General features: G+C 70.2%; 46 protein-coding genes and 3 pseudogenes (2 of these 49 running past the window's edge). 21 read left to right on the top strand and 28 right to left on the bottom strand.

Annotated elements, in window-relative coordinates; genetic code table 11:
- The 6 genes from ACFZDL_RS05850 to ACFZDL_RS05825 all read left to right on the top strand — a co-directional run.
- Positions 1-558 carry the 3' portion of a DJ-1/PfpI family protein gene (locus ACFZDL_RS05850; RefSeq protein WP_353592128.1) on the top strand. Its footprint begins 24 nt before the window's first position, so the window shows 558 of its 582 coding nt (coding positions 25-582); its start codon lies beyond the left edge, outside the window; it ends in the stop codon at positions 556-558.
- 669 nt (positions 559-1,227) lie between these two features.
- Entirely contained in the window at positions 1,228-2,262 is a 1,035-nt protein-coding gene (locus ACFZDL_RS05845) for an ABC transporter substrate-binding protein (RefSeq protein WP_353592127.1), read from the top strand.
- Between the two features lie 220 nt (positions 2,263-2,482).
- Positions 2,483-3,247 carry a class I SAM-dependent methyltransferase gene (locus tag ACFZDL_RS05840; RefSeq protein WP_353592126.1) on the top strand — a complete coding sequence of 255 codons (765 nt, stop codon included), beginning with the start codon at positions 2,483-2,485 and terminating at the stop codon, positions 3,245-3,247.
- Positions 3,248-3,403: 156 nt separating this feature from the next.
- Positions 3,404-8,416, top strand: a complete 5,013-nt coding sequence (locus tag ACFZDL_RS05835; RefSeq protein ID WP_353592125.1) for an amino acid adenylation domain-containing protein — start codon at positions 3,404-3,406, stop codon at positions 8,414-8,416.
- Positions 8,413-9,699: a condensation domain-containing protein gene (locus ACFZDL_RS05830; RefSeq protein WP_353592124.1), complete on the top strand. Its 1,287-nt coding sequence runs from the start codon at positions 8,413-8,415 to the stop codon at positions 9,697-9,699. Before ACFZDL_RS05835 ends, ACFZDL_RS05830 begins: the two co-directional genes overlap by 4 nt.
- Positions 9,692-10,933 carry a cytochrome P450 gene (locus tag ACFZDL_RS05825; protein ID WP_353592123.1) on the top strand — a complete coding sequence of 414 codons (1,242 nt, stop codon included), beginning with the start codon at positions 9,692-9,694 and terminating at the stop codon, positions 10,931-10,933. The genes ACFZDL_RS05830 and ACFZDL_RS05825 overlap by 8 nt, the downstream gene beginning before the upstream one ends.
- Here the strand turns inward: ACFZDL_RS05825 and tcuA are convergent.
- The 3 genes from tcuA to ACFZDL_RS05810 all read right to left on the bottom strand — a co-directional run bounded on the left by tcuA (position 10,916) and on the right by ACFZDL_RS05810 (position 15,024).
- A complete protein-coding gene (tcuA, locus tag ACFZDL_RS05820; protein ID WP_353592122.1) occupies positions 10,916-12,400 on the bottom strand; it encodes an FAD-dependent tricarballylate dehydrogenase TcuA in 1,485 nt (494 codons plus the stop codon). The genes ACFZDL_RS05825 and tcuA overlap by 18 nt on opposite strands.
- Positions 12,401-12,472: 72 nt before the next feature.
- Positions 12,473-13,909, bottom strand: a complete 1,437-nt coding sequence (gene dctA / locus ACFZDL_RS05815; RefSeq protein ID WP_353592121.1) for a C4-dicarboxylate transporter DctA — start codon at positions 13,907-13,909, stop codon at positions 12,473-12,475.
- Complete coding sequence (locus ACFZDL_RS05810; RefSeq protein ID WP_353592120.1) at positions 13,906-15,024, bottom strand: PrpF domain-containing protein; 1,119 nt, start codon at positions 15,022-15,024, stop codon at positions 13,906-13,908. Before ACFZDL_RS05810 ends, dctA begins: the two co-directional genes overlap by 4 nt.
- Before the next feature lie 132 nt (positions 15,025-15,156).
- Between ACFZDL_RS05810 and ACFZDL_RS05805 the strand changes: the two genes are divergently transcribed.
- Positions 15,157-16,065, top strand: a complete 909-nt coding sequence (locus ACFZDL_RS05805) for a LysR substrate-binding domain-containing protein (protein ID WP_353592119.1) — start codon at positions 15,157-15,159, stop codon at positions 16,063-16,065.
- A 347-nt stretch (positions 16,066-16,412) separates the two neighbouring features.
- Here the strand turns inward: ACFZDL_RS05805 and ACFZDL_RS05800 are convergent, their stop codons facing one another.
- The 4 genes from ACFZDL_RS05800 to ACFZDL_RS05785 all read right to left on the bottom strand — a co-directional run bounded on the left by ACFZDL_RS05800 (position 16,413) and on the right by ACFZDL_RS05785 (position 19,276).
- Entirely contained in the window at positions 16,413-17,531 is a 1,119-nt protein-coding gene (locus tag ACFZDL_RS05800; protein WP_353592118.1) for a Gfo/Idh/MocA family oxidoreductase, read from the bottom strand.
- Positions 17,516-18,175, bottom strand: coding sequence for a ThuA domain-containing protein (locus ACFZDL_RS05795; protein ID WP_353592117.1), 660 nt, complete (start codon positions 18,173-18,175; stop codon positions 17,516-17,518). The genes ACFZDL_RS05800 and ACFZDL_RS05795 overlap by 16 nt, the downstream gene beginning before the upstream one ends.
- Entirely contained in the window at positions 18,172-18,927 is a 756-nt protein-coding gene (locus ACFZDL_RS05790; protein WP_353592116.1) for a sugar phosphate isomerase/epimerase, read from the bottom strand. Before ACFZDL_RS05790 ends, ACFZDL_RS05795 begins: the two co-directional genes overlap by 4 nt.
- A 61-nt stretch (positions 18,928-18,988) precedes the next feature.
- Positions 18,989-19,276, bottom strand: coding sequence for a hypothetical protein (locus ACFZDL_RS05785; protein WP_353592115.1), 288 nt, complete (start codon positions 19,274-19,276; stop codon positions 18,989-18,991).
- Between the two features lie 562 nt (positions 19,277-19,838).
- On the opposite strand from ACFZDL_RS05785, the pseudogene ACFZDL_RS05780 reads away from it, so the two are divergent.
- The 3 genes and pseudogenes from ACFZDL_RS05780 to ACFZDL_RS05770 all read left to right on the top strand — a co-directional run.
- Positions 19,839-19,994, top strand: a pseudogene (locus tag ACFZDL_RS05780) (DapH/DapD/GlmU-related protein); the annotation flags it as partial.
- Positions 19,995-21,557: 1,563 nt separating this feature from the next.
- Positions 21,558-22,259 carry a hypothetical protein gene (locus ACFZDL_RS05775; RefSeq protein WP_353592113.1) on the top strand — a complete coding sequence of 234 codons (702 nt, stop codon included), beginning with the start codon at positions 21,558-21,560 and terminating at the stop codon, positions 22,257-22,259.
- Positions 22,260-22,742: 483 nt separating this feature from the next.
- Positions 22,743-22,877: a hypothetical protein gene (locus tag ACFZDL_RS05770; RefSeq protein ID WP_391190473.1), complete on the top strand. Its 135-nt coding sequence runs from the start codon at positions 22,743-22,745 to the stop codon at positions 22,875-22,877.
- Positions 22,878-23,054: 177 nt separating this feature from the next.
- On the opposite strand, the gene ACFZDL_RS05765 is transcribed toward ACFZDL_RS05770, so the two are convergent.
- From ACFZDL_RS05765 to ACFZDL_RS05735, 7 genes are all read right to left on the bottom strand, one after another.
- The gene (locus ACFZDL_RS05765; protein WP_391190503.1) at positions 23,055-25,148 is read right to left on the bottom strand and encodes a TIM-barrel domain-containing protein; all 2,094 of its coding nucleotides are present in this window, start codon (positions 25,146-25,148) and stop codon (positions 23,055-23,057) included.
- Positions 25,145-25,978: a carbohydrate ABC transporter permease gene (locus ACFZDL_RS05760; protein WP_353592111.1), complete on the bottom strand. Its 834-nt coding sequence runs from the start codon at positions 25,976-25,978 to the stop codon at positions 25,145-25,147. Before ACFZDL_RS05760 ends, ACFZDL_RS05765 begins: the two co-directional genes overlap by 4 nt.
- A gap of 5 nt (positions 25,979-25,983) precedes the next feature.
- Entirely contained in the window at positions 25,984-26,934 is a 951-nt protein-coding gene (locus tag ACFZDL_RS05755; RefSeq protein ID WP_353592110.1) for a sugar ABC transporter permease, read from the bottom strand.
- Positions 26,935-26,952: 18 nt separating this feature from the next.
- On the bottom strand, positions 26,953-28,173 hold the full coding sequence (locus ACFZDL_RS05750; protein ID WP_353592109.1) for a sugar ABC transporter substrate-binding protein: 1,221 nt from the start codon (positions 28,171-28,173) through the stop codon (positions 26,953-26,955).
- 120 nt (positions 28,174-28,293) lie between these two features.
- On the bottom strand, positions 28,294-29,304 hold the full coding sequence (locus ACFZDL_RS05745) for a LacI family DNA-binding transcriptional regulator (RefSeq protein ID WP_353592108.1): 1,011 nt from the start codon (positions 29,302-29,304) through the stop codon (positions 28,294-28,296).
- Positions 29,305-29,517: 213 nt separating this feature from the next.
- A complete protein-coding gene (locus ACFZDL_RS05740; RefSeq protein ID WP_353592107.1) occupies positions 29,518-29,682 on the bottom strand; it encodes a hypothetical protein in 165 nt (54 codons plus the stop codon).
- A 59-nt stretch (positions 29,683-29,741) separates the two neighbouring features.
- Positions 29,742-30,461: an FCD domain-containing protein gene (locus tag ACFZDL_RS05735; RefSeq protein WP_353592106.1), complete on the bottom strand. Its 720-nt coding sequence runs from the start codon at positions 30,459-30,461 to the stop codon at positions 29,742-29,744.
- 292 nt (positions 30,462-30,753) lie between these two features.
- On the opposite strand from ACFZDL_RS05735, the gene ACFZDL_RS05730 reads away from it, so the two are divergent.
- The gene (locus ACFZDL_RS05730) at positions 30,754-30,921 is read left to right on the top strand and encodes a hypothetical protein (RefSeq protein WP_353592105.1); all 168 of its coding nucleotides are present in this window, start codon (positions 30,754-30,756) and stop codon (positions 30,919-30,921) included.
- Positions 30,922-31,101: 180 nt separating this feature from the next.
- Here the strand turns inward: ACFZDL_RS05730 and dgoD are convergent, their stop codons facing one another.
- The 6 genes from dgoD to ACFZDL_RS05700 form a co-directional block, all read right to left on the bottom strand.
- Complete coding sequence (gene dgoD / locus ACFZDL_RS05725; protein ID WP_353592104.1) at positions 31,102-32,247, bottom strand: galactonate dehydratase; 1,146 nt, start codon at positions 32,245-32,247, stop codon at positions 31,102-31,104.
- Positions 32,248-32,309: 62 nt separating this feature from the next.
- Positions 32,310-33,086, bottom strand: a complete 777-nt coding sequence (locus ACFZDL_RS05720; protein WP_353592103.1) for an SDR family NAD(P)-dependent oxidoreductase — start codon at positions 33,084-33,086, stop codon at positions 32,310-32,312.
- A 38-nt stretch (positions 33,087-33,124) separates the two neighbouring features.
- Complete coding sequence (locus ACFZDL_RS05715) at positions 33,125-33,265, bottom strand: hypothetical protein (protein WP_391190467.1); 141 nt, start codon at positions 33,263-33,265, stop codon at positions 33,125-33,127.
- Positions 33,211-33,393 carry a hypothetical protein gene (locus ACFZDL_RS05710; protein WP_391190500.1) on the bottom strand — a complete coding sequence of 61 codons (183 nt, stop codon included), beginning with the start codon at positions 33,391-33,393 and terminating at the stop codon, positions 33,211-33,213. The genes ACFZDL_RS05715 and ACFZDL_RS05710 overlap by 55 nt, the downstream gene beginning before the upstream one ends.
- 109 nt (positions 33,394-33,502) lie before the next feature.
- Positions 33,503-34,387 (bottom strand): aldo/keto reductase, encoded by an 885-nt coding sequence (locus ACFZDL_RS05705; protein WP_353592102.1) that lies wholly within the window; start codon positions 34,385-34,387, stop codon positions 33,503-33,505.
- A 351-nt stretch (positions 34,388-34,738) separates the two neighbouring features.
- Positions 34,739-35,773, bottom strand: coding sequence for an alcohol dehydrogenase catalytic domain-containing protein (locus tag ACFZDL_RS05700; protein WP_353592101.1), 1,035 nt, complete (start codon positions 35,771-35,773; stop codon positions 34,739-34,741).
- 200 nt (positions 35,774-35,973) lie between these two features.
- On the opposite strand from ACFZDL_RS05700, the gene ACFZDL_RS05695 reads away from it, so the two are divergent.
- The 3 genes from ACFZDL_RS05695 to ACFZDL_RS05685 are packed head-to-tail and all read left to right on the top strand — an operon-like array spanning position 35,974 to position 38,072.
- Entirely contained in the window at positions 35,974-36,129 is a 156-nt protein-coding gene (locus ACFZDL_RS05695; protein ID WP_353592100.1) for a hypothetical protein, read from the top strand.
- A gap of 2 nt (positions 36,130-36,131) precedes the next feature.
- The gene (locus tag ACFZDL_RS05690) at positions 36,132-37,028 is read left to right on the top strand and encodes a helix-turn-helix transcriptional regulator (RefSeq protein WP_353592099.1); all 897 of its coding nucleotides are present in this window, start codon (positions 36,132-36,134) and stop codon (positions 37,026-37,028) included.
- A gap of 24 nt (positions 37,029-37,052) precedes the next feature.
- Positions 37,053-38,072, top strand: a complete 1,020-nt coding sequence (locus ACFZDL_RS05685; protein ID WP_353592098.1) for an aldo/keto reductase — start codon at positions 37,053-37,055, stop codon at positions 38,070-38,072.
- Between the two features lie 69 nt (positions 38,073-38,141).
- On the opposite strand, the gene ACFZDL_RS05680 is transcribed toward ACFZDL_RS05685, so the two are convergent.
- A complete protein-coding gene (locus ACFZDL_RS05680) occupies positions 38,142-39,113 on the bottom strand; it encodes a LacI family DNA-binding transcriptional regulator (protein WP_353592097.1) in 972 nt (323 codons plus the stop codon).
- A 107-nt stretch (positions 39,114-39,220) separates the two neighbouring features.
- On the opposite strand from ACFZDL_RS05680, the gene ACFZDL_RS05675 reads away from it, so the two are divergent.
- The 3 genes from ACFZDL_RS05675 (at position 39,221) to ACFZDL_RS05665 (ending at position 44,070) form a co-directional block, all read left to right on the top strand.
- Positions 39,221-39,412 carry a hypothetical protein gene (locus ACFZDL_RS05675; RefSeq protein WP_353592096.1) on the top strand — a complete coding sequence of 64 codons (192 nt, stop codon included), beginning with the start codon at positions 39,221-39,223 and terminating at the stop codon, positions 39,410-39,412.
- 219 nt (positions 39,413-39,631) lie between these two features.
- Complete coding sequence (locus ACFZDL_RS05670) at positions 39,632-41,203, top strand: cytosine permease (protein WP_353592095.1); 1,572 nt, start codon at positions 39,632-39,634, stop codon at positions 41,201-41,203.
- 74 nt (positions 41,204-41,277) lie between these two features.
- Positions 41,278-44,070 (top strand): hypothetical protein, encoded by a 2,793-nt coding sequence (locus ACFZDL_RS05665; RefSeq protein WP_353592094.1) that lies wholly within the window; start codon positions 41,278-41,280, stop codon positions 44,068-44,070.
- Between the two features lie 77 nt (positions 44,071-44,147).
- On the opposite strand, the gene ACFZDL_RS05660 is transcribed toward ACFZDL_RS05665, so the two are convergent.
- Together ACFZDL_RS05660 and ACFZDL_RS05655 are read right to left on the bottom strand one after the other, a co-directional pair.
- Positions 44,148-45,512, bottom strand: a complete 1,365-nt coding sequence (locus ACFZDL_RS05660; RefSeq protein ID WP_353592093.1) for a lanthionine synthetase C family protein — start codon at positions 45,510-45,512, stop codon at positions 44,148-44,150.
- A complete protein-coding gene (locus ACFZDL_RS05655) occupies positions 45,509-48,691 on the bottom strand; it encodes a lantibiotic dehydratase (protein ID WP_353592092.1) in 3,183 nt (1,060 codons plus the stop codon). Before ACFZDL_RS05655 ends, ACFZDL_RS05660 begins: the two co-directional genes overlap by 4 nt.
- Before the next feature lie 565 nt (positions 48,692-49,256).
- On the opposite strand from ACFZDL_RS05655, the gene ACFZDL_RS05650 reads away from it, so the two are divergent.
- Positions 49,257-51,206, top strand: a complete 1,950-nt coding sequence (locus tag ACFZDL_RS05650; protein WP_353592091.1) for an ABC transporter ATP-binding protein — start codon at positions 49,257-49,259, stop codon at positions 51,204-51,206.
- On the opposite strand, the gene ACFZDL_RS05645 is transcribed toward ACFZDL_RS05650, so the two are convergent.
- Positions 51,139-52,146 carry a helix-turn-helix domain-containing protein gene (locus tag ACFZDL_RS05645; RefSeq protein ID WP_353592090.1) on the bottom strand — a complete coding sequence of 336 codons (1,008 nt, stop codon included), beginning with the start codon at positions 52,144-52,146 and terminating at the stop codon, positions 51,139-51,141. The two genes, ACFZDL_RS05650 and ACFZDL_RS05645, sit on opposite strands and share 68 nt — an antisense overlap.
- A gap of 471 nt (positions 52,147-52,617) precedes the next feature.
- On the opposite strand from ACFZDL_RS05645, the gene ACFZDL_RS05640 reads away from it, so the two are divergent.
- Positions 52,618-53,142 carry a hypothetical protein gene (locus ACFZDL_RS05640; protein WP_353592089.1) on the top strand — a complete coding sequence of 175 codons (525 nt, stop codon included), beginning with the start codon at positions 52,618-52,620 and terminating at the stop codon, positions 53,140-53,142.
- 353 nt (positions 53,143-53,495) lie between these two features.
- Here ACFZDL_RS05640 and ACFZDL_RS05635 read toward each other — a convergent pair.
- The 4 genes and pseudogenes from ACFZDL_RS05635 to ACFZDL_RS05620 form a co-directional block, all read right to left on the bottom strand.
- A pseudogene (locus ACFZDL_RS05635) lies at positions 53,496-53,855 on the bottom strand (IS630 family transposase); the annotation flags it as partial.
- Positions 53,856-53,945: 90 nt separating this feature from the next.
- Complete coding sequence (locus tag ACFZDL_RS05630) at positions 53,946-54,860, bottom strand: phosphatase PAP2 family protein (RefSeq protein ID WP_353592088.1); 915 nt, start codon at positions 54,858-54,860, stop codon at positions 53,946-53,948.
- 94 nt (positions 54,861-54,954) lie between these two features.
- Positions 54,955-55,911: a hypothetical protein gene (locus ACFZDL_RS05625; protein ID WP_353592087.1), complete on the bottom strand. Its 957-nt coding sequence runs from the start codon at positions 55,909-55,911 to the stop codon at positions 54,955-54,957.
- Entirely contained in the window at positions 55,908-56,249 is a 342-nt protein-coding gene (locus ACFZDL_RS05620; protein WP_009712553.1) for a PadR family transcriptional regulator, read from the bottom strand. Before ACFZDL_RS05620 ends, ACFZDL_RS05625 begins: the two co-directional genes overlap by 4 nt.
- A 171-nt stretch (positions 56,250-56,420) precedes the next feature.
- Here ACFZDL_RS05620 and ACFZDL_RS05615 point away from each other — a divergent pair.
- Positions 56,421-56,672: pseudogene (locus ACFZDL_RS05615) on the top strand (IS630 family transposase); the annotation flags it as partial.
- Between the two features lie 155 nt (positions 56,673-56,827).
- Positions 56,828-57,671: the 5' portion of an N-6 DNA methylase gene (locus ACFZDL_RS05610; protein WP_353592086.1), read on the top strand. 812 nt of this gene lie beyond the right edge of the window; only the first 844 of its 1,656 coding nucleotides appear in the window; the start codon lies at positions 56,828-56,830; its stop codon lies beyond the right edge, outside the window.

Below are 57,671 nucleotides of genomic sequence, written 5' to 3'. Positions count from 1 at the left end.
ATGTACGACGGGGTGGAGGAGCAGGACGCCATCGGGCCGCGTGACGTTCTCGGGCACGCCGTGCAGGCGGGCGGTCAGGTAGAGACGACACTGGTGCGGCCATCGGCTCCTGGCGAGGTCACATGCTTCTTCGGCACTAAAATCACGGTGCCGACCGCATGGGAGCCCACCAACACCGATCTTCTGATCGTGCCGGGCGGCGGCGACCAGCTGATCCACGATCCAGATGTCCTACGGAACCTCGTACAGGCACAGGAGGCAGGAGTCATCGTCGCCGGTGTCTGCACAGGAGTCATGGTGCTGTCCGCAGCAGGCTTGACCAAAGGCCGTCCGTGCACGACACACCACCTGGCCAAGGCCGATCTGGCCGCCCAGGGAGGCAAGGTGATCGACGCACGAGTCGTTGACGACGGGAACCTGGTGACTGCGGGCGGTGTCACCAGCGGAATCGATCTGGCGCTATGGATGATCACCCGCGAGTGTGGAGCATCCATCGCCATCGGCGTCGAGTCCATCATGGAGTACGAGCAGCGCGGCGTCGTCTGGCGAAGCTCCTGATCGCCGTCGCGTGTGGAACATCCTCGCCGAACCCGGCTCAGCGCACCGGCAGCCCGCGGGGAACTCGTCCGTGGCCTGCACACACTTGTCGGGTGGGTGCGGGCCACCGACGTGCGCAAGGGCTCGTTGGTCAGTCCAACCGGCTTTTGAGACCGACCGGCGCTTTTTGACGTCCCACCGCTGGCAATCAGCTGTGCGCCGGACGAATCGCGGGTGGGGCTGAATCGGTCGATGCGGGCCGCTCCCGTCGTATGCGGTCCGGCAGCACGACGAAGAAGGCGACTGCCGCCGGCGCGGTGGCGGGAGCAACTGCCTCGCTCGGCCGGTGTCGAGACACGACCCTCGCCTTCTTCGACTCCACGGAGACCTCGGAGCCGGACACGCCGGCCGACCCGCGCCTTGGCCACGTCCACACCGACCGCGTCCGCAACGACCTACCCGGAAGACAGCGGCACCATCTGCGCGGCCGTCGACCGCGACCTGGCCTTCCACTTCCTCGACCACTGCGTGACAGCGGGTGTGCACCCCGCCCCGGAACGGACGGCAGCCCCGTCCGGCGACTCCCCACGGAACAGCGGGGAATTCCCCGGAACTCGGGACCGCTTCGGCCCTACTACCTGAAAGACAACTTTCAGCCCCATGAATGTTTTGCGCACGCAGGGAGCCCGCATGCCGATGAACCGGCCAGTCACCACCGCTCTGGCCGCAGTCCTCTGTCTGCTCACAGCGGCATGCGGCGGTTCCTCCGACGACGACAAGACGAGCACGAAGACGACCGGGGGCCCGAAGACCGGATACCCAGTGACCCTGGAGAACTGCGGCCGGAGCGAGACCTTCAAGAAGGACCCCAGCCGGGTCGTCGTCATGAACGGCGCCTCGGTCGCCGAGGTCTCCACACTCCTCGCCCTCGGCCTTCAGGACAAGATCGTCGCCAACCAGCAGACCTACGGCATGTCCGAGGTCGCCGGCCGGGCTGCCGCCATCAAGGCCCTCCCCACCGGCGACATCAAGGTCAACGAGGCCTACGACATCCCCCGCGAGGCCATGCTCGGCCTGCGCCCCGACCTCGTCCTGTCCGCCACCACCTACGGCTTCGACCAGAAGAACGGCTTCGCCACCCGCGAGCAGCTGAAGCAGGTGGGAGCCAACAGCTACGTCTCCCCGCAGGGCTGCGACGACGACCCCTCCAAGATGACCGTCGCCGACAGCTACCAGCTGCTGCGCGACATGGGAAAGATCTTCAACGTCAGCGACAAGGCCGAGAAGCTGATCGCCACCTCCCAGAAGAACATCGCGGCGGTCTCCGAAAAGGTCAAGGGGGAGAAGAAGCCGAAGGTCATGGTGCTCTTCTCCAACATGGTGATGGGCGGCAACGACTTCAGCTCGGTCTTCAGCAAGGGCATTGTCAACGACATCCTCGCCAAGGCCGGCGGCTCCAACGCCTTCGAGAACACCGCCAAGACCACCTTCGCCGACCTGAGCAAGGAGAAGGTGGCCGCCACCGACGTCGACGCCCTCGTCGTCATCAGCTACAACGACCCCCATCCGGCTGCCTACGCCAAGAAGCTGCTCAAGGAGTTCCCCCAGTGGTCGGCCGCCAAGAACAACACGTACGTGACGCTGTCCGACTCGATGTACCTGGGCCCCAGCAACGACCTGGCGGTGGCGAAGATCGCCAAGCTGCTGCACCCGGAAGCGTTCTGACCCGGCTCAGGACTCCGCTGGTGTTCCCGCTCCTGCTCGGTTCGCGCTGATCGGCACCATGATCGTGGCGATCAGCGGCGGATCGACGCCGCTCGGCCTGTCGGCGAAGCACGGCGACCTCATGACGAAGCACGAGGATTTCAGCGTTGTTCACGGCGGACCCGCGCCGTAACCCGGAAAGCAGTGGCCACGCGGGGCGGGACCACATACGTTCGACCCCATGGTTGACGCATGTTTCGGGCATCCGCGCCTCGCCGCCATCTACGACCCACTCGATCCGGACCGCAGCGATCTCGACGCGTATCTCGCGATGGCGGAGGAGTTCGGGGCGCGGTCCGTGCTGGACGTCGGGTGCGGCACGGGCGTGTTCGCGCTGCTGCTCGCCGAGCGCGGGATTACGGTCACCGGGATCGATCCCGCGCGGGCGTCCGTCGACGTCGCGCGTGGCAAGCCGGGCGCGGAGCGGGTGCGCTGGCTCGACGGCGACGCGGGGGACCTGCCACCCCTGCAGGTCGACCTGGTGACGATGACCGGGAACGTCGCCCAGGCGATCGCCGATCCGCAGGCGTGGCGTACGACGCTGCGCGGCGCGTACGAGGCGCTGCGGCCCGGCGGGCGGCTTGTCTTCGAGACGCGCGATCCGGCGCGGCGCGTGTGGGAGGAGTGGGCGGAGTGGACGCGCGAGACCACGTACCGCATGACGGACATCCCGGGCGTCGGCCACGTCGAGACCTGGGCCGAGCTGACGGACGTGAGCCTGCCGCTGGTGAGCTTCCGGGGTACGCACGTGTTCGCTGCGGACGGGGAGGTACTGATTTCGGAATCGACACTTCGCTTCCGTGAACGTACGGAGATCGAGCGGGACTTGCACGAGCACGGCTTCGTCGTCGAGGACGTACGCGACGCACCCGACCGGCCGGGCAGGGAGTTCGTGTTCGTGGCGCGGCGCGGTACCGCGGAGCCCGTCCCTCCCGGAATGCCCTAGGGACCGTGCGCACCACACAGCGCCGGCACATGGGCTGTTCTCACGGGCAAGGCGCAGCACGAGCTTCTTGACGGCGGTCTGTGTGGGCAGCCGTCCGGGACCGCGGGTCCGAGCCCCACACGCCGCCTCGGCGCCCTCGTGCCTACACTCGGTCGCGTGCCCGAATCTGAGCTGCCCCGGCTGTCCACCGGGACCGAGTACGACTGCCTCCTCGCCGGCTTACGCGGGCTCTCGCCGTGGGCCACCACCCGTCCGCTCACCGCACCGGACCGGCAGCCCGACGCGATTCCCGCCGCCCGGGAGAGGTGGCGTTCGGCGGGCGCGATGATCGCGGAGAGGTGTTCCGCCGATCCGTCCCGGACGGCGCTGTCCGACGGTGTGGCCGAGGTCGGTTATGGCGAGCTCGACGCGCGGGTGAACGCCCTCGCGGCCACGCTGGTGAGGCGCGGCATCACCAGGGGCGAGATCGTCGCGCTTGTGTTCGACCGGGGTATGGCGTTCGTGGTGGCGTTGCTCGCCGTGTGGCGGGCCGGAGCCGCGTATCTGCCGCTGTCCCCGTCGCACCCCGAGGCGTGGCTCGCCGGCGTCGCCCGACAGGCCGGGGTCGCGCTGGTGGTCGGCGCCCCGATTCCCGGCTTTCCGCATCTGGACGAGGTGCCCGGGGCCGCCGAGCCGGTCGAGGACCGGAACGCTCCCGAGGATCTGGCGTATGTGATCGCCACCTCCGGGTCGACGGGCACACCGAAGCTGGTCATGATCGAACACGGCGGCCTGGTGAACCTGGTGCACGCGCAGCGCGAGTACCTCGGCGGAGTCCCGGCGCGCTCACGGGTCCTGCAGTTCCCGCACCCGGCCTTCGACGCCGCCCTGTTCAACGTCCTGATGGCGTTGTCCAACGGCGCCCGGCTGGAGGTGCTGGGCAGCGCGCACTTATCCGGCGATCCGCTCGCGGATGTGCTGACCGGCAGGCGCATCACGCACGCGGTGCTGCCGGCCGCGGTGGTGCGCACGCTGCGGCCGGGCCGGTTCCCGGAGCTGGACGTGGTGATGAGCATCGGTGATGTGTGCCTGCCGGAGACCGCCCGCCAGTGGGCCGCGCACCACCGGTTCGTGAACGGCTACGGCCCCACCGAGACCACCATCTGCGCCACTTTGCACACCTCGGTCGGCACGGAGCGGAGCCGTGTGCCGATCGGACGCCCGATCGCGGGCTGCCACGTCGTCATCCTGGACGAGGAACGCAACCCGGTTCCGCCGGGCGTGGTCGGGGAGATCTGCATCGGCGGACTCGGCGTGGGCCGCGGCTACTTGGGGCAGCCGGAGCTGACCGCCGAACGGTTCATCCCGGACCCCGCGGGCGGCAGGCTCTACCGCAGCGGCGATCTGGGGCGCACGCTCGCCGACGGGTCGATCGAATTCCTCGGCCGCGTGGACGACCAGGTGAAGCTGCGTGGCGCGCGCGTCGAGCTCGGTCAGGTGGAAGGCGCGCTCGCGGCGCTGCCCGGTGTGCGCGACGCGCTGGCGGTGCTCGACCGGCGGGGTGAGCCGCGGCTGCTCGGATACGTGATCGCCGACACCGACGCCGACCCTGAGGAGCTGAGGGCGTCGTTGGCGGCCACACTGCCCGCGTACGTGGTGCCCGACGAGGTCGTCCTGGTCGACCGCTGGCCGCTCACCATCAGTGGCAAGGTGGACCGGGCCGCCCTGCCCCGGCCGGGACGGGCGGCACGCGAGAGCGACGCCCCGCGGAACGAGACCGAGGCCGGGGTGGCCCGGATCGCCGCCGAACTGCTCGGCGCGGAACGGGTCGGTGTGCACGACGACCTGTTCGACCTCGGAGGCGACTCGCTCTTCGCCACCCAGCTCGTGGCCCGGCTGCGGGCGCGGCTGGGTGTCGAGGTCGCCCTGCGGACGGTGTTGGAGTGTGGCACGGCGGCCGGAATCGCGGCCGGAATCGGCGGCGAGGCCACCGACCGCGGCCCCCGGCCCGGTGCGGAGCCGAAACCGTCGTCCGGGCAGCGGCGCGTGTGGCTGATGCACGGGCTGAGCCCGGACGCCCGTGCCTACCACGCGCAGTCGGTGTTCCGGCTCGCCGGGGAGCTGTCCCTGGAGTCGCTGGAGGCGAGCCTCACCGAGCTCGTGCGGGCGCACGATGTGCTGCGCAGCCGGTTCATCGAGGCCGACGGCGAGCTGGACTGTGTGGTCGACGAAGCCCGGCCGGTCGCGCTGGAGGTCCGGGACCTGAGCGGTTCCGAGGACCAGGCCGCGGCCGTCGGGGCGGCGGTGCGCGAGTTACTGGGCGCGCCGTTCGACCTGGTGCACGAGCCGCCGTACCGCTGGACACTGCTGCGGCTCGGCGCCGAGGAGCACGTGTTCGTGTGTGTGGAACACCACCTGGTGCACGACGGCTGGTCGTTCCATGTGTTCGTGCGCGACCTGCTGGACGGCTACTCCGAACACCTCGCGCACGGCCAGATCAGCCGTCCGGCGCCACCGGTCGGATACTACGACTACGCGCGCTGGCAACGGCAGTGGCTGGAGTCCGCGGAGGCCGAGGCGCAACGGGCGTTCTGGCGGGCGGAGCTCGACGGCGCCGAGACCGTGCTGCGGCTGCCGCACCGCGCCGGGGCCCGCGCCACCGGCTTCCGCGGCCGCGCGCCGCGGCTCGAGATCGACGGCGAGCCGGCCCGTCGCCTCGCGGATCTCGCCGAACGTTCCAACGTCTCCCTGTTCACGACTCTGCTGGCCGCGTTCTTCGTGTTGCTGCACCACACCACCGGATCCCGTGACCTGCTGGTCGGGTCCGCGGTGGCGAACCGGCGATGGCAGCAGACCGAGGACGTACTCGGCATGTTCGTCAACACCGTGGTGTTCCGGGGGAGGTTCGACGGCGATCCGACGTTCACCGAGTTCCTGCGACGGATCCACGAGCGGTCGCTCGCCGTGTACGAACACCAGGAGCTGCCCTACGACCTGATCTTCGACGAGTCACCGGCCGGACACGGAGACGGGGCGCGCCCGCTGGTACAGGCGATGTTCAACTTCCACGACTCGCCTCTGGGGCCGCTGCGGCCGACGCCGCTCGATGTGACGGTCGTCGAGGGCGTGGGCAACGGATCGGCCAAGTTCGACATGTCCGTCATCGCGGTGCCCCGCTACGCGGAAGCCGGTCGCATCTCGCGGCTCGCGGGTGACCTGATCGCGATCCCGCGGTCGGACGGGCCGGTGCTGCCCAGCTCGCGCTCCGCGTTGCAGGGCATCACGCTGGCGTGGGAGTTCGACGCCGACCTGTTCGACGAATCCTTCTGCGCGCATCTGCTGACGGCCTTCGAGACGCTGCTGCTGACTCTTGTGGACGGGCCTGACGCGCCTGACACGCCGGTGTCACAACTTTCACCGATGGACGAGCGCACCCGCGCGCGGCTGCTCGGGTGGGGGCGGGGCAGGCACGCCGAGCCGCCGTCGTGGTGGGTGCCGGACCTGGTCGCCCGCTGGGTGCGCGACACCCCGGACGCGATCGCCGTGGCGGGCCCGGAACCGCTGACCTATGCCGAGCTGGGGGCGCGCTCCGATGAGGTGGCCCGGCATCTGCGAGGGTCCGGGCTCGGCGGTGGCGACGTGGTGGCGGTGCGCGTGGCGCACTCGCCGGAGGCCGTCGTGGCGCAACTCGCCGTGCTGAAGTCCGGCGCCGCGTATCTGCCGTTCGATCCGGCGCACCCGCCGGCCCGGATGGGCGCCCTGATGGCCGACTGCGGAGCGAGAGTGGTCGTGACGACCGCCGCGCTCGCCGCCGACCTGCCCGCGGGCGCGATCGCCGTGGTGCTGGAGGACATTCCCGAGACCGGTGGCGATCTGCCCGTCGGCGCCGGAACCGACGCCTGCTATGTCATGTATACCTCCGGCAGCACCGGCCGGCCCAAGGGCGTCGTGGTCGAGCATCGCTCGGTCGCGGCCCGCCTGTACGGCGGCGGTGTCACCGATCTCGCCCCCGGCGACACTCTCCTCGCGGTCGCCACCATGGCGTTCGATGTGTCCGTCCTGGAGATCTGGGGCCCGCTTGTGAGCGGCGCGACCGTGCGGTTCCTGCCGCCTCCCTGGCATGTGCTCGACCTGGCACGCGAGTTGGCGAATCCCACGGTGAGCCACGCCGCCCTGTCCACGGCGGTGTTCCACGAACTGGTCGCCGAGGCGCCCGAGGCGGTCCGCGGGCTGCGGAGCCTACTCGTCGCCGGTGACGTGATAGCGCCGGAGTCGCTCAAGGACTTGACCGCCAGGGGGATCACCTCCGTCGTCAACGCGTACGGGCCCACGGAGACCACGGTGATCGTCACCGGCATGCCGATGGACGAGTGGCGCCCGGCCGACCAGCCGCGTGTGCCGATCGGGCGTCCGCTGCCGAACACCTCGGTGTACGTGCTCGACGAGCACCTGCGGCTGGTGCCACCCGGGGTGATGGGGGAGATCTGCGTCGGTGGCCCGGTGGTGGCGCGTGGCTATGTGCGACCGGCGCCGGGGTTCGTCCCGAACCCGTTCGGGGAGGGAATGCTCTACCGCACCGGCGACCGGGGGCGCTGGCTCGACGGCGGGCTGCTCGACTTCGCCGGGCGGGCCGACGACCAGGTCAAGATCCGCGGGTTCCGGGTGGAGCCCGCCGAGGTCCGCGCGGCGCTCCTGGCGCTGCCCATGGTGCGGGACGCGGTCGTCGTGGCGGACCGCGCCGCGGACCGGCTGGTGGCGCATGTGGTGAGCGCGGAGTCCGGCGCCGCCGTCCGGCGCGCCCTCGCCGCCGAGGTCCCCGGCCACTTGGTGCCGAGCGTGGTCGTGCCGCACGAGCGGCTGCCGGTCAACTCCGTGGGGAAGGTCGACGTGCGGGCGCTCGGACTGCCGCCGCGGCCGGTGGAACCGACCGCGCCACGGACCGCGCTGGAGACGCTGATCGTGGACGCGGCCGCCGACGTGCTGGGCGTCCGGCCGGGCGTGCACGACAATGTGTTCGAGCTCGGCATGCACTCGTTACAGGCGATGCGGCTCGCCTCCCGCGTCGCCGCCGCGACCGGCCGCGCGGTCGGGCTCGGCCTGGTACTCGCCCAACCCACCGCCGCCGGGCTCGCCTCCGCACTGGAGTCGGCGCCCACCCAGGGCGAAAAGATCACCAGGATTCCGCGTTGAGCGCCTCGTTCCCGCTGTCGGCCGCACAACGGGCCGTCTGGACGCGCCACACGCGGGACCCCAGCGGACACCGGCAGAGCACCCTGCGCACGTTCGCGGTGACCGGAACCCTGGACGTGGCGGCGCTGCGCACCGCGGTCGAAGCGCTCGTACGGCGGCACGAACCGCTGCGGACCGTCTACCTCGACGGGCCCGTACAGCAGATCCGTCCCGATGCGCCGGTGCCGGTGCGGATCGTCTCCGAGCCGCCCCGGCCGCGCGCCTTCGACCTGGCTCGCGGACCGCTGTTGCGCGTGGACGTACGCCCGACCGGCCCGAACCGGCACGAGGTCACGTTTTTTGTGCATCTGCTGGCGGCCGACGGCTGGTCGTTGGACGTGTTCTTCACCGAGCTCGCGGCCTGCTACCGCGCAGCGCTGCGCGGCGAATCCGCCGCCCTGCCCGAACTCGCCGTCCAGTACGTCGACTGGGCGGCTTGGCAGGCCGAGCGGCTGACCCCGGAGCGCACCGGTGAACTCGTCCGCTGGTGGCGCGGCGCGCTCGAGAAATACCGGCGGCCACCCGACGCGGACACCGGCCCCACCGGTGAGCCCGGCCGGGGCAGACGCCGGGCCGTGGCGCTGAACACCGGCCTGGTGCGCGCCATCCGCGACCTGGGCGCCGCCCACGGCCATACCGCGTTCACGGTGCTCGCGTCGGCGTGCGCGATCGCGCTGACCCGGCGAACCGGTCAGGACCGGGTGCTGCTGGGCCTCGCGGTCGCGGGCCGCGACCGCCCTGAAGTGGCCGGTGTCCTCGGATTCTTCGCCACCCTCTCGCTGCTGCCGGTGGACCTGACCCAAGACCCCCCTTTCGGCGTGCTGCTGGGGCGCGTGGCCGAGGCGACGGCCGCCACCTACCGACACCGCGACCTGCCGCTCGACGAGATGGTGGCCGCGCTCGGCGTCCCGGACGACCCGGACGGCACCTCCTGGGTGCAGGCGATCTTCGCGCATCATCCACCGGGCAGCGTCGGCGAACTCCGTCTCGACGGCTGCGAGACGGCCGAGCTCCCGGTCCTCGACACGGCCAAGTTCGACCTGGCCGTCCGCGTCGAGGACACCCCCGACGGCGCCGGTACGGTCTGGGCGGAGTACGACACCGCCCGCTACCGCGATCCCGAGATCGATGCGCTGCTCAAGGCCTACCAGGCCGTCCTGCACACGGTCGTGGCCCGGCCGAGGACACCGGTGTCCGCACTGCGCGCGCTCGTCCCACCACCCGGAGGACACATCCGTGGCTGAGTCACCCGCCTACCCGCTTCCCAGGGATCCGCGGCACCCGCTCGACCCGCCGCCCGAGTGCCGCGAGCTCCGCGCGTCCGCGTCGCCCACGCGGGTACGGGCGTGGGACGGCAGCACGCCATGGCTGATCACCCGCTACGAGGACGCCCGGCGCGCGCTGACGGACCGGCGGCTCACCATGGACGTCACATCGCCCGGCTTCCCGCACACCTCACCGTCGTCGCGGTTGCGCGGCCAGGGCGCCGTGTTCTTCCCGTCCCGCCCCGAGGAACGGTACGCGGCCGGGCGGGCGATGATGATCCGGGAGTTCACCCCGCGCCGGATGGCGCAGCTGCGGCCCTTCGTCCAGCGCGTGGCGGACGGGGAGATCGACGCCATGCTCGCCGGACCCCGTCCGGCCGACCTGGTCGAGGCGTTCGCGTTGCCCTTCGCCATCAAGGTGATCTGCGAGTTCCTCGGTGTCCCGATCGCCGACCGCGGCCGCTTGCACGAGCTCAGCCGCGTCCTCGGTTCCCGCACGGCGCCCGCCGAGCGAGTCGCCTCGGCGCGGTCCGAGATGGACGCGTACTTCCGCGCACTGGTCGCCGACCCGGGCGACGGGCTCATGGGCCGGCTCGTGCGCGCCCACGTGGACACCGGTGAACTGTCCGAAGCGGACGCCGCGGCCGACTTCCAGGGCCTGTTCTTCACCGGCCACGGCCCGACCGCTTACATGATCGCGACGGGGGTGGCCGCACTGCTGCGCCACCCCGAGCAGATCGAGGTGCTGACCGGCAGCGACGACGAGACCGTGCACACGACGGCGGTCCAGGAACTCCTTCGTTACGTCACCGTGTCGCACAACGCGAGGCAGCGCGCCGCCACCGACGACATCGAGATCGGGGGGACGCTCATCCGCCGGGGAGAGGGTGTGCTCATCCAGATCGACTCGGCGAACCGTGACGAGACCGTCTTCCCCGAACCCGACCGCCTCGACCTGCGCCGCACCCCGTCGCGGCGGCATGTCGCCCTCGGGCTGGGCGTGCACCACTGCACAGGCCATGCGCTGGCCGAGATCGAACTGGACGTCGCCTACACCACGCTGTTCCGCCGCCTGCCCGATCTGCGGCTCGCCATCGACTTCGCGCAGGTGCCGTTCAAGTTCGACGAAAACCTCCTCGGTGTGCACGCGTTACCGGTCACCTGGGGCTCGCGGTTCCGGTCCACACGATCGGGCTCACCTGGCCCGACCTGACGCGGTGGCCGCCGCCGAGCGGCCGGCCCTCCGGCCGAACACTGACCCGGCGGTCAGCCCCGAGCCACCCGGATAGTTGAAGTAGAAGAGCCCGCCGACGAGTTCCCCCGCCGCGTGCAGTCCTGGGACGGGCCGTCCGCGGGTGTCGAGGACGCGTGCGTCGGGGTCGATCCGCAGCCCGCCGAAGGTGAAAGTGATGCCGCAGGTGACCGGGTAGGCGGTGTAGGGAGGTGTGTCGAGGGGCTGGGCCCAGTTGGACTTGGGCGGCTCGATGCCCTCGGTGCGGCTGCCGTCCTTGACCGTCGGGTCGAACGTGCCGTCGGTGACGGCGGAGTTGAACTCCTCGATCGTCGAGGCGAGTCGGTCCTCGTCCATGCCGAGTTCTCGGGCCAGCCCGCGCACCGTGTCGGAGGTGACGCTGGTGACGTCCTTCGAGGCGTACTCCTCGGGGCGCAGCAGCGGTGTGGCCTTGGCGTCGAAGATCTGGACGGCGGTGCCTGAGGGCTGGCGGAGGATTTCGGCGCCGTACTTGGCGTACGTGTAGTTGCGGAAGTCCGCGCCCTCGTCGATGAAGCGGCGGCCGTCGGTGTTGACGACGATGCCGAAGGGGTAGCCGCCCCGGGTGAGTTGGTTGGTCAGCTCACGGTCGCCGGTCGGCCGTGCCCCGGCGTCCCAGGCGACGGCGTGGCAGCCGCTCCAGTGGCCGTGCGGCTGGGCGCCGGCGTCGAGGGCCATACGGATGCCGTCGCCCGTGTTGTGAGGGGTGCCGCGTACCAGGGCCAGGTCCCAGCCGGGGCCGAGGTGGGCGGCGCGCATCTGCGGGTTGGCCTCGAAGCCGCCGGTGGTGAGGACCACGGCACGGGATTCCAGTACGTCTCCGCAGGCGAGCACCACTCCCTGGACGGTGCCGTCGGATGCCGTGGCCAGGCGGGTGACAGGGCTGTCGAAACGCATCTGCACGCCTGTGCGCTCGGCGGCCGCCAGATGCTGCTCGATCATCCCCTTGCCGCCACCGACGACGCCGACCGCCAGGCCGCCCCAGAAGCGCTGACGGCCGTCCGCCTCGTACGCCTGCCGGTGGTACATCAGCTCGAACCGCAGGCCCAGGTCGCGCAGCCAGTCCATGGTCGCGCGGGACTCGCCGACCAGGATCCGCGCGAGGTCGGCATCGGTGCGCCCGCGCGTCACCCTGACCATGTCGTCGAGGAAGTCGTCGTCGGTGTAGGGGGCGAGGTCGGTGAAGGGGAAGCGGCCCTGTGCGTCCGGATCCACCAGGGCCTTGAGGTCGGCGAGACCTCCGTGGCTGGTGCGCATGGCGCCCGCGGTGAAGTAGGAGTTGCCGCCGGCCCACTGCTGTGGGGCCTTCTCCAGTACGAGGACCCGGGCTCCTTCCTGTCGGGCGGACTGCGCGGCGCAGAGGCCGGCGTTTCCGCCGCCGACCACGATGACGTCCCAGGGTGCTGTCATGAGTGCGAGTGCTCCTGATCATGAGGAGGAGCCGGTCCGGAGGACGTCCTCCGGACCGGCGTGTACGGGGTGTCAGCCGACGGCGGCCACGGGGTCACGGTCCGTTCCGGCCCCTGCCGCCGAACCTGCCTCCACGGGCTTCGTGCCGGGTGCGGAGGCGGCCTGCGGCTCGGGGGTGTCGTCGGCCCCGGGAGCAGCGCAGTACGGGATCTCGCCACGGAGGACGGCTTTGGCACGCTCCTCGTCGAGCTGTCCCTCCCATTTGGCCACCGCCAGGGTGGCGACGCCGTTGCCGACCACGCTGGTCAGGGCGCGTGCCTCGGACATGAAGCGGTCGATGCCGAAGATGAGCGCCAGGGCGGCGACGGGGACGTGGGGGACGGCGCTGAGGGTGGCGGCCAGGGCGATGAAGCCGGAGCCGGTGACTCCGGCGGCGCCCTTGGAGGTGAGCAGCATGACGGCGAGCATCGACAGCTGCTGGGTGAGGCTGAGGTCGATGCCGAGGGCTTGGGCGAGGAAGACCGAGCCCATGGTCAGGTAGATCGCGGTGCCGTCGAGGTTGAAGGAGTACCCGGCGGGCAGCGTGATGCCGACCACCGGCTTGGAGGCGCCGGCGTGCTGCAGCTTGGCCATCATGCGCGGCAGCACCGGCTCGCTCGACGAGGTGCCCAGGACGATCAGCAGCTCTTCCTTCATGTAGCGGAGGAAGGGCAGCAGACGCAGACCGTTGATGCGCATGACGGCGCCGAGGACGACCAGGACGAAGAACAGCGCGGTGAGCCAGAACGAGCCGACCAGCAGGAAGAGGTGGCGCAGGGTGTCCAGACCGTAGTTGCCGATGGTGAAGGCCATGGAGCCGAAGGCGCCGATCGGGGCCAGCCGCATGATCCAGCGGATGAGCGTGAACAGGATCCGGGACAGTTTCTCGATGCCCTGGGTGATCCCCGCCCCCGCGTCGCCGCTGGCGTTGAGGCCGAAGCCGAACAGCACCGAGACCAGCAGCACCGGCAGGATCTCGTGGCCCGTCAGCGCGCTGAGCAGGGTGTCCGGGATCATCGCGAGGACGAACGCGGAGAAGCTCTCGTGGCTCGCGGTCGCCTCCGGTGGCAGTCCCTTGGTGGAGAGGGTGGAAGGGTCGACGTGCAGTCCGCTGCCGGGCTGGACGACGTTGACGACGATCAGGCCGATCACCATGGCGACGGTGGTCAGCACCTCGAAGTAGATCAGCGCCTTGAGGCTGACCCGGCCGACGGCGCGCGCGTTGCCCATGGAGGCGATGCCGTGGACGACGGTGCAGAAGATGACCGGCGCGATCATCATGCGGACCAGTGCGATGAAGCCGTCGCCCAGGGGTTTGAGATCGGCGCCGAAGGACGGCCACAGCCAGCCGACGGCGGCCCCCGCGAGGACGCCGATCAGACACTGGACGTAGAGCAGGGACAGCAGCCTGCGGATGCGGCGGCGCGGTGGAGCGGTGACGGTACCCGGGGCGGCGTCGTTGCGGCTCATGCGGGGCGTCCTTCCAGGACGGGAACGAGAAGTTCGGCTCGGGCGATGCGGCGGGCGGCGCGATGGAGCAGCACCGTGGGGGACGCGCCGTCCGGAGCGGGGACGGCTTGGGCGGTGATGACACCTGCCGGGGTGCCCAGGCGCAGCGTGCCGTCGGCGGTCTGCCGGGCGACGCGGTGGGCGAGGGTGCCGGGGGTGGCGGCTGCGGTGGTCAGGGCGACGGCCGAGGTGAGACCGATCGCCGGGTGGGGTGCGTGCATGGAGACCATGCGCACGGCCAGGTCGTACTCGTCCTGTGCGACCAGGGTGCCATCGGTGGTGCGGTACGCGACAGGTCGTGCGACGACGCCGACTTTCGGCACCGCGTGGCTGACAGGGTCGCTCTCCTTGGCCAGGCCCATGGCGAGGGCGGCCTGACGGCGCAGCGCCGTGAGGGCGGGCACCGCCGCGGCGAACTCGACGAGGGACTCGGTGCCGTCGAGGCCGAACGCCTTGGCCTCGAACAACGCGGCCGGGGCGCCGGCGTCGACGAGGGACGCCTCGACGGGACCGTTGGGCCCGGTCAGGGTGTCCAGGGCGCGGCCGGTCGGCAGGGCCCGGCCGGTGGTCGTGCCGGCGGGGTCCTCGAAGCCGAGCAGGACCGGCACACCGAGTGCGGCGGTGCCCGGCACCGTGGCCCCACCCTCGTCGGGGGCCGTGCCGCCCGGGGTGGGGATGGTGCCGGTGAGGCGGGCCCCGGTGTTGACGTTGAGCATCCGCACCGTGGTGGAGTCCGAGGTGATCGGCACCAGGCCGTTGTGGACGGCGTACAGGGCGACGGCGGTGGCGCAGTTGCCGCAGTTACTGGTCCACTCCACTCGCTCGACACCGATGCCGACCTGCGCGAAGGCGTACTCGACGTCGATGCCCGACGCGGGGGACGGCTGGACGATCGCGGCCTTGGAGGTGGTGGAGGAGGCACCGCCGACACCGTCGATCTGGCGGGGGTCGGCGGCGTTGTAGGCGGCGAGCAGCAGGGCGTCGGCGTCCAGGCCGGTCGCCACCACGTCGTGGTGGTCGAAGATCCAGCACTTGCTGGTTCCTCCGCGGATCATCTCGCCCTGCAGACGCAACACAACAGACTCCTCGTGGAAACCCCGACGGCACTTCCGTGCGTGGTGTGATCCACAGTGGGCGCGGAGAGAGTGAAGTACAATCTCGGAAATCTGCATGGGGATTAAGCTGAAGTTAATGCTGGAGGTGGTGCCGTGCTCGACGTCCGGCGCATCCTGCTCTTCACCGAGGTCGCCCGCCGGGGCTCGGTCACCGCCACCGCGCGGGCGCTCAACTACACACCGTCAGCGGTGTCCCAGCAGGTCAGCCGCTTGGAGGCGGAGGCCGGGCAGCCCCTGCTCGAGCGCCATGCGCGGGGTGTCACACTCACCGACGCGGGCCGCGCTCTGGCCGAGCGCGGGGAGCGGATCGAGCGCGAGCTGACGGCCGCGGAGAACGAGCTCGCCGACTTCGCGGGACTGCGCGCGGGCACCCTCCGTATCGGAACCTTCCCCACCGTCGGCGCCTCCCTCCTGCCCCGGGCCGTGATCGCCTTCCGGGAAGCACACCCCGACGTACGGCTGACGGTGCGCAGCGCCCGCATCGTCGGCCTGTGGGCGATGCTGGAGAACCGGGAAATCGAGATGTCCCTGATGTGGGACTACGACTGGAACCGCATCGACCGCGAGGACATCGTCGTCACCCCACTCGCCGACGACCCCCCGGCCCTCCTCGTCAGCAAGGACCACCCCCTCGCCGGCCACCCCTCGGCCGCCCTCGCCCACTTCGCGAACGACCCCTGGATCACCCGCGCCGACCACCACCCGGTGGCCGAGGCCCTCGCCCGCAGCTGCCACGCGGCCGGATTCGAGCCACAGATCGCCTACGAGGCCCATGACTACCAGGAGGCCCAGGCCATGGTCGCCGCCGGCATCGGCGTCGCCCTCGCCCCCACCTTGGCCCTGCAAGGCATCCGAGGTGGCGTCAGCGTCCTGCCCCTGCAACCCCCCGCCCCTGTGCGCCGCATCCTCCTCGTCCGCATGAGCGACCACGCCCTCACCCCCGCCGCCCAGGCCTTCGCGGACTTCCTGCGCAACAGCGCCGCGGCCGACGAGGCGTCATGACATGGGTACTTTGACCGGCCGGAGGAAAGCGCCGCCGCCCGAGGAAGAGCAGAGCCGCGGCTCCGACCTCGCGGAGCAGCTGCCGACCAGGGCCTGACCGCGCATGAGTGTCTCCCGGATCCCTGTCGCGCCGTTCCGGGAGAGGCGCGCGCCGGACGGGCATGCCGTTCCGGGCCCGGCGGTCCCACCGCCGGGCCCGGAAAAGTGCGCACGGTCCTCCCCACACCGGCTTCCCAGCCCGCGCAGGCCCACCCGACGGGTGACCTTCGCTTGATGGGCTACGGGCCGGCCCAGCCCGAACCCGGCCTCACCGGCAGGGTGGCTGTGTGCGCCGATTTCGCCGCTGTCTACTGCTCCTCGGGGCGGGCGTCCGCGGGTACGGCGGCCGGCCGATCGCAGGTGCTGCCCACCCGAACTGACCTGCCGCTCTCAGCCGCGGCCAGCATGGACTCCATCACATCCAGCACGTGGTAGGCGAGTTCGCCGTCGGCGCGGTGCGGTCCGCCCCGGGTGACGGCTCGGGCCAGGTCGGCGACGCCGTAGCCGCGGGAGGCGCCGCGGTAGCCGCCTCGTACCGGAAGGTCCTCCCAGTCCTGGGCGCCGGCTCTGAACAGCCGCACCGGGCCGTCGAAGGTGTTGGGGTCGGGAACGGAGAGTGAGCCGTCCGTGCCGTAGACCTCGATCCGGGGAAGTGTGCCGGCCCACACTTCGAAGCTCATCAACAGCGTCGACAGGGCGCCGGAGTGGTGTTCCAGCACGCCGGTGACGTGTGTGGCGACCTCGACGGGGATCTCCGTTCCGGCTCGGAGGCCCTTGCCGATGGTACGGGCGGCACGGAAGGCCGAGGCCATTCCCACCACCCGGCGGACCGGTCCCAGCAGGGTCACCAGTGTGCTCAGGTAGTACGGGCCCATGTCCATGAGGGGGCCGCCACCCGGACGGTAGAAGAACTCCGGGTCGGGGTGCCAACGCTCGGGGCCGGCACTGACCATGAAGGCGGTCGCGGCGACCGGGACGCCGATGTCACCGGCGTCGAGCGCGGCGCGGGCGGTCTGCACGCCGGTGCCGAGGACGGTGTCCGGGGCGCAGCCGACCCGGACGCCGATGCCGGCGGCCGCGTCCAGCAGGGCGCGAGCCTCGCCGGTGGTGGCGGCGAGTGGTTTCTCGCCGTAGACGTGCTTGCCGGCGTCGATGGCCGCATGGGCGACTTCCGCGTGTGCGGCCGGGATGGTGAGGTTGAGGACCAGATCGACGTCGTCCGCCTTGTAGAGCCCGTCAAGGTTGGTGGCCCGGGCTCCGGGGACCGTGGCCGCGGCGGCCACGGCGCGCTCGGTGTCCAGATCGGCGACGGCGGTCAGCCGCAGATTGCCCAGGCGCGAGACGGTGGAGAGATAGGCGTTGCTGATCTTTCCCGCGCCTATGAGGCCTATGCGGAGTTCCGGGTGCGCGGTCAGCGGGTCGCCCATGCCATTCCCTTCATGATCATCGAGTGGACCTGGGGTACTTCGAGGTCGGCCAGGTTGTGACCGATCGTGGTGACGAACACCCGGCCCGCGCCCCAGGCTCGCGTCCAGGTCACGGGCATGACGGTGTCGGCGAGTTCGGGGGTTTCGGGATCAGCGGCATAGTCGGTCACCGCGAGCACTTCCACTGCCGGGTCCATGTGCAGGTAGTACTGCTCGGTGGTCACGAGGAACGGGGTGAGCCCCTCGGCGATCGGGTGGCCGGCGGCCGTGGGCAGCGGCCGAACCTCGTAGGTGGTGTGCTCTTTGGGGTGGTGGACGAACTGGCCGCCCGTCATCAACTGGTAGTGGGTCTGGGAACGGAAGGAGTCGATGATCCCGCCGTGCCAGCCGGCGAATCCGGTCCCGGCACGGACCGCGAGGGACAGCCCGGCCACCTGTTCGCGGGTGATCTCTCCCATCGTCCAGCACTGCACGATCAGGTCCGTGGCGGCCAGCAGTTCCTGGTCGAGGTAGCTGTCGAGGGAGTCGGAGACGGTGACCTGGTAGCCGGCTTCCCGGAGCGCGGTGGCGTAGCGGTCGCTGGCGGGGACGGGGACATGGCCTGCCCATCCACCGCGGATGACGAGGGCGTGTTTGGCTGTCATATCAGCTTTCCTGTGTGGTGCGTTCCGGAGAGGAACCTGAAGCTCTTCGCGATCGGGTCGAAGATGTCGCCCTCGAAGTCGTCGAGTTCGACCACGCGCAGCGCGTTCGGGGCCGCGGCCAGAATGTCCATGACCGGGATGACGCCGTCGCCCACCGCCACCTGGGCCTTGTTGTTCCGCGAGCGGTCGCCGTCCTTCATGTGCAGGGCCCTGACCCGGTCGCCGAGCCTGGCGAGCAGGGCCGGCACGTCCGCGCCTCCGACGGCGGCCCAGTACGTGTCCACCTCGAGGACCACGCCGTCCGCCAGATGATCCGCGAGGACCTCCAGCACATGCACGCCGCCCAGCTTCAACTCGAGTTCGACGTGGTGGTTGTGGTAGCCGACCGTGAAGCCGTGGTCGGCCGCCTCGGCCGCGACGCGGTTCAGGTCCCGCGCGATGCCCTTGATGTCATCGGCGGTCTGCCAGCGCTCGGCTTCGACCATCGGCACGATGAGGGTCGTGACCCCGAGGCGCCGGGCCGCGGAGTAGAGGGGAACTCGATCGTCTCGGAGCAGCGCGGCGTGCGCGGTGGGCGCGGACAGTCCGCACTCGGTCAGCGCGTCCGCCATCCGCTCCGCCCGGTCGACGAAGCCGTACGGCTCCACGGCGCGGTAGCCCATCTCAGCGACGCGGGCCAGTGTTCCCTCCAGGTCCTCCTCGAGTGGCGATCGAACCGTGTACAGCTGAAGGGAGATCTCGTCCCTCGGCATTTCACTCTCCTCATCGATGACGCCGGCACATCGTGTGCGGCGGGCCGCGGGCCGGACGGGGCTACTTCTCCAGCAGCAGGTGCCGCCGCCAGGCGTGGTACCGGCACCGGCCCCGCAGAGCGGAAGAGGATCGATCCGGGTAGTTCTCCCACGGGCCGAGGCCGATCCAGCTCGCGGTGTCGAAGTCTTCGGCCAGTTCGAACTCCATGCCGGCCCTGGGCACATCCACGTACTCCTCCGGCAGCCAGACCTCCTCGTCGAAGGTGACGTTCCCGTCGCCGCGCTGGATGATGCGCCGCCGGTGCCGGACCGTGTCGCCGTACGCCGCGCGGTACACCGTGGTCCCCACGGTTCCCCCGTCGTCCGCCGCCGGCCCGCCAACGGAACCTGACCTCGACGAAAATAACGCTGAAACCGGGGCGTCCCGGTGGGCGGCGACGGCCGCCGGGAACGCCCTTGCCCACCGACCGCACGTGAGGGAAACGAACCCCATGACGGACTCGAACGCCGCCGCCACGCCGGCCCTTTTCGACTACTCGCCCTGGCTCTACTGGTCCCAGGCCACCGCCGACGACCGCGCCCGGCAGCACGACTTCCAGCAGACACTGGGCAAGGACGACGCCGAATACAGCATCGGCGAGGACTGCTACGTCTCCCCGCTGGCCGCGGTCCAGAACGACCACCTGCGTCTCGGACCCCGCAGCTACATCGCGGCCGGCGCCTACCTGACCGGCACCCTGCGCGCCGGCCGGGACTGCACCGTCAACCCCTACGCCGTGGTCCGCGGCACCGTCGAACTCGGCGATGCCGTACGCATCGGCGCCCACACCTCCCTGCTCGCCTTCAACCACGGATACCAGGACCCCGACACCGAGGTGTTCCGCCAGCCGATCACCTCCAAGGGCATCCGGATCGGCAACGACGTATGGATCGGCTCGCACGTCGTCCTGCTCGACGGCATCACCGTGGCCGACGGCGCCGTGATCGGAGCCGGCAGCGTGGTGACCAAGGACGTCCCGGCCAGGGCCGTCGTCGCCGGCAACCCCGCCCGGGTCCTGCGCTGGCGCGGAACACCCCCCGGCACGGCCCACAAGAGTGCGCCTGCGGACCTGGCCAACGCGGTGGCGGCCTTCGCGGACACCGCCCGCGCCCAGGCCGAGGACATCATCGCCCGCTGCTTCGCGCCCGGCCCCGACGGCGGCCTGTTCGCCGACGCGCCCGGCGGCCCGCCCACCGTGCGCGCCCAGTGCGACGCCGTGGAGATCGCCGACCTGCTCCACGGGCACGCCCCGCTCCCACTCCCCGCCGACGAGCAGATCGCACGACTGCGCTCCTGGCAGGACCCCCACAGCGGCATCGTCGGCGCGCTCGACGAGGACGGACGCCAACGCCCTGTAGGAGCACCCCCCTTCAGTGGAGAGACCGGCTACCACTTCCTGTGCGTCGGCTACGCCCTCGATGTGCTGGGCAGCGAGTTCGCCCACCCCCTGCACAGCGTCGCCGCACTGACCGCCGGTGACGTCGTCGAACACGTGGAGGCGCTGCCCTGGCAGGAGAACCCCTGGCACAGCGGCGACTGGATCGACATCCTGGGCACCGCCATCATGTGGAACCGCCGCAAGGGAGTCCGCGAACAGCCCGGCGCGCTCGACGCCCTGTTCGGATGGCTGCTCACCCACGCCGACCCGCACACCGGCCTGTGGGGCAAACCCAGTGCCGCCGACGGCCTGATGCGGGTCGTGAACGGCTTCTACCGCGCCAGCCGCGGCACGTTCGCACAGTACGGACTGCCCGTGCCCTACCCCGAGCGGACCATCGACTCCGTGCTCCAGCACGCCCGCGACCCCCGCTACACCCGCCCAGACAGGCAGACCGCCTGCAACATCCTGGACATCGCGCACCCGCTGTGGCTGACCCGCACCACCGGCTACCGCGCCGAGGAAGTCGTGGCCCTGGCACGACAGCTGCTCGCCGACGCGCTCCAGCACTGGATGGACGGCGAGGGATTCGCGTTCCGCGCCCCGCACCCCACCACCGCGGGCGACCCCCAGACCCGGCCCGGCCTGCAGGGTACGGAGATGTGGCTCGCCATCATCTGGTACCTCGCCGACCTGGCCGGTGTTTCCCACGCACTCGGCTACCGGCCACGCGGCATACACCGTCCCGAACCCGTCGCCTGAACGAAGCGGTCCAGACCGCGAAGGTCAATCCCGCTATGTGGCGCCTGAGGAAGGGGCTGCTCCGGCCGATCGCAAGCCTCGTTGTCACTGGCTGCTGGCAGGATCGAGGCCATGACTGTCACTCCTACCACGCCGCCGCGGCCGGTCGATGTCGCCGCGGTCCTTCCTCAACTGGCTCCGCTGGCCCGCGCGGCGACCCGGTTGCACCCCCGCCCCGGGGTGCCTTCGCCACGCGACAGTTCGATCGGCGGGCCGCTGCTGTGGCCTGCCGACGAGCCATGGCTCCATTGCGAGGGCCCTCATGAAGTGGACGGAATGAACCCGGCCCTGCCTCCGGCGGATGTGCGGCTGGAACGACGGATCCATGCCGCCATGCGCGAGAGGAGCCTGACCCCGCAGGAGCGAGAGACCCTTGAGCGAATCCGTCCCCCTCGGGAGTATCCGCTTACGGTGGCGGTCCAGCCGTACGACGGTTCCATAGCGATGCTGCCCGTCGCGCAGCTGTATGTGCGGGACGTGCCTGGTCTGCACGCGCCTGAAGGGGCGGACCTGCTCCAGGTTCTGTGGTGTCCCTTCGACCATCCGATCATGCCCAGGACCGCGCTGTTCTGGCGGTCGGCAGCCGAGGTCACGGACATTCTCACCACGCCCCCGGAACCGCCTGCGGTGCAGTTCGACGGCTACCTGCCCGAGCCGTGCCTGCTCAACCCGGAGCAGGTCATCGAGTACCCCAGCGCCATGGAGTTGAGCAAGGAGCTGCGGGAACAGCTGGGGAACTGGGACCTGTGGCAGGCAGCCGGCGCGGGTGTGGACAGCTCTTACGCGCCCTACCCGGAGGAGTTCTACTGGAACGCGTTGTCCGTCGCGCCCGGCTGGAAAGTCGGCGGTTGGCCTTCCTGGGGCCCCACCGACCCCACCCCCCGGCTCTGCCCCGCCTGCGGCAGCGAGATGGATGCGCTCCTGACGATCGCCACGTTCGAAGGCGACGATTCTACCCGCAGCTGGTTCCCGTACGAGAACCCGGCTGAGAAATCGCCCACCAGCTTCAACCCCTTGCGGCCCACCTCGGTCCAGATCGGCAGCGGCTACAAACAGCAGCTCTACATCTGCCCGAGGGCGCCGGAACACCCCCACACCGAACTGATGCAGTAACTGTGGGGTCGGCTGGAGGGGCGCGGGTGACCGGGTGGTCAGCCCCCCTCTGCCGCACCCGCGGCTCTCTGCAGTTGGGCGGAGGGCCATCTGCCCCGTTTCACCGCCGAGTCGATCTGGCGGACCAGCTCCCGGGCGACGACTTCCACCGCGGGAGGGGTTCGCCCCGTCCTCGGGGTGCCGAGGACGATGGAACGCCACACGTCTGGTTCGCACAGCGGCGCGGCGCTCGACCCGGGCCGGGCTCGATCTCAGGCATCAAGTCCCTTGAGTTGACGCCCCGTTCGCGGTCCGGGCGGGCCTGGCTGATGGACGCCTGGGGCTGGGCGCCCGGCACTTCGGCGGTGAAGGCGGCCGCACTGCCGCGAGTCGACGTGGGCCGCACGATCGTCAAGGAGGGTGACTCGGGCACCCGCACCTACCGGATTCCGGTCGAGATCTCCGGGCACGGCAGCGGGCAGGTCCGCGGACATCTGGCAGCCGGTGCGGGTGCTTCCGGTCACCGAGGGCGCCGAGCTGTCCACCAAGGACGTGGACCCGCAGTGGCTCAAGGACTGGTCCGGTGACGTGCCGACCCCGAGCGGCCGCTGTCCGACGCGCACCTGTGGGCGTGGCTGAACATCCCGCCCGGGGGCACCAGCGTGGACTTCGTCGTGCCGATCGTGCCAGACCAGGTGGCCGAGCCGCCCGAGTCGATGCGCCTCGCACTGACCGACAACAACGCCGAGCCGCTGCCCGACAGGCCGGTGCCGACGGGGACGGTGCTCGACAGCCGTAAGCACGAGGTACGAGGCGTCATCCCGTCACCGGCAGCTGTGCGCCGTCGCGCAACAGCAGCGGAACGCGGTCGATCGGGGCGTCGAGTGTGGGCCGTGTGCCGCCCTCGTACGTGGTGCCCGTCCAGGCACACTGCCAGCGGGCGCCGGCCGGCAGATGTACGTCACGGCGGACGGCACCGGCCTCGGTGACGGGGGCGACCATCAGGTCGGGGCCGAGCAGGAACTGGTCGGCCACGGTCCAGGCCGTCTCGTCCTCCGGGAACTCGAGGAACAGCGGGCGCATCGGGGGCAGGCCCTCACGGGCGGCGGTGGCCATCTGTTCGGCGATGTAGGGGCGGAGCCGTTCGCGCAGTTCCAGGTAGCCGCGCATGATCTCGTACGCCTCCTCGCCGTACGACCACACCTCGTTGGGGCCGCCGGTCATCTCACCGCCCAGCGGTAGCCACGGCAGCCGGAAGCCGTGCAGCCGGAATATCGGGCACAGCGCACCGAACTGGAACCAGCGGATGAGGACTTCACGGTACGCGGGGTCGTCGGGGTCCCCGCCGTGGAAGCCGCCGATGTCGGTGGTCCACCAGGGGATGCCGGACAGGCCGATGCTGAGGCCCGCCGCGATCTGGGCGCGCAGGGCGGCGAAGTCGGTGCCGATGTCGCCGGACCACACGGCGGTGCCGTAGCGCTGGCTGCCCGCCCAGGCGGAGCGGGAGAACGACAGGCCGTCGGTGTTGCCGGAGGCGGCCATGCCCTCGTGGAAGAGGCGTGCGTTCTCCCGGGGGTAGAGATTGGCGACCTCCTGGCCGTGGCCCGCGTGGTAGCGGAGATTGGCCGGGTGGCCCGGCTTCATCTCGGGCTCGCAGGCGTCGAGCCACCACAGGTTGATGCCCAGCCGCTGATAGTTCTCCTGGACCTTGGACCACACGTAGGCGCGGGTCTCGGGGTTCGTCGGATCGTAGAAGGAGACCATGACGCGGTGGTCGGCGCCCTTGTCGACCCAGGTGGCGTGGGCCGCGGTGCCGTACTCGTTGGCCGCGAACAGGCCACGGCGCTCCAGTTCGTCATAGTTCTCGCTCGAGCGGTTGACCGAGGGCCAGATGGACACCATCAGCTTGACGCCGAGCTCGTCCAGTTCCCGGACCATGGCGGCCGGATCGGGCCACTCCGCCGGGTCGAACTTCCAGTCGCCCAGCCGCGTCCAGTGGAAGAAGTCGGCGACGACCACGGACATCGGCAGGCCCCGGCGCTTGTGCTCGCGGACGACGTCCAGGAGTTCCCGCTGGGTGCGGTAGCGCAGCTTGCACTGCCAGAACCCGGTGGCCCAGTCGGGAAACGCGGGGGCATGTCCGGTGGCGTCGGCGTAGGAGCGGAGGATGTCGGCGGGCCGGTCGCCCGCGGTGATCCAGTAGTCGATCTGGCGGGCGCTGTCGGCCACCCAGCGGGTGCCGGTGCGCACCAGTTCGACCCGGCCGACGGCGGGGCTGTTCCACAGCAGGCCGTAGCCGCGGTTGGAGAGCACGAACGGGATGGTGATCTCCGTGTTTCGCTGCACCAGGTCGACGACGGTGCCCTTGTGGTCGAGCAGTCCGTGCTGGCGCTGCCCGAGGCCGTACAGCCGCTCCCCTTCGTACGCCGTGAAGTTCTGTTCGAGGCGGTGGTAGCCGTGCCCGGTCGGCATGTGGACGCGGCTTCCGGGCCACCAGAAGTGTGCGGGGCGCTCCGCGAGCAGTTCCACACCGTCCGCGGTACGCACGAAGCGCAGCATGCCGTCGGCGGTCAGCTCCGCGGTGATACGGCCGTTGACCAGGCGCGCGGAGGGAACGGCGTCGACGGGCGAACCGAGTCCGTTCTTGAAGACGGTCAGACCGGTCAGATCCGGGACGGTGATCTCGGCCGTGCTGCCGGGCCGCTCCAGCAGGGCGCCGGGGATGTCGTCGCGCACGGGGCCCAGGGCCGCTCGTACGCGGACGGAGTCCGGCCCCCAGGGTTCGACGCGCAGCGACTCGTGACCGCCGCGCCACTCCAGGCCGCCGTCGTGCTCCCGGAACGTGTTCAACGTGGTTTCTCCAGTGCGTGGGTAGGGATGCGGACAGTCCTCGACCGGGGCTGGGCTCAGTCCTTGACCGAGCCGCCGGTGACACCGACCGCGATATACCGCTGGGCGACGACCAGCAGCACCGCCGCGGGGAGGGAGGCGAGGACTGCGGAGGCCATCAGGGCGTTCCAGTCGGTGGCGTTGGCGCCGATGAAGCGGTAGATCCCGACGGTCACCGGGGTCACCGCGTCACGCGAGGTCAGTGTGATCGCGAAGAGGAAGTCCGCCCAGGAGAAGAGGAACGCGAACAGGCCGGCGGTGATCAGGCCGTTGCGGCTCATGGGGACGACGATGCGCAGGAACGTACGCCAGGACCCGGCGCCGTCCAGCGCCGCGGCCTCGATGACCTCGGTGGGGATATCGCGCAGCTGCGCACGGAGCAGCACCGCGGCGAACGGCACGGACAGTGTGGACTGGGCCAGCATCAGCCCGATGGTGTTGTTGAGCAGCCCGATCTCGCTGTAGAGCGCGAAGAGCGAGTTGGCCTTCACGATGCCCGGCACCATCTGCACGATCAGCAGGACGAACAGCAGCGCCGCGGCCCAGCGCAGCCGGAACTTCGCCAGCGCCCATGCCAGCGGAGCCGACAGGGCGAGGGTGAGCACCACATTGCCGCAGGCCACGAAGAGGCTGATGAGCAGATGCCGGCCCTGGGTGTCGAAGGCGGCGCGGTACCCGTCGAGGGTCGGGGCGGTGGGGAACCACTTGGGCGGGATGCTCAGCAACGCTTGGCCCGGCTGGAGCGAGGCGTTGAACATCCAGTACAGCGGGAAGAGCAGTACGCCGACGATCAGCAGTGCGATGCCCGTGCTGCACCAGCGGCGGGCGGTGTTCAAGGCGGCGGGGGACATCGGGACTACCTCTCGGACTGTTCGGCGCGGACCGCCCGCAGGTACACGAGCGCGAAGAGCATGGCGATGGCGATGAGGACGTTGCTGACCGCGGCGCCCTGACCGAACCGCAGGTCGGTGAAGGAGAGTTGGTAGGACCAGGTGGACAGCAGCTGTGTGGAATCGGCGGGGCCGCCCTGGGTGAGCACCATGACGACGTCGAACGCCTTGATCGTGTAGATCAGTCCGAGCATCACGACGACCGAGCTGACCGGTCGCAGCAGGGGCCAGGTGAGGTGGCGGAACTTCTGCCAGGCGCCCGCGCCGTCCAGCGAGGCCGCTTCGTACAGCTGCGGCGGGATGGACTGGAGGCCGCCGTACAGGATCACCATGTTGAAGGGGATGCCGATCCACACATTGGCGATGACGACGGCCGTCATGGCGTGGTCGGGGCTGACCAGCCAGGGGACGGGGTCGCTGATCAGGTGCAGGTTGAGCAGCACCTGGTTGATGACACCGTAGTCCTGGTCGAGCAGCCAGCGGAAGACGGTGCCGGAGACCAGCAGCGGGAGCAGCCAGGGCAGCAGGAGCAGGGCGCGCAGCGTGCCACTGAGCGGGAAGCGGCGGCGGAAGAACAGCGCGAGGCCGAGGCCGATGGCGAACTGGAGGATCAGTGAGGCGAGGGTGAAGACGGCCGTGTTCCACAGCGTGGTGGAGAAGAGGTCGTCGGTGAGGATCTCGGCGTAGTTGGCGAGCCCGGTGAACGGTGCGTCGCCGTCATAGAAGGACGTCACCGAGTAGTTCTGGAAGGACATCACCACATTGGCGACGATCGGGTATCCGAAGAAGATCGCCAGGTAGAGCAGGGCCGGCACATAGAAGCTCAGGCGCGCCAGCCGCGCTCGGCGGGTGGCGGCGGCGGCCCGGTCGTCCGAGTGCGCCGCCGTGCGGACGGGCTTGTCCAGAAGGGTTGTCATGGTGGGCACCTCGCCTGATCAGTGGTCTGCGGACTGGGCCCGGCGCTGAGCGGCCGCGAGGGCCTTCGCCGGGCTCAGCTGTCCGGTCACGGCCTGTTGGAGTGCGGTGCGCAGCGCCTCGGAGACGGCTGGGTAGGCGGTGCCGAGTTCGGTTGTGCGGGACCGGGCCGTGGGCGCGCTGGCCACGAACGGGGCGAGATCCGGCTGCTTCTTCACCAGTCGCTTCGCGACGGCCGGGTCGGCGGGGACGTCGGCACGCAGCTGGGCCCACTGGAGCATGTGGTCGCGGCTGAGCACGCAGTTGAGGACCTTGAGGGCCCGGTCCTGCTTGTCTCCCTTCGGTACCGCCCAGGTCTCGCCGCCGAGCGGGGTGACCGGTGCGCCGCCGCTGCGCCGCGTGGGAAGCGGGACGACGCCGTAGTCGAGCCCCTTCTGTGTGCCGAGGGAGGCCAGCTGCCAGGAACCGTTGATCATCATCGCGGCGTGGCGGCCGATGAACTGCTCCGCCACGTCCGACTGCTGCCAGTTCAGCGCCGACGTGGACACCGATCCGTCGCGGAACAGCGACGTCCAGTACGTGAGCGCGGAGCGGGACCGGGCCGAGTCCAGCTGTCCGAGGTCCGCGCCGGCGCCCCAGAAGAAGGGTTCGTAACTCCAGGTGCCCTCCTCGGTGGCGACGGCGGACAGAGCGAGTCCGTAGCGATGGCCCACGGTCAGCTTCGCCGCGGTCTCCCGGAGTTCTTTCCAGGTAGTGGGCGGTTCGAGGCCGGCCTTCTCGAAGACGGCTTTGTCGTAGAAGAGCGCGAGCCCGTTCACGCCCGGGGCGACGCCGTACAGCTTGTTCTGATAGGTGCCGGCCTTGAGCACGCTGTCGTAGAAGCCGTCGGTGCGCACTCGCCCCTCCAGCGGCAGGAGAGCGCCGGTCGAGGCGAGTTTGGGCAGATCGGGATTGTCGCTGAGGACCAGGTCCGGGAGGCTCTTGGCGGCTCCGTCCCGCAGGAGTTTGGGCACCAGCTGGGCGCGGGGCATGACCTCGCGTTCGACGGTGACGCCGACCTGGTGTCCGCAGGACCGGAGGATCTCGGTGAGTGCGGTGTTGCCCGGCTCAGCGGTGTAGTAGTCCGTGACGGTCAGGGTGTTCGGCGGCGTCTCGGCCGTGATGAGGCCGCAGCCGCTGAGCGTCGCGGTCAGGGCGAGCGCGGCGCAGACGGCGGTGGCTGCGCGGGTGCACGGGGACAAGGAGGTGCCCTTCGGGGTCGCAGGGGGGACCGCGCGCATGACTGCGGGCGGCATGGCGAGGGACGGCCGCTACGGCGAGGGACGGCCGCTGCGGCGAGGGGGAGCCGGGCGGGTGGGAAGCTACGGAGCCGGGTGGAGGGGGCGGTCAGACGGGGGCGTGCCGGTGCTGGCCCGGATGGTGAGCCGCGGCTCCAGCAGGACCGGAGGCTCGCCCGCTGCCCCGGCCCCCTGGTCGATCCGCCGCCTGAGCAACTCGATGGCTCGCTCGGTGAGTCCGGCGGCCGGCACGGCGATCGAGCTGAGGGCGGGCGTGCCGGCCGTCGCCACCGCGTCCGAGCCCAGCACGACCAGCGACATGTCCTCGGGCACCGCGCGGCCGAAGCTGCGGAGCAAGGGCGTCAGATGAGGGGTGGCTGCTTCGTTCTGCACGATCAGCGCGGTGGCGTCCGGGCGCTCCTGGAGCACCCGGGTCAGGGTGCCCGCCGTACTGTCCCAGTCTCCTTCGACCGGCCTGTGGATGAGCCGGACACCGCGGGCGGCGGCCCGCTCCAGCGCTCCGGCGACCGTCCGCACGGCGAATCCGGTCCGGCGCCGGTATGCGGCCTCGGGGGCGCCCAGAAGGATCACCTCACGATGGCCGAGGTCGGCGAGATGGTCGACGCACAGGTGGCCGGCCGCGCGGAAGTCCAGGTCGACACAGGCCAGCCCGGCGGGATCGTGGGGCAGGCCGATGAGCACCGTGGGGACGGGCAGGCCGCGTACCGTCTCCAGCCGCGGGTCATGAATCCCGATGTCCATGAGGATCAGCCCATCGAGCAGCACCGCGTCCAGCACGCTGTGCTCGGCGTGGTCGGTGAGCAGAAGGACGTTGCAGTCGTGGCGGCGGGCGGCGACGCTCGCGGACAGCATGAACTCAGCGAGCAGTGGACGGTGCGCTCCGTCGTCGACGCGCACGGCCAGCCCGATGGTGTGCGAGCGGGCGGAAGCCGGGGGCCGGTAGCCCAGGCTGGCGATGGAGTCGAGGACTCGGCGGCGGGTCGCCGGGGATATGGGGCGCTTCCCGCTGAGCACGTAGGAGACAGTGCTGGCCGCGACACCCGCGTGCCGTGCCACCTCAGTGATACCGACCATGCTGTGCTGCCCGTCTTCCGTCTCCGTAGCCCATGCCCGTCTGCCCGTCTGCCCGTCGAAGGGGTTCGACGCATCGGCGGTGCGCTTTCAGCTGCGCACGGCATCGGCGAGATTAGGTAGGGAAAGCAGGGCAGTCCATAGATCGCGGAAATTTCGATGGATTTCGACGCACGGGCTCGTACGCGGGTTCCGGTTCCACGCCCGTCGTGGCGGTCACTCGGCAGAGGCCGGAGCCGCGCGCGCGGGGCCTTCGGCGCTGAGCAGGGCGGAGAACGCGGTGAAACCCCCTGCGGTGCACGCCGCGCCCGGACCGATGACCGCGAACAGGACCCGGTCCGTCACCTGCGGAGCGGGTTCGGAGAGCGTCCAGGTGATCACCGGCTATGGCGTGTGGTCGTGCGCGACAGCCCCCCGAGCGGCCGCGTTCGGGCCGTCACTCAGGATCGGGGAGTGGCGTCGGGAGAACGGTCGAGGTGGTCGAGGTCCTCGGTCGCCTTGGCCAACAGGTCCAGCATGGCGAGTTCCGCTCGGGCGGGGTCCTGGTCGCGCACGGCTTCGAGCACCACACGATGGCTGGGAACCGGATCGTCGGCGTCACCGTGGGCGTGCACCATGCGGTCGCGCTCCCTGAGGCCCGGTTCCAGGAGCATGTCCATCCTCTGCAGCATCTCGTTGCCCGTGGCGGCGAGCAGTGCTCGGTGGAACGCCGCGTCGGCTTCGGCGGCGTCGCTGGACTCGGCGTGTGCCTGACCCATGGCCTCGAGGGCGTTTTCGAGGGCGGTCAGGTCCGCGTCGGTGCGGTGCAGGGCGGCCCGGTGTGCCGCGGCCGGCTCGACAATGGAGCGCACGTCAGCGAGATCGCGCAGCAGTTGACTGCCGTCGCCCGTCTCCATACGCCAGCGGATCACATCGGCGTCGAGGAGATTCCAGTGGGTTCGCTCCCTGACGAACGTGCCGCGCTTCTGCCGAGCGTCGATCAGGCCCTTACCGGCGAGGACCTTCAGCGCCTCTCGCATGACGGTCAGGCTCACGTCCAACTCGGCTCCGAGCGCGCCGATGTCCAGCGTCTCGCCTTCGGCGACCCGGCCTCCCACGATGCGGGCGCCCAGCTGATGTACGACCTGTCCGTGTACGCCGCGGCCGGAGTAGGACGCCATGGCGAATGCTCCCTGGTATCGAGGGACTGATAACGTCAGTACTTTATCCTACAGCTAAACATTAATTATGAATACATCCTGGATGTGGACCGCAAAGAGCCGGCCGGTTGCCCGTCGGGCGTGGCGCCGTAGTTCTCCGGACCGTCGGGGTCGAGGTGGTTCTGTGCGATCAAAACAGCGTGGGACGGCCCACCCGGGACGGTGTGTTCACTCGCTGGCCGCTGAGCCCCGCGCCGCGGTTGCCGCAGCCGGCCCTGCGCTGCCTGCGGGAGAACGCGGTCGCCACGGCGAGGTGCTGCTGCGGCTGCGCTGCACGGGAGACGTCGCCCGCGCCTACGTCGACGCCTCCGTGCGCGACGGGCTGGAAGCGGCTCGCACCCGTACCGCCGTCGAGACCGCCGAGCTGGTGGCCGTACCGCGTACGGCCGTGCGTGCCAAGGGCGCGGACCTGCCCGGCTGATCCCCGCGGCGGTCTGCCGCACGCCATGGGTGGCGCCCGGTCCCGGACCGGCGCCGCCCGCTGTGCCCGTCAGCCCCGGGAACACGGCTGCGCGGCGGGGCCGAAGCGCCCGCCGCGCAGCCGCGTGTCACACCTTTGCCCACACCGCCCGTCGGGGTGAACGGCATGATGGGGGAGGGGTCACCACTCGGCGAACGAGCCGTCCGCATGGCGCCAGACCGGGCTGTGCCAATCCGGTGCCCTGTTGTCGGCGTGGCGTACCGCCTGCTCGTCGACCTCGATGCCCAGACCGGGCCCGAGAGGCCGGCGGATGTGCCCCTCGTCGAACCGGAAGACCTCAGGGTCGACCACGTAGTCCAGGACCTCGGCGCCTTGGTTGTAGTGGATGCCGACGCTCTGTTCCTGGATGAGGAAGTTCGGTGTGCTGAAGGCTACTTGGAGGCTTGCCGCCAGGGAGATCGGGCCAAGCGGGCAGTGCGGGGCCAGCAGCACGTCGAAGGTCTCCGCCAGCGACGCCATGCGCCGCACCTCGGAGATCCCGCCCGCGTGCGACAGGTCCGGCTGCAGCACCGCGATACCGGCCTGCAGTGCGGGCAGGGCCTCGGTGCGCGAGTAGATGCGCTCGCCCGTGGCGATGGGGACGGACGACGCCGCGACCGCCTCACCCAGGCGGTGGGTGTACTCGGGCAGGACGGGTTCTTCGGCGAACAGCGGGGCCAGCGGCGCGAGATGGGGCAGGACACGGCGTGCGTTGGCGGCGCTGAACCGCCCGTGGAAGTCGATCGCGAAGTCACGCTCGGGTCCCAGGACTTCGCGGGCCGTGGCGGCCCGTTCGACGACGGCGGCGATGTCCGCGGCGGTGGCCAGCCGGTTCATCCGCCCGCAGGCGTTCATCTTGACCGCGGTGAAGCCGGCTTCGACCTGTGCCTTGACGGCATCGGCGATCTCGGCGGGCTCGTCACCGCCCACCCAGCTGTAGGCCCGCACCCGCTCGCGCACCGGACCGCCGAGCAGCACATGGACCGGCACTCCGAGTGTCTTGCCCGCGATGTCCCACAGGGCCTGGTCGAGTCCGGCGACGGCGCTGGAGAGGACCGGGCCGCCGCGGTAGAACGACCCCTTGGTCATCACCTGCCAGTGATCCTCGATCCGCATGGGGTCCTGGCCGATCAGATGTTCGGCGAGTTCGTGCACGGCGGTGCGGACGGTGGCCGCCCGGCCCTCCACGACGGGCTCGCCCCAACCGACCACACCGTCGTCCGTCTCGATGCGGCAGATCAGCCAGCGGGGCGGGACGGCGAACGTTTCAACCCGGGAGATTCTCAAGAGGTTTGCTCCAAAAGGCGAGGCGCGGGGGCGGGAGACCGGTCACTGAGGTCCGGCGAGGTTCACGAGGAGTTCTTCAGGACGCTCCAGCCGCCGTCGACGACGAGCGAGGCACCGGTCATGAACGAGGCGTCGTCCCCGGCCAGGAAGGCGACCGCGGCGGCGACCTCCTCGGGGCGGCCGAGGCGCCCGACAGCGGTCTCCGCGGCCGTGGCCCGCCGGTCCTCCTCGCCTATGCCGTCCCAGGCGCGGGTGAGGACGGGGCCGGGCAGCACACTGTTCACCCGGACGCGGCCGCCGTACTCGACGGCCAACTGCCGGGCCAGCCCCGTCAGGCCGGCCTTCGCCGCGGCGTACGCGGGCCGCCCGGGCAAGCCCACCAGGGCGTGCACCGAGGAGACCAGCACCACACTGCCGCCGGTCGCGATCAGATCGTCGAGACAGGCGCGCACCCCGAGGAACGATCCGGTGAGGGTTACCGCGAGCTGCCGGTTCCACTCGGCCGCGCTGGTCTGATGGGCCGCTGCGACCCTCACGGCGTAGGCATTGCTCACCAGCGCCCGAACCGGGCCGAAGGCCTCACGGGCGGCCTTCACCGTCCCGTCCCACGATGACTCCTCGGAGACGTCGCAGCGCTGGAACAGCGCGTGGCCGCCGGCCTCCCGGACGGCCGCCGCCACGGCCTCTCCCGCCTCCTCGTCGATGTCCGCGACGACGACACGTGCGCCTTCGGCGGCGAGCCGGTGTGCCGTGGCCGCGCCTATCCCGGAGGCGGCGCCGGTGACCAGCACACAGCGGCCGTGGAAGCGGTCCGCTGGGGAGGTGGTGGTGGGATGCATCAGAGGGCTCCTCGGGAAGGGCGGCAGCAGCCCTTAGATTAAATATGAATTATTAGGGGGGTGCCAAGTAGCCGGTCGCCGGTCAGGCAGACACTCGTGGGCTGTCCGGCTGGGAGGCCGAGCGTCAGCAGGAGCTCTCCGTCCGGCGCGTAGCAGCGGACCTCTGCCGCTCCCCACACCGCCGACCACAGCCGGCTTCGTCGTCCACGGTCATCCCGTCGGGGCTGCGGCTGCCAGGGGCGAGCCGGAAGAAGACCCGTCGGTTGGCCAGCGCCCCCGTTGCCGGATCCATGCGGTGGGCGTACACGGTGCCGTGGGCGCTGTCGGCGAGGTACAAGGTGGCTCCGTCGGGGCTGAAAGCCGGGCCGGCCAGGCGACGGGTCCGAGCTCAGCCGCTCCAGGGCGAGCGGTGCGGCTCAGGCCTCGGGAATGGCGCGGCCGAAGTCGGCGAGCGTCACTGCCTCGGGCTCGGGGCCACCGCGTCGGCCGGTCTCGAGCGCATCGAGGGCGGTGAGCTCGTCGGCGGTGAGCTCGAAGTCGAAGACGTCGAGGTTTTCCGCGATCCGCTCGCGCCGGGTGGACTTGGGAATGACCGAGCGGCCCTGCTGCAGGCCCCAGCGCAGCAGCACCTGAGCCGGGCTCTTGCCGTGCGCCTCGGCGATGGCGGTGACGGCGGGGTCCTGCAGGACGCTCTTGCGGTCCTCGCCGTATCCCGGGTAGAAGGTGATCCCGCCGATGGGTGACCAGGCCTGGTTGATGATGTTGTGCTCGTCGTCGAAGTCGAGCACGGCGCGCTGCTGGAAGTAGGGGTGGATCTCCAGCTGGTTGACCGCAGGCACGACGGAGGCCGCGTCCAGCAGCGTGGTGAGGTGGTCGACCATGAAGTTGCTGACGCCGATGGCACGGACCTTGCCGTCGGCCAGGAGCTTCTCCAGGGCGCGGTAGGCCGCGAGGGTCCGGTCGAACTCCGAGGGCAGTGCCTGGTGCAGGATCAGCAGGTCGATCCGGTCGACCCCGAGCTTCGCGGCGCTCTTGTCGAAGCCGTGCAGGGTCTCGTCGTATCCGTAGTCGCTGATCCAGATCTTGGTTTCGATGAAGACGTCGTCGCGGGCGACCTCGGAGTCGCGGATGGCCTGGCCCACCTCGCGCTCGTTGCCGTAGGCCGCGGCGGTGTCGATGTGCCGGTAGCCGAGCTCGAGCGCCGCGGTGACGGCGGCCCGGGTCTCCTCGGGCGGGGTCTGGAAGACACCGAGTCCGAGGGCGGGCATCGTGATGCCGTTGTTGAGAGTGAGGGTCTGCATCAGAAAGACCTTTCGTCGCGGGTGGCCCGTGAGGGCAGGATGAGCGTGGCGACGGCCACGGTGGCCAGGATGAGAAGTACGGCGGAGCCGGTCAGGGCCGCGCCCGAGCGGGCCGCGATGTCGGCGGCCGTGTGGCCGGTGGAGATGGCGGCGGCCGCGGCGGTCAGGATGCTCAGGCTCAGCGCGCTGCCGATCTGGTGGACGGTGTTGACCAGGCCCGAGCCGGCTCCCGCGTCCGCGGGGGCGACGCCGTCGACACCGCTGGAGGTCCAGCGTGGCCAGTGCCAGCCCCTGGCCGGCGCCGATGAGCACCATCGGCAGTGCCGGCCCGGTCAGGTACGGGGTACCCGTTCACGGCCGCACCAGCACCTTCAGCGCCTCGCGCGTGTCCATGGCCCGATAGCCCTCCGGGACGCCGTCGAGGTCGACGGTGCGGTCGAAAACCCGGCCGGGTTCGATACGGCCCTCCAGGACGTCAGGCAGGAGCTCGCTGATGTAGGCGCGGGCCGGGGCCGGGCCTCCGGTCAGGGTGATGTTGTGGCCGAAGAGGCTGCCGAAGCCGACCGGGGCCTCCTCGTACTGGGGCGCGCCGACGCGGCTGATGGTGCCGCCGGGCCGGACGACCCCGTAGGCCTGTTCGTAGGCGGGCCTGTGCCCGACCGCTTCGATGACGACGGGGCTGCCGCCGCCGGTGAGCTCGCGTACCTTCTCGATGCCCTCCGCTCCGCGTTCGGCGACCACGTCGGTGGCGCCGAACACGCGACCGAGGTCGGTGCGGGCGGTGTGCCGGCCCATCAGGACGATCTGCTCGGCGCCCAACCGCTTCGAGGCGAGCACGGCGAGCAGACCGACAGCACCGTCCCCGACCACGGTGACCGTGCTGCCCTGCTTCACCCCACCGCGGACGGCGGCATGGTGGCCGGTGCCCAGCACGTCGGAGAGGGTGAGCAGGGAGGGGATGAGCGCGTCGTCGGCGCCGACCGGGAGCTTGACGAGGGTGCCGTCGGCCAGCGGCACGCGGGCCGCTTCCCCCTGGCCGCCGTCGATGCCGTTCCTCGCCCAGAAGCCGCCGTGCACACAGGAGGTCTGCAGCCCGGCCCGGCAGTACTCGCAGGAGCCGTCCGAGTACGCGAACGGGGCGACGACCAGGTCGCCCTTCTTCACCGAGGCGACGTCGCCACCGGTTTCCTCGACGATGCCGATGAACTCGTGGCCCATGCGGGCCGGGCCGTCGGAGGCCGGCATGGAGTGGTAGGGGTGAAGGTCGCTGCCGCAGATGCAGGCCGCGGTGATGCGGACCAGCGCGTCGGTGGGCTCCTTCAGGGCCGGGTCGGCGACGTGCCCGACGCGGACGTCGCCGGCTGCGTACATGAGTGCTGCGCGCACAGTGTTCCTTCAGGTCGGTTGCGGCTTCTCGGCCCGGGTCCGGACTGGCAGTCCCCGGGCCTTCTCCAGAAAACCGCGCGCCGGCACGCAGGTGGGAGTCACTGCTCTTCCAGGTAATGGCAGTACCTCGCAGGTCCTTCCCGACGCATCTACCGTGAAGGAACCGGCACAGGATTCACGCCGATCAAGAGGAGTCACCCGTGCCCCCGGATTCCCGCCCGACAGCAGCCCAGCGGCTCATCGGGGACGCCGTACCCAAACCGGTCTCACTGCCCGACGTCGTCCTGTTCCGGCCCGCGCTCCGCGCCGGCCCGCCTCAGGCCGTCGGTGCCGCCAAGGAAGTCCGCAAGATCTGATCATGGCTGACAGCGACAAGAAGAACCTGGCCGCGGAGGTCCGCGAGTTCCTGAGCACGCGACGGGCACGGATCACCCCGCAGCAGGCCGGGCTGCCGGTCCACGGCGGAAACCGCCGCGTCGCGGGCCTGCGGCGCGAGGAGGTGGCCCTGCTCGCGGGAATGAGCGTGGACTACTACATCCGGCTCGAGCGCGGAAACCTCAGCGGCGCCTCGGACTCTGTGCTCGATGCCCTCGCCCACGCACTGCAGCTGAATGAGGCCGAGCGCACGCACCTCTACGACCTGGCCCGCGCGTCGACTCCCTCAGGCCGGCGCTCCACCGTGACCGCGTCCCGCGTGCGGCCCACGATCCTGCGGATGCTCGACTCGATGACCGACGTGCCGGCGTATGTGCGTAACGCACGGTTCGACATCCTCGCTGCCAACGCGCTGGGCCGGGCACTGTACGCGCCGGTCTTCGACTCCCCGCTGTTCGCTCAGCGCGGGCCGGTCAACACCGCCCGTTTCCTGTTCCTCGATCCGGCCGGCCAGGAATTCTGGGTCGACTGGGACAAGGGAGCCGACGACTCCGTCGCCTTCCTGCGCTCCGAGGCCGGCCGAGCCCCCCATGACAAGGCGCTGACCGACCTGGTCGGAGAGCTCACGACCAAGAGCGAGGAGTTCGCACGCCGGTGGGCGCGCCACGACGTGAAGATCCACCGCTCCGGTGTGAAGCGCCTTCACCATCCGCTGGTCGGCGATCTCGCGCTGCCCTACGAGGCAATGGATCTGCCGGCCGATCCCGGCCTGCGTCTCAACTTCTACACCCCCGAACCGGACTCGCCCGAGCGGCAGGCCCTCAACCTGCTCGCCAGCTGGGCCGGCACCGGCACAGTCGTCCCTTCGCACAACGACTGACAACCCGACGAGGAGAACACCTTCATGCGCTACCGACCGCTCGGCCGCACCGGCGTCCAGGTCAGCCCCCTCTGTCTGGGCGCGATGATGTTCGGCCCCTGGGGCAACGAAGACGAAGCCGACTCGGTACGGATCATCCACCGCGCCCTCGACGCCGGCATCAACTTCATCGACACCGCGGACGTGTACTCCGGCGGAGTCTCGGAGGAGATCGTCGGCAAGGCACTCAAGGACCGACGCGAAGACGTGGTCCTCGCGACCAAGTTCTTCATGCCGATGAGCCAGGACGACCCCAACGCACGGGGAGGCTCGCGGCGCTGGATCATCCGGGAAGTCGAGAACTCCCTCAGGCGCCTGGACACCGACTACATCGACCTCTACCAGGTCCACCGCCCCAGCCCGGACACCGACGTCGCCGAAACCCTCGGCGCCCTGTCCGACCTCGTACACCAGGGCAAGATCCGTTACATCGGCTCCTCGTCCTACTCCGGCTCCCAGATCGTCGAAGCCCAGTGGGTTGCCCGCGAGCGCCACCTGGAGCGGTTCGTGACCGAGCAGCCGCCGTACTCGATCCTGGTCCGCGGCGTTGAAGAAGACGTACTGCCCACCGTGCGCCGCCACGGCATGGGCACCCTGACCTACAGCCCGCTCGCCGGCGGCTGGCTCTCCGGCCGCTACCGCAAGGACACCTCCTCCGGGCCGGCCTCCGCGGCCCGGCCGCAGGCCCGCTTCGACATGAGCAGCCCGGCCAACCAGCGCAAACTCGACGCCGCAGAACAGCTCGCACTCCTCGCCGAGAAGACCGGCCTGACCCTGATCGAGCTGGCCGTCGCCTTCGTGATCAACCACCCCGGCGTCACCTCGGCGATCATCGGGCCGCGCACCATGGAACAGCTCGAAGCGTTCCTGCCTGCTGCCGAGGCCACGCTCTCAGCCGGTGTACTCGACGCGATCGACGAGATCGTGCCTCCCGGGGTGACCGTCAACCCCGCCGACAACAGCTACGGCGACTTCGAGCTACGGGCCGACCAGCGGCGCCGCTGACGCGAAACGCTTGACCACGCCCTCATCATGATCGACCGACCCTGGAATCGACCGACCCTGGATTCGCAGTCAGCCGCTGGAACCGCGGACCACGAGCTCGGGTCTCAGGACGACATCACCGCTGCCGCCGTCGAGGAGGGCGAGGGAGGCCTCGACCATGCGCTCGGCGGTCGAGCCCAGGGTGGTGAGTCCCGGCGCGGCGGTATCGGAGATGTACGTGCCGTCGAAACTCGTGATCGCGTACTCAGCGGGCACGCGTTTACCGGCGTGCTGAAGCGCCGTCAGCAGGCCGAGCGCGACCGTGTCGGCGGTGCAGATGATCGCATCTGTGTCGCCGGGGTTCGCGAGCAGGAGCCGCGCCGCGTCGATACCGCTCGCCACTGTGAAGTTCGGCATTTCCAGAACCCGGTCGTCCGGCCCGGCGAGCGCGCGGAACGCGGTGGTGCGCTCGATGCTCGACGAGGAGTCTTCCTGGGCGTCGACCATCAGGATGCTGCGGCGGCCCCGCGCCCGCAGGTGATCCACGAGCAGGCGGACCCCCGCCGCGTTGTCGAGCCGTACCGACGGCGCTTCGACGCCCCGTGCGCGGCGGTCGACCTGCACGACACGGTTGGACCGCGCGAGCTCCGTGATCGCCGCGCCGCTCAGCTCGAACGCCGCGGGCACCACGAGGACCGCGTCCACCAGCACCCGATCCATGGCGCCGAGCTGGCGCTGCTCGGTCTCCGGGCTCTCGCCCGTGTCGATCGTCACCAGCCGCTTGCCCTGAAGATCCAGGCGGCGCGAGTACGCCGACACCAGCTCCGCGAAGTACGCGTTCGCGATCGCCGGAACGACGAGCGCCAACGAATCCGTCGACTGAATCCGCAGCGCCCGCGCCGCGGCGTTCACCCTGTAGCCCAGTTCGTCGCATGCGTTCCGCACGCGCAGCGCCAGCTCCGGATCGACATTGCGCTGAACACCGGAGAGCACACGACTCGCCGTCGGCACTGACACCCCCGCGCGCAACGCCACGTCCTTCAAGCCGATGCGCGCGCCCATCCTGATCTCCCCTGGCTCCAGCCTGTCGATGCTATCAGGGCGGTCTCGGCGGCCCGTTGACGCGCCAGGGACCAGCGTGCTTAGGTTCGGAAATGGTTTTCCCGACGATGAGAGTACCGCGTGACCGCCCGCCGCACGCCCCGGAGGGCGGCGGACGGGGGCTTGTCATCGAATCGGTGAACCTCGGCCTCGGCCACGATGCCGGGCACCCCCTTGCCGACCTCGCCGTCGCGGGCGCGTTCCCCGGCGCGCTCGCTGCCCCTCTCATCGGCGGATTAGCGGCCCACCCCACCGCTTAGCGGTCCGCCTCACCGCCGTACGCGCGCCCGCCGCGACCGCGATGGCCGTCACCGCGCACGCCGCACGCGGAGCCGCGTCGCCCCCGGATGCGGTCGCCCCCGGACGCGGTGGACGCGCTGACGCGGTCGGCGCGCTCCTCGAACGCGAACCCACGACTTCCCCGAGCTTTCAACCATCCGCTCCTCCCCGCATCGCCATACATCGAAAGGCGCCCTTCCATGAGCAATGAGGCTCAGCAAGGTCGTAGAGGCACGACCGTCGAATCGAACGGCGTCAATCCCGTCCCCGACGCCGAACGGCGCGGGAGGCCGCGCGGCCTGTTCGCGGTGTGGTTCGCCTGGAACATCTCGATCCTCGGCATCAGTTACGGCATCTTCGTCTTCGGCCTCGGTCTGAACGTCTGGCAGACGATCGTCGCCGGGACCATCGGCTACCTCGCCTCGTCCGCCCTCGTCGGGATCCTCGCGGTCGGCGGGCCCCGCACGGGACTGCCGACCCTCGCCCAGACGCGCTTCGCGTTCGGCATGAAGGGCAACAGGATCCCCGCGTTCTTCGCCTACCTGTCCAATATGGGCTGGAAGGTGACGATCGTCACCCTTGCCTCGACCACCGGTGCGAACCTGTTCGCGAAGCTGTGGCCGTCGGTGTTCGCCGACACGGACGGGTCGAGCGCCACGTTCACGATCGTGCTGTGGTTCGTGCTCGTGCTCGCCGTGACAATGACGGTCTCCGTCCTCGGCCATGAGTTCATCATGAAAGTCGAGGTCTGGATCTCGTGGGTGACCGGCATCATGACGGTCGCGTTCCTCGGATTCATGGTGCCTGAGATCGAGTGGGCGCACCTCGGCGACACCCCTGCGGGCGGACCGCTGGTGTTCATCGGCGGCATCATCATGGCGATGACCCTCGTCGGGCTCGGCTTCCTCAACTACGGCGGTGACTTCGCCCGTTACCTCCCGCGCGACACCCCGGCGCGCGGCGTGATCAGCTGGACGGTCGCCGGGCTCAGCCTGCCGGTCGTCATCCTTCTCGCCGTCGGCGCGCTTCTCGTCGGCGGGGATTCGAAGCTCGGTGCCGCCACGGCGTCCGACCCGATCGGGGCGCTCACCGCGCTCCTGCCGATGTGGTTCTTCGTTCCCTTCTCCATCGTGATCGTCATCTCGCTCGTCTCGGCCGCCATCACCGGCATGTACAGTTCCGGCCTCGCCCTCATGGCGGTCGGCGTACGGCTGCGCCGCTCCGTGACGACCGCGATCAACGCCGTCATCATCGCGGCGGGCGCCTTCTACCTGCTGTTCATCTCCACCTCGTTCCTCGCGACGTTCCAGTCGTTCCTGTCGCTCATCGCCGTGATGATGGGCACCATGGGCGGCGTCCAGATCGTCGACTTCATCCGGCAGCGTCGCATGGGCTGGAACACCGACATGGCGAACCCGCGGGGCTACGGCGGCCGCGACGGGCGCTGGACGGCGATTCTGAGTCTGGTCACCGGAACCGTCGTCGGTCTCGGCCTCGTGACGAGCTCCGACCCGAACTTCGGGGAGATCACGGGATTCCTGCTCACCGAGAGCGGCCGCACCGGCGTGTTCGGGGCGAGCGGGCTCGGCATCGTCATCGCCCTGGCGCTCGGCGCCACGCTCTACGCGATCCTCACGTTCGGACTCCGGCTGGACCCGAAGCCCGACTACTCGCTCGTGACCACGGGAGACGCCGCTCGCGGGAAGGGCGGTCGCCAGGTTCCGACTCCCGACGCGGCCGGCAGGCACGCGGCCGACCGCACCGAAGCTTGACCGACCCCCGGCGGCGAGGCCCACGCGGGTCTCGCCGCTGCTCGAGGAGCTGACCGCTCAAGGAGCTGACCCCGTTGTCCGCACATGAGACCGCGCTGCAGCGCTTCCGGACCCCGGACCCGTGGCATGCGCCCGCCACCTACTGGTTCTGGCATCGGCTACCCGACAAGGACACGATCCGCGCCCAGGTGCGGCAGATGTACGACGCCGGGATCCGGAGCTTCCAGGTGCAGGCGCGGCTGTCCTACCCGATCGGGGGTTACCTGGACGACGACTACCTCGCCGCGTGCCGTGCGGCCGTCGAGACGGCCGCCGAGTTCGGCATGATCGTCGGCATTTATGACGACTACAACTGGCAGACCGGTCATGCGGCGGGCCGGGCCGTGACCGGCCACGACGAACTGCGCGAACGGCACCTGTTCTGGGTGCGGATCCCCGCGGGCGCGAGCGACGGCTCGCTCAGCGGAATCCGCTCGGCGACGGAGAACCTCGGCCCCGCCGCGATGGACTGGCACTACGAGGGCGGCGTCGTCGCCTGGGCCGACTGGCGGATCGAGTACGCGCTCGTCGTGGCAGGGGAGCAGGGCGCGGCCGCCGAGCGGCCCGAACTCGTCGACCGCGTGGACGGCACCGCCGACAGGTGTCGTGTCCGCCTCACCGACCCCGTGCCCGACGGCTCGGAGGCGATCGTGTTCGTCTCCGCCCGCTGCGCGACCTCCCGGCTGGTGAACCCCGTCGACCCGGTCGCGGTCGATCGCTTCATCGAGGCCGGCTACCAGCCCTTCGCCGACGCCCTGGGCGACTTCTTCGGCACCACCGTCGCCTACATGTTCTTCGACCAGCCGCACGCCGTGTACTACGACTGGGCGGAGCGCACAGGAGACCTGCGTTCGGCGATGCCGTTCCACGAGAGCCTGGCCGTCTCGATCCGGGAGCGCTGGGGCGGGCGGACCCCCCAGGTGCTCGCCGCCGTACTCGACGGGGACGAGCCGGAGCGGCTGAGCCTTCGCGCCCAGTTCTACGAGCACTTCAGCGGCTACGCGATGGAGACGTTCCTCGGCAAGCTGCGCACCTGGAGCCACGCCCACGGCCTGCGTCAGTCCGGCCATGAAGTCCTCGGGCACGTCGGCGGCTGGGCGCTCGACACCGCGTTCACGAACTGGGACCTGCGCGTGAACTTCGGACTCGACCACTTCGGCGTGGACGGTTACCGCGACCTCACCGCGGTGGACGCGCAGGACGCCCTGGTACAGCTCAGCCCCGTGTTCGGCGACTCGGTCGCCCGCCACCACGGCCGCGGCGGGACGATGGTCGAGCAGTACTTGCTCACCCCGCCCGAAGGTGGAACCCCGTGGTCCGGCCACTGGGGGCTGACCCTCCAGGAGCTGCGCACAACGGCGATCAACCACCATCTGCAGGGCATGCGGCAGATGGTCTTCCACGGCTTCTACCAGACCCACGGCCATGGAGACGATCACGAGTCGCTGCGGAATCCGCGCTTCGACTTTCCCCCGGGCATCAACTTCGAGCCGTGGTTCGCCGATCATCACCTGCCATTCGCCCTTGAGAGCGCGCGGCTGAGCGAATTCCTCGAGCCGGTGTCACCGCAGAGCGACGTGGCGGTCCTGTACCCGTTGCGCACGGTGTGGACCGCGGGTCAGCTCGGCGAGCAGGCGTCGGCGGTGGGCGAGTGGGCCCGCGCGCTCACCGAGACCCGGGTGGGCTTCCACCTCGTGGACGAACGCGATCTCGAGACCGCCGCCCTGGAGGAGGGCGCGGTGCGGATCGGGGACCACCGGTACCGGGCGCTCGTCCTTCCCGCCGTGACAACGCTGCGCTCGGCCGCGTCACTGCGCCGGCTTCGCCGCCTGGCCGAATCGGGGGTACGGGTGCTCGCGAGCGGTGCGACGCCCGCTGTCTACCAGGAAGGCCCGCAGACCGCAGCCGAGGACTGGGCAGGCCTCGCACCGGCCGTGGAGGTGTTCACCACGGTCCCCGAGGAGGCGGTCCTGCGCGGGCTCGCCGCGCGGCGTGGGCAGACCGAGCCGACACTGCGCGTCCCCGCGGGCTCGGCGGTGCGCTGGCGCGGCGGCCCGGACGCGGCCGACGGCTTCCGCTTCGCGTGCTTCGCCGAGACCGAGGGCACGGTGGAGCTCCTGCTGCCCGACGGGCCCTGGCACATCGAGGAGTGGGAGGCCGCCGACGGCACCGTGCGCACCCTCGAAGCAGCCGAGGGCCCGGTCGTGCTGCGGCTGGAGCAGAACGCATTGCGCCTGTTGCGTGTGTGCGGGGGCGCGGAACCGGCTTCAGGCCGGGCGGACACCACGGAAGGCTCCAAGGCCGCGGCCGGTCACGGCACGCCGGAATGGTCGGCGCCTGAGGCGATGGAGTCCGGCTGGCTGCTCGAGGTCGCCGAGGACGCGTACGAGGAGGCGGGCACCCGCCGCGCCATCGCGGTGACGTGCGGCTGGGAGCGCCAGGGCCTTCCGGCGTTCGCGGGCACCGCCGACTATGTGCGGCGGATCGAGCTCGACGCGCCGGCCCCCCTGAAGCTGACGCTCCCTGCTGTCGCCGGAGCTGTGATCGTGTCCGTGAACGGCGTGCGTGTGGGGGCGCGCGCCTGGGCGCCGTACCGCGTCACGATCCCCGCTGACGCCCTGCGGCCCGGGGGGAACGAACTCCGCATCCGGGTCGCGCCGTCGGCGGCCAACCGCTACTACGCCGGGACCGGGCTCCGCGCCGAGCCCGAACCGTGCGGACTGCTCGCGCCCCCGCTGCTGAGCCACCAGCTCGCGACGTCGGACCTCGGCGCGCCCCCGGACGGTTTCGACCCCGGCCCCCGCTCGTCCTCGACCCCGGAAGGCTGATCCATGTCCGGGTCGGAGCCGCCGCAGCCCTGTGCTGCTGCGGGCGGCTCCTCGAACCGACCGTGCAGGACCTGGCCTCAGTCGAGCATCAGGGCAGCCTCCCACCTCGTCACCGAGGGCCGGTCCGTGGCGAATCCGTGGAGGGCGAGTGCGATGCCCGCCGCGCCCTGCAGGAATCCCGGCCGGTCCGCTTCGACGGGGACGATGCTCTTGTCCTGGTATCCGAACGGGGTCGCCGGGTCGAAGCCCTCGAGCACGTGCGCGGCCAGCCGCCCGGTGGCCGAGGCCAGCTCGGGGTCGTCGGTGTCGACGGCCATGCACCGCACGATGTGCAGTATTCCGGCCCACCCGTGGCACAGCGAGAAGTCGGCGACCAGGGAACGCTCCTCGACGCTGCGCACCGCCCCGCGCGCGGCGGCGGTGGCTTCGTCGACCCAGTCCGGTCGCGCGAAGGCCTTGCCCGCCATGTGCAGCGCCCGCGCGACGCCGAACGCTCCGTAGCACCACGCATCGCGCCGTCGCCGCTGGGGAAAGGACACGACCGATCCGTTCTCGACGTACAGCCCGTCCGGCCAGAACGGGCCGTACTCGTCCACCATGCGGTGCTCGAAATAGAGCCGCGCGACGCTGTCCGCTGCTTCGTCCATGCCGGGCACGCTGACGCCGTCGCGCTGGGCGCAAGCCATCAGGGCCAAGGGCCCGGCGATGCCGTGGGCGATGCCCAGGTTGGCGACACCGGGTTCCTTCGGCCACCGCCCGATCTGGTCCTCCGCGGCGTACCAGGGCGTGATGGGCGTTCCGTCGACCGTACCGTCAGGGGCCGTCGCGACGGTCGTGAGGAGGCCGAGCACGGCATCGAGCGCGTCCCGGGAACCCCCGTGCCGGCCGTATCGCAAAAGGAGCAACCTGCCGACCCCGGTCAAGCCGGTGATGATGTCGTGATCTCGCCAGGTGTGCAGGGTGCCGCTGTCGTGCAGCGCCGACCGTACTCGGGCGATCATTCGCTCGACACCGGGTGCGGTCAGGTCGTCGAGCTGGCGGCCGAGGCGGCTGAAGTCAGCCGTCCGCGTCCCGGCGCAGGTCGCGGTGAACGCGAGCGACGGGGCGTCGTAGTGCAGGCCGAGGCCGGTCGCCCTGACTCCCTCCGGGGCGTTGACCGCACGGGAGAGATAGTCGTGCACGAGTGCCCGGTAGGTGCGGTCCGGTTCGTCCCCGGTGTGCGTCAGCTCGGCGTAGAGCAGTGCCACGCCGGAGTAGCTGTCGGACAGGCCCAGCGAAGACCAGGATGCGGGATAGGGCTCGGACGCGGCTTCGGCGCCATGTGGTACGGCGGAGCCGATCGCGGCTACGCGGTCCGGATCGCTCAGTCGGTCGGCGATCGCGTCTACGGTGGCTGCGGCTTCCTGCCGCAGTGCCTCTGTGCCGGTGGCGGTTGTCGTCATGAGAGATTCCGGGCCTTGTCGAGTTGTGCCTGCGCGAAGCCGCGCAGGACGGCGTAGGAGGAGTGCTCGGCGTCCGCTTCCGTTCCCGTGTGCCGGTTGTGGGACAGGTGCAGGAGCGAGCTGAATTCCGTACGGTTCGAGTCCAGTCGCCCCTCGGCGGTCATCCGGCGGATCAGCTGTCCGTACGCCGTGACTCGGGGAGCTCGTCGTCGCCATGCGTCCCGGAGCTGCTCGCCGCCGGGCACCGCGCGGAGGGCCCTCCAGTCGTCGCTGGGGTCGAGCAGCGTCATCGCGCGACGCCGGTGCGTCTGAAAGGCCTTGTGGTACCGGTTGTTCTTCGGATACGCCCCCAGCAGCCACGTCTTCCAATCGGCCGGTGCGAGCGTCCGTATCAGGTCGAGGTGGTTGGCGGCGGCAAGCAGATCTCGCGGCAGGTCCAACTCGCCCCGTATCAGCAAAGAGGCGATGTCCAGGGCCAGCTCGGAGTCGGCCGCGAACGCGTGCTCCGCGGCGGCCATCGCTTCCGGCCCTCCGTATCTGCCGATCTCCGGGCGATAGGTGCCGATGAGCAGTTCGTCGGCCAATCGGGCCGCCCGGAGCTCCGATATCCACGCGTGTGCCCGGGGGAGCAGTCGCCCGTTGAGATCGTCGGGCTCGCCGTGGAACCTGATCCGCAGAGACGCTCTGCCTTCCTCCGCGTAACGGAGAAAGAACCACCGGTCGCAGAACTCGCGGGCGCTGCTGACGAACTGGCGGAGGTGCCCGGCGAGAATCTCGTTCTGGAGTGCGCTCGGACACAGGAGTTGGAGGTAGAGCCACTCTCCGCCAGGCGGGTGGACCTCGGAGACCGCGGGCACTCGGCGAGCGGTCTTCTGCTGATGCCCGTGCGCGTGCCCGTGCTGATGCTCATGGCCGTGCGCGTGCCCGTGGGCGTGCCCGTGCTGATGCTCATGCCCATGCCCATGCCCATGCCCGTGCGCGTGCCCGTGCTCCTGTTCCGTCCGCGGCCCGGCCTGCAGCGCGAAGACGATCTCGTTGGCGTATCCGCCGGACCACCCTCTGCCGAACTCACCACCCGCGGGCTCCTCGTACAGAAGAGTGTTCGGCTTGCGCTCGAGCTCCGCGCGCAGCATCCGCAGGTCGGATGCGTGGCGAACATCCACACGGACACGCTGGTCGGCGAATGTCAGGTAAAGGACGTCGGGCACCTTCCAGCGGCCTTGCCACGCGAGCCATCGCTCGCGCCATCGCGTCCAGCTCAGGTCGCTGTCGGCAAGCGTGGCGTCCGGTGTCCAGCGCGCGCTGGAGAACACCACACGGCCATGCCGAACACGCGGCAGATAGGGCAGCACGCCGGCCGCACCCCAGCTCCAGGGCATGATGGGCGGTGCCTGTTGCGTACCGATGTCGAGCAGCAGCCGGGCCGTCGGCGGCAGCAGATCCGGGTTCAGCGCATGGGGCGCGAACGGTATGAGTTCCTTGCCGGTGCGTGTGCAGTGCACTTCCAGACGGTCGAGGTACGCCACGATGGCCAGGTCGTCGAGAACGCTCACCCTCGTGCCGGTCCACTGCGAGCCGGGCCCGTCGCCGATCGATATCACCGCGTCGCTCAGCAGCGGACCGCGCATGACGTTGTACGAACGCGCATTGCCCGGAGGCACGCACACCTGGGCCGGCACCGCCCGCTCGCCCCCCGGTGCCGCCATCAGCACGTCATGCATCCGGCGTGAGACAGGATCTGTCAGCTCAGGGAGGGTGGGGAGGAAGCGGCCGAACATGCCGCCGGGGCCGAAGCCGCCGTTCGTCAGGACCATGCGGTAGTCGCCGGTGCGCAGGGCCTCTTCGGTGTCCGCGAGCACCTCGACGGAAAGCTCGGTGTTCTCCGAAGGCCCCGGTTTCCCCGTTTGTTGGGCGAGCCGTTCGACCAGCGGGTCGTCGAGGACGACTTCGCGAAGTCCCGCGAACGCGGCCTCTTGGGCCAGGGCGACAAGCGCCCGGTCGCGCGCGTTGAGTTCCTTCGAGTTGTGACGGTGCTGGTGGTAGTGGTCGGGGAACCCCAGGCCGGTAACGGAGTCGACCAATGTACGGAGCGGGACGAGGCGGCCGGCTCCGTAGCGTTCGACGATGTCCATGCGGTAGGTGTCCAGCTTCGCCGCCGCGTCAAGGGTGGTGTTCCGCAGCCGCCACACGGCGGAGACCGCCGATTCCAGCTCGGCGCCGAGCTGTCGGGGGAGCGTGATGTCGGCGTCCATCCGCAGGTCCACCTGCAGGAGATTGTCCGCGGGACGCAGCGAACGCGCCTTCGCGGTCGCGTCGCGCCACGCGGACTCGCCGCCGCCGAGGGACGTCCGGGAGTAGGCGCGAACTCGCTCGTCGAGATCCACCAGTTCGCCCCTGCGGGGATGGCCGTCCGGCAGAAGGTCCACGATGTGGCGCAGGGAGTCGACCGTGGTCGCGGGTGGCAGCAGGTCGGTGAGGAGGAACTCGTTGTCCACCAGCTGCGCGATCACCCGGTGGATGACGGCGTCCTCGACCTCGGGGAACTTCGACCGCAGTACGGCGACCAGGTCCGGATGGCGGACCGGGGTGCGGGCCGTCTCCAGGACGAGGGCGGTGGCCGTGGTCCGGCGGATCGTCCGTTCCAGATCGTGAGGTTTGACGTGCGTGTCGTCGACCGGCAGATGGGCGAGGACGAACCTCCCGTCGCGGACCTCGCCGAGTTCGTTGGCCACCAGCGTCAGGTTCGGCAGCACCACGGGATCGGTGCGCAGCGAACGCGCCATCCCGGCGAGCCACCCGTAGTCGGCGTACACGAACTTGACGTGCCGGTCGCCCACCCTGACCTCGGGCGCGTCGCCCAACGCCACGGGAGCTACGCCCGCGAGCAAGCCGAACGGGGTGGCACGGTGCGTCGCCCTGGAGAGATAGCGCATCGTCGCGAAGCAGACCCGCCGCAGCTTCGCCGGCTTGACGTGACGGGACTCCGTCACGTCGCGCAAGGTGCGTGCCAGCGAGGGACTGGACACCGCGATCGCCTCGGCGAGCACCGGGTCGGCCGCCACCGCACGGAGAAACGCCAGCGTGGAATCCTGGTCGCCGCCCGGATCGTCGGGACCGACGGGCAACGGATGGTGCACCGGCAAAGTGGCCAGCCGCGCCATTGCGAACTCCGCAGTCACCAAAGGGCCCCTGGTTATGTCCTCATCCGTCACCGCATTACCTTTCCGCCGCTCCTCCGCTAGCAAGTGCCTACACGGTTCGAACCCGCCAGGTCGACGCTTCCGCCCACCATTCGGCGGTCGACGAAAAGTTGGAATCGGTCGATCGGGAGTGGTTATGTTGCGCAGGCAAAGCAAGGGCATGGAGCCCGCAACTGGTACGACAGGAGAAAGGAACAGGGATGAGTGAGTTCGATCTCGATTTGCGTACGACAAGTGCCCCGACAGGGGAAGACAGCCCCATGAGCATCTGGACGATGTTCACGACGTGTCCGCGTACCTGCACCGACACCTGCCCGTTCGCCACGCGCTGCTGCGCGGAGTGAATCGGAATCCACTGAGCGAGTAGTGGTGCACAGTCGCATCAACATGTGAATCACTCTTTTGTTTGATGCGAAGGAATCACGGCCGGCCGCCTGTCGGCTTCCTGCCACGTGCTCTGGCTGAGGGATTCTTGCCAGTGTTGGCTTCGGTAATCCTGAGATGGACGGGTGATGGTGCGGTGGCTACAGATGGGCGGCCGGTCGTGGCCAAAGACGAACTGTTCGGCACTGGAATTCGGCCGGCTCACGAGGACCGGCTCACGACACGTCCCGCGAACAAGGCGACGATGGTGCGGCGCCTGCCGCACATCGTGGCCCTGGTGCTGCGGTTGAGCTGGTCCACGGACAGGACCGCGCTGGCGTCCGTGGTGGGCTGCCAGCTCGCGTCCGGCTTCTTCATGGCCGTCAATCTGCTCGCGGTGCGCGACCTGTTCAGTGGACTGATGGCGCGCGGCGGCGGGATGGGCGCGCTCCTGCCCACCCTGGGGGTCATCGTGGGCGCCTCCATGGGCAACGGGCTGTGTACAGCGGTCAGCACCCGCTCCTCCGGGCGGCTCGCGCCGCGGGTGGCCCACATGGCGCAGAGCACCTTGCTCGACAAGGTCGCGCACGCACGGCTCGCCGCGATCGAGGACCCGGAAGTCAACGACCTTGTCGCCGCGGGCCGCCGGGGCACCGACGCCGTGAAGCGGGTGATCGACGGCGGCGTCGCGATCTGCACCGGCCTCGTCTCCGTCCTCACGGCGGGGTCCGTCCTCGTGGTCCTGGACCCACGGCTGCTGCCGCTGCTGTTCCTTCCCATGCTGCCCCGCGCGTGGGCATCGGTCAGTATCGCCGGCAGGTGGCATGCCTCGATGCGTCGCAGGCAGCCGCTGCTGCGTCAACTGGAGATGCTGGCCAGGCTCCTCACCACCCGGGAAGCCGCGGAGGAGTTGCGGGCACACCGCATCCAGCGGTTCCTGCTCGGCCAGCACGACCGGCTGTCCCGGGAATCGATGGCCGAGGAGATCGACCTCGCGTACCGCGAGGCGAGGGTCCGGATGACGGCGAGCGCCACGGCGGGTGGCGCCATGATGCTGACCTACGGCCTCCTGGTCCTCCTGTCCGCACAGGGCGTGATCTCCCTCGCTTTCGCCGCTACGGCGGCCCTTGCCGTGCGTGCCGCGACCATGAGCGTGAGTTCGCTGTTCGTGCAGGGGCAAGCCCTGTTCGAGGACGCCCTTTACGTCGCGGACTGGGAAGAAGTATGTGCGCGGAGTGAGGAACTGGCCGACGGCGGGGGGCCGCGGACGGTGGCCTCCGCGCCCGCCACCATTTCGGCGAAGGCGCTGTCCTTCCGCTATCCGAATTCCGACGCACTCGTCCTCAACGACATCGATTTCACGATCCGCCGCGGCGAAGTGGTCGCCCTGGTCGGCGCCAACGGCTCGGGAAAGTCCACCCTGGTCAAGCTGATCACCGGCCTGTACCTGCCGAGCGGCGGCACGGTCGAATGGGACGGCGTCCGCACGGACGAACTGGACCGGGACACACTGCGGGACCACCTCGCGCTGGTCGCGCAGAAACCCGTCGAGTGGCCGTTCACCGCCTCCGCGAATGTCACCGTCGGCCGGTCGCAGATCCCCCTCGACGAGGGGCGCAGGCGCAGCGCGGCCGCCGCCACCGGGGCGGATCACGTGGTCGATGGCCTTGAGGACGGCTGGGATTCCCTCCTTGCCAAGGAACTCTGGGGCGGCACCAACCTCTCCGGCGGGCAGTGGCAGCGCATCGGCCTGGCGCGCGCCTGGTACCGGGACGCGTCCCTGATGATCCTCGACGAGCCGACGTCCGCACTGGACCCGCAGACCGAGATCGACATGTTCGACCACACGATGGATCTGGCCGGCCAGGGACGCATGGTCGTCCTGGTGACCCACCGGCTCGCCTCCCTCTCACGCGTGGACCGCATCTACGTCTTCGACCGAGGCGAAATCGTCGAGCACGGGCACCACGACGAACTGATGCGCGCGAACGGCACCTATGCGCACATGTACCGCCTGCAGGCGGCACAGTTCGCGAACCCCGGCCCCGGCCCCGGCCCCACGGCTACGTTGACGCCTTCAACGCAGTTCTCGGCGACGAGCGGCCGACGAGCTGCGAACCCAGGGCGGTGACGCTGTGCACGACATTCCGCCCGACCCGGCGCGTGACGATGAGCCCGGCGGCCCTGAGGGTTCGCGTGTGTTCGCTCGCGCTTGACGGCGCCAGTCCCATCCGGGACGCCAAAACGGACGTCGAGCACGCACTGTGCGAGATTTCTCTGAGCACGTTCGCACGGGTCGGCCCAACGAGATCCTCGAGGGCGCGCGGGGAATGCTCGCCCTGCTGGTCCCCGCCCGGCGAGTGCGCGGCGGGATAGACAAGTATGGGATGGAGGCCTGGGCTGCGCAGAGCCATGGGGTGTTGATGGCAGAAGTACGACGGCACGATACGGAGCCCCCGGCCCTGGAGATGGCGGTCGGCTTCGACGGAGTAGTCTTCGACCACCAGCTCGCGTGGCTTCCACCGGATCGCGGGGTGAAGGTCACTGATTCCTTCCGCAAGTCCGGTCAGCACAATACGACGGGTCCGGGACTCATGGTCCTCGAACACGGCGCGAGTGATGGGCGACCACACCGGGGCGACGGCGTGCTGGAAATAGCGCAATAAGGCGTCCCCGAGAGACCCGATCAAATTTCGGTCGGGTGTGCGCGTACGCAGCCTGTCGATCCAGCCGGGGAGTTTCCGTTCCGCGGCGAGTTCATCGAGATCACGGTGCAGCAGAGTGGCAGGAGTGCGAATGATCGCCTGAATTCCGGCCCGCACTCCGTGACGTGACTCGGCCGGCGTCAGGAAGTCGGGCGAATACCCCTGGGGCGGTGCCAGCTCGAGCAGCTGCCGATCCGTCTTGGTCAGGTTCTTCTTTACGGTCTGCCGCCAGCGCCCGTACAGGTGCTCACCCTCGTCCGACTGTAATAAGTGCAGGCTGAGCAGAATTTCCCAGAGTGGGTCCGGACGGTTCGAAAACCGTATGTTGGCCAGGTCGTCGGAGTCGAAATGAATCCGCAGAGCCAAGGCTTTTCCTCCAGATAAGTGGTCGATGTGCTCTCCGGTGCCAACGTCACGACAGCCTCGGACCCCAGCCGCGCGTACGCGGTATCCCGTCCGCCGCTCCCGCCGCGGACGTTCTGCCGAGTCCTCATGAGACGTGTCCTTCCGTTTCTGTGCCGAGGCTCTGGCATGTATGCCGCTTGAGAGATGAAGCTATGGAAATCCGGTACAAGAGAGAACAAGCCTCGGGCTCGACCAGATCCTTCCCGAGTGCTGTTGATGCAGGAAATAGCACTACATGCCAGACACTTAGCAGTGGGCGCCAAGACAGTCCTCCCGCCGCCCGGGGCGCCATCCAACAGAAAGGCGCTGGTCTCGGTCAGGATCCGTCTTGTCTGACCGAATCCCGGAGCACCTGGACCCGCTCCTCGGGCGCGGCCGAAGCGGTTGGCGCCGTTCACCGGAGTATCCGGTACCGGCGCTTATGTTGGGTCGGTGAGCAGTTCTTCGGCCCCGGCGGGGCGACCCGCGCGCAAGGAGCGGGACCGCACTCGTCGGACGGACTACGCGGGTGCGGTCTATGGTTCGCTGCTCGCGGCATCGGTGGTGGCCACCGCCAGTGCCGCCGGCGACTTCCCTCGGCTTCAGCTGATCGTGCTGCTGCTGGTGACGGGCGTGGTCTTCTGGGCAGCGCACGTGTACGCGCACGTAGCCGGTGAACGGATCGTCGGCAGTCCGATCAGCCGCCGGGAGGTGCGGCGCGTGGCCCGGCGCGAGTGGCCCATCGTGGAGGCCGCGGCGCTGCCCGCGGTGGCGGCGGCGCTCAGCCCGGTGCTCGGCCTGGGCCTGTCCGGCACGGCCTGGCTGGTGCTCGCCGTCGCGATCGCCCAGCAGGTCGCCTGGGCGACCCTCGGCGCGATCAGCGCGGGCGCGTCCCGCCGCATGGCGGTCGGCGAGGGCGTCGTCAACCTGCTGCTCGGTCTGGTCATCGTGGCCGCCAAGGCCGCTCTGGGGCACTGACCCCCGCCCGACCTCAACGGCCATGGTCAATCTCGCCGTACGTCAGCGCCGAACCTCATCGCCGTGCGTCCCCGAGTCGCCCAGGAGCGGCAGGCCGGCTGCGTACCGGCGGAGGTATCCGGCGGTGGGAGTGTTGGATGTCGGAAGGGTGCAGGCCCGAGACGGATTCATCCAGGACGACGAGGCCGGCCTTGCGGCTCGCCTCGCCGCGCTGGATCGCGGAGCGAGTTTGAGGCGTTGAGCCTCGCCGCCGGACAGCTCGCTGGCGCTCTGGCCGAGTCGGGTCCAGCGCCGGTCGACGGCCAGCCCTCGGTAGGTGACCTCCAGGGCGTCGGGACTAGTGCCGCATCAGGCCGCCGGCGGGGCCTCGGGTCCCGGGCGGGGTCCTTGTGCCGTCCGCCGGGCTCGGCCCACTGCCGCCCGGGGTGGGGCTGGAGGTTGAGCGGCCCGAACTCGTCTATGCAGAAGACGACTTCGGGCTCGCCTTCCTCAGGTATGACCTCGCCGTCGGCGATCGCGTAGAGATGTTCGACCCGGGCCTTCTTGGCCGCGTAGTCAGGGTCGCGTGAGGTCTTCCAGGCCTTTATGCGTTGAAACGAGACGCCCTCCTCGCGGAGGAGGAGCCGTAGGCCCTCGTGGCTGATGTCGTCGACCACCCCCTCGGCGACCAGGAAGTCGGCCGGCTCGGCCAGGCTCCAAGTCGAGAACGGCAGGCCGTGCTCTCGGCTTCTACGACTGGGCGGTGGCGTCGGACCGCCGCTTTGCCAGGATGCACCGGTTCCCGCCCGGAGCCGGCCGGGTGGTCAGTCCAGTGCGGGGCGTGTGCGGCGTGCGGTGTGTGCGGGCCGCCCGACTGCGGCGTACCAGACCAGGGCCGCACATATGAAGCCCGTCGCCGCGGAGACCAGTGACCTTGTGAGGGTGTCGTTCCGTGCGCCGGAAACGAGGGCGACGGCCAGTGCCAGCGTCAGGGTGATGACGGGCAGCGCTCGGGGGCTCCGCGTGGCGCCTGGCGCGGCGGCTGGCGGCAGCAGCCAGGTTGCGAGGCCGTAACAGGCACAGGCCCACAGTGTGGCTCCCAGCACTTCGCTGGGCCGGTGGCCGCCCATGGTCGCGCTGGCGGCGGCGATGCAGGCGAGCCACAGCACACCGGCCATGGCGACGTAGGGGCGGATGCGGGGGGACACCACGAGGACGGCGGCGAGGGTCAGCGCGGCGGGGATGGCCGTGTGCCCGCTGGGGAAACCCTGATCAAGGAGATTCTCGGGCGCGCCCACCAGATCGGGGCGGGGCAGGATGGTCGATTTGAGCACATCGTTGCCTCCGGCCGTGAGAATGACGACCCCGAGCGCCGCGCACCCCTGCCGCCAGCACCGCCGCACCAGGGTGAGGACCACGATGACGGCCAGGCCCACCATCACGGTGGGCTTGGCGCTCAATTCCAGCGGCGGCAGGGGCGTCGAGCCGTAGGCCGCTCCTGACAGGGGGTAGATCCATGCTTCTTCGCCGCCCTGCTTACCGAGATAAAACCAGGGGTTCTCAGCTCGTTGCCCCCACGGGGTGCAGATGGCGAGCAGGTAGACCGTCAGGAACCCCAGGGTGTACAGCAGAGCCGGCATCCACGGCCGTGTCGTACGCGATGGGCTGGGGTCGTCGGGGGCCTGCCTTGAGGCCCCCGGACGGTGCGCGGGCAGGGACGGGGAATCGTGCTGAGTCATCGTTCTGTTTCTTCCGTTGGGGGGAGTTCGGTCACGCACGTCTTGCGGCACGACGTGGGCCGCCGGGCTCGGTCGGCCCACCGGGGGTCCGCTCCTATTCGGCGAGCGCCCGGTTCTCCCGGCGCTGGGCGGTGATCGCCAGGACCGGGAGGGGTGCGATCAGGAGAAGGAGGACGACCAGGTCCGGAAAGGACTGCATGAACGCGTCCGGCTGGACGACGATCGCCTGCGTGCGGATGAACGCGACCGCCGCGACGGGGATCAGCCACCGGTAGTCGCCGGTGGCGGCCGTCGCCACCCACGCGGCGATCAGCGCCGCGACTTCGAGGATGAACAAGCCGCGTTGGAAGGCCGGACTGACGGAGATGAGGTGCAGGCCCCCGGCCACGAACATGGCGAGCACGACGGGGGCCAGCCAGCGGTACGAGCGGCGTCGCAGACGGCTGGGACGGCAGAGCGCCAGCACGGCGCACGCGGCGCACAGTGCCCCCGAGAGCACCAGGTCACGGGCCGTTATCGGGGCGCCAAGACCGTAGTAGCCCAGGCCCGCCTTGCCCTCGTCGCCGAAGACGGTGCGGCCGTGGGACGTGGCGCCGGCCCAGATCATGGCTGCCGCGGCCGGCAGCGCGATCCACGGTCTGCCACGCAGCAGAGCGATCAGGCAGCCCAGCGGGAGCAGCCCGTAGGGCAGCAGCCGTATCCGCGTGGGCCCTTCGGCCCACGGGTACCAGCCGGAGAAGCGGAAGGCGATGGCGTGCTGTCCGGGGTCGATGTGCAGTGCCCAGTGCCACACGTCCTGCAAGTACGGAACCAGCGCCAGCGCGGCGAGGGTCAGGGCGGCCAGATGGATGCCGTCCAGCCACCACGGCCGGACCGTGTCGTCGACGACGGCGCGGGCGCGGGCCTGCACCCCGGCGCGCACCAAGGCGGCAACTTCCCGCGGCGGGGGCCAGGAGCGGCCGGGATACGCCTCGGCCAGGCAGGCCAGCAACTCCTCTCCCTGCCGGGAACGGTAGGGCTCGGGATAGGCCGCAAGCAGCAGACGATTCATGCCGGGGCCGCTCCGGCATCCCGCGAGTGTCCGATGACGACGGCCGCCGCCTGCTGCATCCGCAGCGCCTCCCGGCCGAGCGCCTCGGTGCCGTCCTCGGTAAGCCGGTAATAGCGCCGCGCCCGCCCGTCCACGATCTCCTCATGGCTGGCGGCCACCAGCCCGGCCCGCTCCATCCGCTCCAGCGCGCCGTAGAGAGTGCCGACAGCGATCCGGAGCCGCCCGTCGGTGGCCTGCTCGGCAGCCTTGATGATGCCGTAACCGTGCAACGGACCATCCATGAGTGCAGCAAGGATGAAGTACTGCGGTTCCGTCAAGGGCGGATTCTGTCTGGTCATGCATCAAGCATATATCGAGCTACGAAATATATCTGGCAGCCCTGGGGTGGTCGCCGGCAGCGCCTCCACGCCCGCGGCGAGCGTCACCCTCTCCCGGCCGGCGGGCGCGACCGGAGGTCTCCTCGACGCGCCCGCGCGGCATTGGCGGATGCTCACCGCGACCTGGTCCGGGCCGAGCCGGCCGACTTCCTGGTCGCCGAGGGGGTGGTCGACGACATCAGCCACGAGGGCCTACGGCTCCTCCTCCGCGAGGAGGGCGTCTCGTTTCAACGCATAAAGACCTGGAAGACCTCACGCGACCCGGACTACGCGGCCAAGAAGGCCCGGGTCGAACATCTCTACGCGATCGCCGACGGCGAGGTCATACCTGAGGAAGGCGAGCCCGAAGTCGTCTTCTGCATGGACGAGTTCGGGCCGCTGTCGGCGCGTGATGCAAGCACCCTCCGTGGCGATCCGTAGCACACGGTATCAGCGAGTCGCGGAGAGACCAGTACACGTCAGATTCTGGTATCAATGCGTGTAGGTAGTCAACAGATATTGCTTGCGGGCGAGGTTGACAGCCCGTGTACACTGAAACTATGACGGACAGTGCCGCTTCATCGGTTGGACCTCTTGTCACCGGTTCCGAGATCGCTCGGCTGGCCGGAGTCACCCGGGCCGCTGTCTCCAACTGGCGTCGGCGCTACGACGACTTCCCCGCGCCGGCGGGAGGTGCTGCGAACAGTCCGCTCTATGCGCTCGCCGAGGTCCAGGAATGGCTGGACAAGCAGCGCAAAGGCCAGGAGGTGTCACCCGAGGTCGAGCTGTGGCAGGCCATGCGGGCCGCGTACGGGGAGCAGATGGTCGGGGGCCTGGCGGAGGTGGCCGCGGTGCTGGCCGGGGAGCGTGAGCCGAGACTGCCGGATGACGTCGCCGCCCGTGTGCAGGGTCTCGCTCAAACCGAAGCACCCGTCGACCTCGTGAATGGACTGACTGAACGGTTCATGGATTCCGCTCGGCGTGCGGGATCGGATCAGGTGACTCCCGAGCGTGTGGTGCGGGCTGTGTGCCACTTCGCTCCCGAGTTGCCGGCCGACGCCACAGTCTTCGACCCGGCCTGCGGGATCGGGGTGCTGCTCCTGTCCATCGCCTCCGAAGCCGGGATGCGCTGCTGCGGCCAGGAGATGGATGCCGACAGCGCCCGTTTCGCACAGCTCCGCGCCGACCTCCTGGGCCGATCGGGCGTGCGCATCGTGGCAGGTGATTCGCTTCGCGCGGACGAATGGCCGGACCTCAAGGCGGATCTGGTGGTCTGCGACCCACCGGCCGGTGTGACCGAGTGGGGGCGAGAGGAGCTGCTGCTCGACTCCCGCTGGGAACTCGGTACCCCGTCCAAGGCCGAAGGGGAGCTCGCGTGGCTCCAGCATGCCTATGCGCACACCG

Origin of the sequence: Streptomyces sp. NPDC007917 (genome assembly GCF_042959105.1) — a bacterium.
Taxonomy (GTDB): domain Bacteria; phylum Actinomycetota; class Actinomycetes; order Streptomycetales; family Streptomycetaceae; genus Streptomyces.
This window is presented reverse-complemented; position numbering and strand designations above follow the sequence as displayed.

Excerpts from the sequence above, each read along its gene's own strand:
- ACFZDL_RS05685 (WP_353592098.1), top strand. The coding sequence starts at position 37,053 with ATGCGCTACCGACCGCTCGGCCGCACCGGCGTCCAGGTCAGCCCCCTC.
- ACFZDL_RS05675 (WP_353592096.1), top strand. The coding sequence starts at position 39,221 with ATGAGAGTACCGCGTGACCGCCCGCCGCACGCCCCGGAGGGCGGCGGA.
- ACFZDL_RS05705 (WP_353592102.1), bottom strand. The coding sequence starts at position 34,387 with ATGCAGACCCTCACTCTCAACAACGGCATCACGATGCCCGCCCTCGGA.
- ACFZDL_RS05840 (WP_353592126.1), top strand. The coding sequence starts at position 2,483 with ATGGTTGACGCATGTTTCGGGCATCCGCGCCTCGCCGCCATCTACGAC.
- dctA (WP_353592121.1), bottom strand. The coding sequence starts at position 13,909 with ATGAGCCGCAACGACGCCGCCCCGGGTACCGTCACCGCTCCACCGCGC.
- ACFZDL_RS05720 (WP_353592103.1), bottom strand. The coding sequence starts at position 33,086 with ATGCATCCCACCACCACCTCCCCAGCGGACCGCTTCCACGGCCGCTGT.
- tcuA (WP_353592122.1), bottom strand. The coding sequence starts at position 12,400 with ATGACAGCACCCTGGGACGTCATCGTGGTCGGCGGCGGAAACGCCGGC.
- ACFZDL_RS05795 (WP_353592117.1), bottom strand. The coding sequence starts at position 18,175 with ATGACAGCCAAACACGCCCTCGTCATCCGCGGTGGATGGGCAGGCCAT.
- ACFZDL_RS05745 (WP_353592108.1), bottom strand. The coding sequence starts at position 29,304 with ATGGTCGGTATCACTGAGGTGGCACGGCACGCGGGTGTCGCGGCCAGC.
- ACFZDL_RS05790 (WP_353592116.1), bottom strand. The coding sequence starts at position 18,927 with ATGCCGAGGGACGAGATCTCCCTTCAGCTGTACACGGTTCGATCGCCA.
- ACFZDL_RS05845 (WP_353592127.1), top strand. The coding sequence starts at position 1,228 with ATGCCGATGAACCGGCCAGTCACCACCGCTCTGGCCGCAGTCCTCTGT.
- ACFZDL_RS05760 (WP_353592111.1), bottom strand. The coding sequence starts at position 25,978 with ATGTCCCCCGCCGCCTTGAACACCGCCCGCCGCTGGTGCAGCACGGGC.
- ACFZDL_RS05800 (WP_353592118.1), bottom strand. The coding sequence starts at position 17,531 with ATGGGCGACCCGCTGACCGCGCACCCGGAACTCCGCATAGGCCTCATA.
- ACFZDL_RS05755 (WP_353592110.1), bottom strand. The coding sequence starts at position 26,934 with ATGACAACCCTTCTGGACAAGCCCGTCCGCACGGCGGCGCACTCGGAC.
- ACFZDL_RS05660 (WP_353592093.1), bottom strand. The coding sequence starts at position 45,512 with ATGACGACAACCGCCACCGGCACAGAGGCACTGCGGCAGGAAGCCGCA.
- ACFZDL_RS05690 (WP_353592099.1), top strand. The coding sequence starts at position 36,132 with ATGGCTGACAGCGACAAGAAGAACCTGGCCGCGGAGGTCCGCGAGTTC.
- ACFZDL_RS05735 (WP_353592106.1), bottom strand. The coding sequence starts at position 30,461 with ATGGCGTCCTACTCCGGCCGCGGCGTACACGGACAGGTCGTACATCAG.
- ACFZDL_RS05680 (WP_353592097.1), bottom strand. The coding sequence starts at position 39,113 with ATGGGCGCGCGCATCGGCTTGAAGGACGTGGCGTTGCGCGCGGGGGTG.
- ACFZDL_RS05670 (WP_353592095.1), top strand. The coding sequence starts at position 39,632 with ATGAGCAATGAGGCTCAGCAAGGTCGTAGAGGCACGACCGTCGAATCG.
- ACFZDL_RS05620 (WP_009712553.1), bottom strand. The coding sequence starts at position 56,249 with ATGACCAGACAGAATCCGCCCTTGACGGAACCGCAGTACTTCATCCTT.
- ACFZDL_RS05630 (WP_353592088.1), bottom strand. The coding sequence starts at position 54,860 with ATGACTCAGCACGATTCCCCGTCCCTGCCCGCGCACCGTCCGGGGGCC.
- ACFZDL_RS05625 (WP_353592087.1), bottom strand. The coding sequence starts at position 55,911 with ATGAATCGTCTGCTGCTTGCGGCCTATCCCGAGCCCTACCGTTCCCGG.